At 70.0% G+C, this 56435-nt stretch carries 55 protein-coding genes, 2 tRNA genes and 3 pseudogenes (2 of these 60 cut by a window edge); 49 read left to right on the top strand and 11 right to left on the bottom strand.

What is annotated here, in order from left to right; all coding sequences use genetic code 11:
• The 3 genes in view from VXC91_RS01625 to VXC91_RS01615 are tightly spaced (at most 52 nt apart) and all read left to right on the top strand, a layout consistent with a single transcriptional unit that may run on beyond the window.
• Positions 1-499, top strand: the 3' portion of a protein-coding gene (locus VXC91_RS01625) for a chorismate-binding protein (RefSeq protein ID WP_329504511.1). The gene continues 554 nt to the left of window position 1, outside the view; only the last 499 of its 1053 coding nucleotides appear in the window; its start codon lies off the left edge, out of view; it ends in the stop codon at positions 497-499.
• Positions 496-1317, top strand: a complete 822-nt coding sequence (locus VXC91_RS01620; protein WP_329504510.1) for an aminotransferase class IV — start codon at positions 496-498, stop codon at positions 1315-1317. Before VXC91_RS01625 ends, VXC91_RS01620 begins: the two co-directional genes overlap by 4 nt.
• Positions 1318-1369: 52 nt before the next feature.
• The gene (locus tag VXC91_RS01615; protein WP_329504509.1) at positions 1370-2194 is read left to right on the top strand and encodes a GNAT family N-acetyltransferase; all 825 of its coding nucleotides are present in this window, start codon (positions 1370-1372) and stop codon (positions 2192-2194) included.
• A gap of 3 nt (positions 2195-2197) precedes the next feature.
• Here VXC91_RS01615 and VXC91_RS01610 read toward each other — a convergent pair whose 3' ends face one another.
• A complete protein-coding gene (locus tag VXC91_RS01610) occupies positions 2198-2719 on the bottom strand; it encodes a DsbA family protein (RefSeq protein WP_329504508.1) in 522 nt (173 codons plus the stop codon).
• Positions 2720-2955: 236 nt separating this feature from the next.
• Here VXC91_RS01610 and VXC91_RS01605 point away from each other — a divergent pair, with 236 nt between their 5' ends.
• Both VXC91_RS01605 and VXC91_RS01600 read left to right on the top strand, forming a co-directional pair.
• Positions 2956-3399: a hypothetical protein gene (locus VXC91_RS01605; RefSeq protein WP_329504507.1), complete on the top strand. Its 444-nt coding sequence runs from the start codon at positions 2956-2958 to the stop codon at positions 3397-3399.
• Positions 3400-3582: 183 nt separating this feature from the next.
• A complete protein-coding gene (locus VXC91_RS01600; RefSeq protein WP_252423638.1) occupies positions 3583-3735 on the top strand; it encodes a hypothetical protein in 153 nt (50 codons plus the stop codon).
• Positions 3736-3834: 99 nt separating this feature from the next.
• Here the strand turns inward: VXC91_RS01600 and VXC91_RS01595 are convergent, their stop codons facing one another.
• Together VXC91_RS01595 and VXC91_RS01590 are read right to left on the bottom strand one after the other, a co-directional pair.
• Positions 3835-4392: a CGNR zinc finger domain-containing protein gene (locus VXC91_RS01595; RefSeq protein ID WP_329504505.1), complete on the bottom strand. Its 558-nt coding sequence runs from the start codon at positions 4390-4392 to the stop codon at positions 3835-3837.
• Positions 4393-4698: 306 nt separating this feature from the next.
• Positions 4699-5112, bottom strand: a complete 414-nt coding sequence (locus tag VXC91_RS01590; RefSeq protein WP_003959770.1) for an SsgA family sporulation/cell division regulator — start codon at positions 5110-5112, stop codon at positions 4699-4701.
• Between the two features lie 191 nt (positions 5113-5303).
• Here VXC91_RS01590 and VXC91_RS01585 point away from each other — a divergent pair, with 191 nt between their 5' ends.
• From VXC91_RS01585 to VXC91_RS01565, 5 genes are all read left to right on the top strand, one after another.
• The gene (locus tag VXC91_RS01585; protein ID WP_329504504.1) at positions 5304-5738 is read left to right on the top strand and encodes a TIGR02611 family protein; all 435 of its coding nucleotides are present in this window, start codon (positions 5304-5306) and stop codon (positions 5736-5738) included.
• Between the two features lie 66 nt (positions 5739-5804).
• Positions 5805-5876: transfer RNA gene (locus VXC91_RS01580), tRNA-Val, on the top strand.
• A 151-nt stretch (positions 5877-6027) separates the two neighbouring features.
• Positions 6028-6276, top strand: coding sequence for a hypothetical protein (locus VXC91_RS01575; RefSeq protein ID WP_329504503.1), 249 nt, complete (start codon positions 6028-6030; stop codon positions 6274-6276).
• A gap of 247 nt (positions 6277-6523) precedes the next feature.
• The gene (locus tag VXC91_RS01570) at positions 6524-6970 is read left to right on the top strand and encodes an SRPBCC family protein (RefSeq protein WP_329504502.1); all 447 of its coding nucleotides are present in this window, start codon (positions 6524-6526) and stop codon (positions 6968-6970) included.
• Positions 6971-7009: 39 nt separating this feature from the next.
• A tRNA-Val gene (locus VXC91_RS01565) sits at positions 7010-7081 on the top strand.
• A 44-nt stretch (positions 7082-7125) separates the two neighbouring features.
• Here VXC91_RS01565 and VXC91_RS01560 read toward each other — a convergent pair.
• Entirely contained in the window at positions 7126-7851 is a 726-nt protein-coding gene (locus VXC91_RS01560; RefSeq protein WP_329504501.1) for a 3'-5' exonuclease, read from the bottom strand.
• A 169-nt stretch (positions 7852-8020) separates the two neighbouring features.
• Here VXC91_RS01560 and VXC91_RS01555 point away from each other — a divergent pair, with 169 nt between their 5' ends.
• The 4 genes from VXC91_RS01555 to VXC91_RS01540 all read left to right on the top strand — a co-directional run bounded on the left by VXC91_RS01555 (position 8021) and on the right by VXC91_RS01540 (position 12652).
• Positions 8021-8587: a DUF4365 domain-containing protein gene (locus VXC91_RS01555; RefSeq protein ID WP_329504500.1), complete on the top strand. Its 567-nt coding sequence runs from the start codon at positions 8021-8023 to the stop codon at positions 8585-8587.
• Positions 8584-9801, top strand: a complete 1218-nt coding sequence (locus VXC91_RS01550; RefSeq protein ID WP_329504499.1) for a hypothetical protein — start codon at positions 8584-8586, stop codon at positions 9799-9801. Before VXC91_RS01555 ends, VXC91_RS01550 begins: the two co-directional genes overlap by 4 nt.
• A gap of 99 nt (positions 9802-9900) precedes the next feature.
• Positions 9901-11877, top strand: a complete 1977-nt coding sequence (gene thrS, locus VXC91_RS01545) for a threonine--tRNA ligase (protein ID WP_329504498.1) — start codon at positions 9901-9903, stop codon at positions 11875-11877.
• 196 nt (positions 11878-12073) lie between these two features.
• Positions 12074-12652, top strand: a complete 579-nt coding sequence (locus VXC91_RS01540) for an HIT family protein (RefSeq protein WP_329504497.1) — start codon at positions 12074-12076, stop codon at positions 12650-12652.
• Between the two features lie 91 nt (positions 12653-12743).
• Here the strand turns inward: VXC91_RS01540 and VXC91_RS01535 are convergent, their stop codons facing one another.
• Together VXC91_RS01535 and VXC91_RS01530 are read right to left on the bottom strand one after the other, a co-directional pair.
• Entirely contained in the window at positions 12744-14402 is a 1659-nt protein-coding gene (locus VXC91_RS01535; RefSeq protein ID WP_329504496.1) for a hypothetical protein, read from the bottom strand.
• 294 nt (positions 14403-14696) lie between these two features.
• Positions 14697-16895 carry an elongation factor G-like protein EF-G2 gene (locus tag VXC91_RS01530; protein WP_329504495.1) on the bottom strand — a complete coding sequence of 733 codons (2199 nt, stop codon included), beginning with the start codon at positions 16893-16895 and terminating at the stop codon, positions 14697-14699.
• A gap of 249 nt (positions 16896-17144) precedes the next feature.
• Here VXC91_RS01530 and pgsA point away from each other — a divergent pair.
• From pgsA to VXC91_RS01455, 15 genes and pseudogenes are all read left to right on the top strand, one after another.
• Positions 17145-17887, top strand: a pseudogene (pgsA, locus tag VXC91_RS01525) (phosphatidylinositol phosphate synthase).
• A gap of 37 nt (positions 17888-17924) precedes the next feature.
• The gene (locus tag VXC91_RS01520; RefSeq protein WP_329504494.1) at positions 17925-18857 is read left to right on the top strand and encodes a phosphatidylinositol mannoside acyltransferase; all 933 of its coding nucleotides are present in this window, start codon (positions 17925-17927) and stop codon (positions 18855-18857) included.
• Entirely contained in the window at positions 18854-20014 is a 1161-nt protein-coding gene (locus tag VXC91_RS01515; protein ID WP_329504493.1) for a glycosyltransferase family 4 protein, read from the top strand. Before VXC91_RS01520 ends, VXC91_RS01515 begins: the two co-directional genes overlap by 4 nt.
• A 237-nt stretch (positions 20015-20251) precedes the next feature.
• The gene (locus VXC91_RS01510) at positions 20252-20797 is read left to right on the top strand and encodes a LemA family protein (protein ID WP_329504492.1); all 546 of its coding nucleotides are present in this window, start codon (positions 20252-20254) and stop codon (positions 20795-20797) included.
• Positions 20798-20948: 151 nt separating this feature from the next.
• Positions 20949-21860, top strand: coding sequence for a pyridoxal 5'-phosphate synthase lyase subunit PdxS (pdxS, locus tag VXC91_RS01505; RefSeq protein ID WP_329504491.1), 912 nt, complete (start codon positions 20949-20951; stop codon positions 21858-21860).
• Between the two features lie 38 nt (positions 21861-21898).
• A complete protein-coding gene (gene pdxT / locus VXC91_RS01500) occupies positions 21899-22507 on the top strand; it encodes a pyridoxal 5'-phosphate synthase glutaminase subunit PdxT (RefSeq protein WP_329504490.1) in 609 nt (202 codons plus the stop codon).
• Positions 22508-22555: 48 nt separating this feature from the next.
• The gene (locus tag VXC91_RS01495; RefSeq protein ID WP_329504489.1) at positions 22556-23308 is read left to right on the top strand and encodes a YebC/PmpR family DNA-binding transcriptional regulator; all 753 of its coding nucleotides are present in this window, start codon (positions 22556-22558) and stop codon (positions 23306-23308) included.
• A gap of 140 nt (positions 23309-23448) precedes the next feature.
• Positions 23449-23979 (top strand): crossover junction endodeoxyribonuclease RuvC, encoded by a 531-nt coding sequence (gene ruvC / locus VXC91_RS01490; RefSeq protein WP_329504488.1) that lies wholly within the window; start codon positions 23449-23451, stop codon positions 23977-23979.
• Positions 23976-24581, top strand: coding sequence for a Holliday junction branch migration protein RuvA (gene ruvA / locus VXC91_RS01485; RefSeq protein WP_329504487.1), 606 nt, complete (start codon positions 23976-23978; stop codon positions 24579-24581). The genes ruvC and ruvA overlap by 4 nt, the downstream gene beginning before the upstream one ends.
• Positions 24582-24619: 38 nt before the next feature.
• Positions 24620-25690 carry a Holliday junction branch migration DNA helicase RuvB gene (gene ruvB, locus VXC91_RS01480; protein WP_329504486.1) on the top strand — a complete coding sequence of 357 codons (1071 nt, stop codon included), beginning with the start codon at positions 24620-24622 and terminating at the stop codon, positions 25688-25690.
• Between the two features lie 165 nt (positions 25691-25855).
• The gene (yajC, locus tag VXC91_RS01475; RefSeq protein WP_329504485.1) at positions 25856-26347 is read left to right on the top strand and encodes a preprotein translocase subunit YajC; all 492 of its coding nucleotides are present in this window, start codon (positions 25856-25858) and stop codon (positions 26345-26347) included.
• A gap of 135 nt (positions 26348-26482) precedes the next feature.
• Positions 26483-28249 (top strand): protein translocase subunit SecD, encoded by a 1767-nt coding sequence (gene secD / locus VXC91_RS01470; protein ID WP_329504484.1) that lies wholly within the window; start codon positions 26483-26485, stop codon positions 28247-28249.
• Positions 28250-28252: 3 nt separating this feature from the next.
• Entirely contained in the window at positions 28253-29368 is a 1116-nt protein-coding gene (gene secF / locus VXC91_RS01465) for a protein translocase subunit SecF (RefSeq protein ID WP_329504483.1), read from the top strand.
• Positions 29365-29904, top strand: coding sequence for an adenine phosphoribosyltransferase (locus VXC91_RS01460; protein WP_329504482.1), 540 nt, complete (start codon positions 29365-29367; stop codon positions 29902-29904). The genes secF and VXC91_RS01460 overlap by 4 nt, the downstream gene beginning before the upstream one ends.
• Before the next feature lie 204 nt (positions 29905-30108).
• Positions 30109-32628, top strand: coding sequence for a RelA/SpoT family protein (locus VXC91_RS01455; RefSeq protein WP_329504481.1), 2520 nt, complete (start codon positions 30109-30111; stop codon positions 32626-32628).
• A gap of 76 nt (positions 32629-32704) precedes the next feature.
• Here the strand turns inward: VXC91_RS01455 and VXC91_RS01450 are convergent, their stop codons facing one another.
• Together VXC91_RS01450 and VXC91_RS01445 are read right to left on the bottom strand one after the other, a co-directional pair.
• Positions 32705-33934, bottom strand: coding sequence for a DUF349 domain-containing protein (locus VXC91_RS01450; RefSeq protein WP_329504480.1), 1230 nt, complete (start codon positions 33932-33934; stop codon positions 32705-32707).
• Between the two features lie 135 nt (positions 33935-34069).
• Positions 34070-34891, bottom strand: coding sequence for a peptidylprolyl isomerase (locus VXC91_RS01445; RefSeq protein ID WP_329504479.1), 822 nt, complete (start codon positions 34889-34891; stop codon positions 34070-34072).
• 167 nt (positions 34892-35058) lie between these two features.
• Between VXC91_RS01445 and VXC91_RS01440 the strand changes: the two genes are divergently transcribed.
• Positions 35059-35772, top strand: coding sequence for an MBL fold metallo-hydrolase (locus tag VXC91_RS01440; protein WP_329504478.1), 714 nt, complete (start codon positions 35059-35061; stop codon positions 35770-35772).
• Positions 35773-35783: 11 nt separating this feature from the next.
• Positions 35784-37046, top strand: coding sequence for a histidine--tRNA ligase (hisS, locus tag VXC91_RS01435; protein ID WP_329504477.1), 1263 nt, complete (start codon positions 35784-35786; stop codon positions 37044-37046).
• Between the two features lie 42 nt (positions 37047-37088).
• Here the strand turns inward: hisS and VXC91_RS01430 are convergent.
• A pseudogene (locus tag VXC91_RS01430) lies at positions 37089-37304 on the bottom strand (response regulator transcription factor); the annotation flags it as partial.
• Positions 37301-38095 (bottom strand): annotated as a pseudogene (locus VXC91_RS01425) (ABC transporter ATP-binding protein); the annotation flags it as partial. The pseudogenes VXC91_RS01425 and VXC91_RS01430, both read right to left, overlap by 4 nt.
• 141 nt (positions 38096-38236) lie before the next feature.
• Between VXC91_RS01425 and VXC91_RS01420 the strand changes: the two are divergent.
• The 16 genes from VXC91_RS01420 (at position 38237) to nusB (ending at position 54742) form a co-directional block, all read left to right on the top strand.
• On the top strand, positions 38237-38893 hold the full coding sequence (locus VXC91_RS01420; RefSeq protein WP_329504476.1) for a vitamin K epoxide reductase family protein: 657 nt from the start codon (positions 38237-38239) through the stop codon (positions 38891-38893).
• A gap of 83 nt (positions 38894-38976) precedes the next feature.
• Positions 38977-40332, top strand: coding sequence for a replication-associated recombination protein A (locus tag VXC91_RS01415; protein ID WP_329504475.1), 1356 nt, complete (start codon positions 38977-38979; stop codon positions 40330-40332).
• 338 nt (positions 40333-40670) lie between these two features.
• The gene (gene rpsD, locus VXC91_RS01410; protein WP_329504474.1) at positions 40671-41285 is read left to right on the top strand and encodes a 30S ribosomal protein S4; all 615 of its coding nucleotides are present in this window, start codon (positions 40671-40673) and stop codon (positions 41283-41285) included.
• 188 nt (positions 41286-41473) lie between these two features.
• Positions 41474-41929: a DUF948 domain-containing protein gene (locus VXC91_RS01405; protein ID WP_329504473.1), complete on the top strand. Its 456-nt coding sequence runs from the start codon at positions 41474-41476 to the stop codon at positions 41927-41929.
• A gap of 7 nt (positions 41930-41936) precedes the next feature.
• Positions 41937-42284 (top strand): hypothetical protein, encoded by a 348-nt coding sequence (locus VXC91_RS01400; RefSeq protein WP_329504472.1) that lies wholly within the window; start codon positions 41937-41939, stop codon positions 42282-42284.
• Positions 42284-44956, top strand: coding sequence for an alanine--tRNA ligase (alaS, locus tag VXC91_RS01395; RefSeq protein ID WP_329504471.1), 2673 nt, complete (start codon positions 42284-42286; stop codon positions 44954-44956). Before VXC91_RS01400 ends, alaS begins: the two co-directional genes overlap by 1 nt.
• A 14-nt stretch (positions 44957-44970) precedes the next feature.
• Entirely contained in the window at positions 44971-45435 is a 465-nt protein-coding gene (gene ruvX, locus VXC91_RS01390; RefSeq protein ID WP_329504470.1) for a Holliday junction resolvase RuvX, read from the top strand.
• Between the two features lie 123 nt (positions 45436-45558).
• Positions 45559-47424 carry an endolytic transglycosylase MltG gene (gene mltG, locus VXC91_RS01385; protein ID WP_329504469.1) on the top strand — a complete coding sequence of 622 codons (1866 nt, stop codon included), beginning with the start codon at positions 45559-45561 and terminating at the stop codon, positions 47422-47424.
• Positions 47421-48263, top strand: a complete 843-nt coding sequence (locus VXC91_RS01380) for a shikimate dehydrogenase (RefSeq protein WP_329504468.1) — start codon at positions 47421-47423, stop codon at positions 48261-48263. The genes mltG and VXC91_RS01380 overlap by 4 nt, the downstream gene beginning before the upstream one ends.
• A gap of 182 nt (positions 48264-48445) precedes the next feature.
• Entirely contained in the window at positions 48446-49630 is a 1185-nt protein-coding gene (gene aroC / locus VXC91_RS01375; protein WP_329504467.1) for a chorismate synthase, read from the top strand.
• A complete protein-coding gene (locus tag VXC91_RS01370) occupies positions 49627-50142 on the top strand; it encodes a shikimate kinase (protein WP_329504466.1) in 516 nt (171 codons plus the stop codon). Before aroC ends, VXC91_RS01370 begins: the two co-directional genes overlap by 4 nt.
• Complete coding sequence (gene aroB, locus VXC91_RS01365; protein WP_329504465.1) at positions 50139-51230, top strand: 3-dehydroquinate synthase; 1092 nt, start codon at positions 50139-50141, stop codon at positions 51228-51230. The genes VXC91_RS01370 and aroB overlap by 4 nt, the downstream gene beginning before the upstream one ends.
• Before the next feature lie 234 nt (positions 51231-51464).
• The gene (locus VXC91_RS01360; RefSeq protein ID WP_329504464.1) at positions 51465-52337 is read left to right on the top strand and encodes a Pro-rich N-terminal domain-containing protein; all 873 of its coding nucleotides are present in this window, start codon (positions 51465-51467) and stop codon (positions 52335-52337) included.
• A 253-nt stretch (positions 52338-52590) separates the two neighbouring features.
• Positions 52591-53697 carry an aminopeptidase P family protein gene (locus tag VXC91_RS01355; protein WP_329504463.1) on the top strand — a complete coding sequence of 369 codons (1107 nt, stop codon included), beginning with the start codon at positions 52591-52593 and terminating at the stop codon, positions 53695-53697.
• A gap of 44 nt (positions 53698-53741) precedes the next feature.
• Complete coding sequence (gene efp / locus VXC91_RS01350) at positions 53742-54308, top strand: elongation factor P (protein ID WP_329504462.1); 567 nt, start codon at positions 53742-53744, stop codon at positions 54306-54308.
• A 2-nt stretch (positions 54309-54310) separates the two neighbouring features.
• Positions 54311-54742, top strand: coding sequence for a transcription antitermination factor NusB (gene nusB, locus VXC91_RS01345; RefSeq protein WP_329504461.1), 432 nt, complete (start codon positions 54311-54313; stop codon positions 54740-54742).
• Between the two features lie 101 nt (positions 54743-54843).
• Here nusB and bldD read toward each other — a convergent pair whose 3' ends face one another.
• Positions 54844-55344 carry a transcriptional regulator BldD gene (bldD, locus tag VXC91_RS01340; protein WP_055492879.1) on the bottom strand — a complete coding sequence of 167 codons (501 nt, stop codon included), beginning with the start codon at positions 55342-55344 and terminating at the stop codon, positions 54844-54846.
• A 265-nt stretch (positions 55345-55609) separates the two neighbouring features.
• Here bldD and pyrR point away from each other — a divergent pair, with 265 nt between their 5' ends.
• Positions 55610-56182, top strand: coding sequence for a bifunctional pyr operon transcriptional regulator/uracil phosphoribosyltransferase PyrR (gene pyrR / locus VXC91_RS01335; RefSeq protein ID WP_329504460.1), 573 nt, complete (start codon positions 55610-55612; stop codon positions 56180-56182).
• A 102-nt stretch (positions 56183-56284) separates the two neighbouring features.
• Positions 56285-56435 carry the beginning of an aspartate carbamoyltransferase catalytic subunit gene (locus tag VXC91_RS01330; protein ID WP_329504459.1) on the top strand. 884 nt of this gene lie beyond the right edge of the window, so the window shows 151 of its 1035 coding nt (coding positions 1-151); the start codon lies at positions 56285-56287; its stop codon lies beyond the right edge, outside the window.

Here is a 56435-nt window from a genome sequence, read left to right as displayed (position 1 = left end):
GATGATCGTGGACCTGGTCCGCAACGACCTCGGCCGTGTCTGTACCTCCGGCAGCGTGTCCGTGCCCGACCTGTGCGTCGTCGAGAAGCATCCCGGACTGGTGCACCTCGTCTCCACGGTCCGCGGTGAACTGCGCGCGGACGCGGGCTGGCCGGAGCTGCTCGAGGCCACCTTCCCGGCCGGCTCGATCACCGGTGCGCCCAAGTCCAGCGCCCTGCGGATCATCGACGCCCTGGAGACCGCGCCCCGCGGCCCCTACTGCGGCGGTATCGGCTGGGTCGACGCGGACCGGGGAGTGGGCGAGCTGGCGGTCGGCATCCGCACGTTCTGGATCGACCGGACCCCGGGGGACGCCGCCCTGCTGCGCTTCGGCGCCGGAGCGGGCATCACCTGGGGCTCCGACCCGGAGAGGGAGTGGGAGGAGACCGAACTGAAGGCCGCCCGGCTGCTCACGGTAGCGTCGGGCGCGCACGAGGCGAGTGGAGGGACCCTCACGTGAAGATCTGGCTGGACGGCGGGCTCAAGGACGTCGAGTCCGCCCGCGTCTCCGTCCTGGACCACGGACTGACCGTCGGCGACGGCATCTTCGAGACCGTCAAGACCGTCCACGGACGGCCGTTCGCGCTGACCCGTCACCTCGACCGGCTCACTCGCTCGGCGCGCGGCCTGGGCCTTCCCGACCCCGACCTCGACGAGGTCCGGCGCGCCTGCGCCGCGGTGCTGGAGGCCGAGCCGGTGCCGCTCGGCCGCCTGCGCATCACGTACACCGGCGGCCACGGCCCGCTCGGCTCGGACCGTGGCGACCGGGGTCCGACCCTCGTGGTCGCCGTCGGCGGGACGACCCGGCGTCCCGACGCCACCGCCGTGATCACCGTGCCCTGGACCCGCAACGAACGCGGCGCGCTGGCCGGCCTGAAGACCACGTCGTACGCCGAGAACGTCGTCGCCCTCGCCCGGGCCTCCCAACAGGGCGCCTCCGAGGCACTGTTCGCCAACACCGTCGGGCAGCTCTGCGAAGGCACCGGGTCGAACGTCTTCGTGGTCCTCGACGGCGAGATCCACACCCCGCCGGTCGCCTCCGGCTGCCTCGCGGGCATCACCCGTGCGCTCACCGTCGAGTGGGCGGGTGCCAAGGAGGCCGAACTGCCGCTTGACGTCCTGGAGCGCGCGGACGAGGTCTTCCTCACCTCCACGCTGCGGGACGTGCAGGCGGTGCACCGGGTCGACGGCCGTGAACTGCCGGGTGCGCCGGGTCCGGTGACCGCCAAGGCGATGCGGATCTTCGACGAGCGGGCGCGGAACGACCTCGACCCCTGAGCCGGGCGAAATTCGGCTGCCCCATGGCGCGGCACCGGGTAGAACACCTGTGATGACCACGACCCTGCGGCCGACCGAGCCGCTTCGCCACGACCCGGACGGAACGCGTTCACGGCGCTATCAGGTGTGTGTGAACGGCCGTCCGATCGGTGGGATACACCTGTCCACACACCCCGAGTACGGGCCCACCGTGGCCTGCCTCGCGGACCTGCGTATCGAGGAGCCGGACCGCGGGAGGGGCAGGGGCACCGTGGCCGCGCTGGCCGCCGAGGAGGTGGCGCGCGGCTGGGGCTGCAAGCGCATCGAGGCCTCGGTGCCCGGCGACGCCGAGGCGGCCCTCCGGCTGGCGACGACACTCGGGTACGTCCTGCGCAGCCGGAACATGGAGAAGCGGCTGGAGGCCACCGTGCCCCGGCTGTCCGCCGGCCTCGTCGCCCGTCCCATGACCGAGGCCGAGTACGGCCCGTGGCGGGCACAGGAGCGGGAAAGTTTCGCGCGCAGCCTGATCGAGCGGGGAGCGTCCACCGCCGAGGCGTACGCCAAGGCCGAGCAGAGCGACGTTCGATTCCTGCCGGACGGCCTGGCCAGCGAGAACACGGTGATCAGCGTCCTGGAGAGCGACGGGGATCCGGTCGGCATCCTGTGGCTGGGTCTGTGGCCGGACACCGCGTTCGTCCTGGACGTGGAGGTCCACGCCGAGCACCGGGGCCGCGGCCACGGGCGCACGCTGATGCGGCTCGCCGAGGCGCAGGCGGCCGAGGGCGGTGAGGGGCGCATCGCCCTTCACGTCTTCGCGGGCAATGCCCCGGCCGAACGTCTCTACACCTCGCTGGGGTACGAGACCAGTTCGTACAACTTCTACAAGGACCTGGCCTGAGACTCAGGCCCCCTCGGCCAGCAGCCGGTCCGCGATCTCTTCGATGCGCTCCCGCAGGCCCTCCTGGCTCTTGCCCCCGTCGAGACGCAGGCCGTCGATCACATACGTCGGGGTGCCGGTCACCCCGATGGCCTTGCCCTCGGCCTGGTCGGCGTCGACGATCAGGATGTGCCGGCCGTCGACCAGGGCGGTGTCGAACTCCTCTGCGTCCAGGCCGAGTTCACCGGCCACTTCGACGAGGAACGCCTCGCCCCGGCGGCTCAGCTCCTCGACCCGGCCGAGAACGGCCTCCACGTACGGCCAGCCCTGCCCCTGCGTCAGCGCCTCCTCGGCGGCCTGCGCGGCGGCGAAGGCGTGCGGGTGCTTGTCCAGCGGGAAGTGCCGCAGCCGCAGCTCCAGCCGGTCACCGTAGCGGGCGCGCAGGGCGTGCAGGTCCTCGAGGGCGGTGCGGCAGTCGGGGCACTGGAGTTCGCACCAGACGTCCAGGACGGGGGCGCCGGCGCGGGCGGGGGAGGAGTCACTCATGCTCAACAGTCTCCCAGTCCTTGCGGGCGTGCCCCAAACGGGACCCGACCGGGACAGGTGAGGCGTAGGCGGCACCTGTGGCGCCAGGGGGTGGAGACGGGGCCGCGCCCTGAGGAGGAGCAGACCCGGAGATCTCCCTGAGGTCCGTTTCGACCGTGGCCCGCGGGGTGTGCGGCGGTGCAGGATGGAAGGGACGAACCGACCCTGCCCGAACGATCACCACCCTGGAGGTCGCGATGATTGCCGAGACAGTCTGTTCCGCCGTCTCCGCGGCCGGCCTGGGGATCGCCGCGGTCACGGCCTGGCGCAAGCGCTTCCTGACGGCGGCGCGTATCGCCGCGTACGCGCTGGTGCCGGTCGGCCTGGTGATGACGGGCGTCGTCGGCTGGCTGGCCGACACGGCGTTCAGCCCCACGGCATGGGCGGGCTTCGGCGTGCTCGGTGTCGCCTGGCTGCTGTTCGCGACCACGCGGGCCTTGGAGCGTCGCCGTGGCGGCACCCGCAAGGAACGCAAGGCGGCACGGGCCGCGCAGCGCGAGCCGGTGGCCCCGGCCGCCTCCGCTCCGGCGCTGGGTACCGCAGCTCCCGCGGCGACCCGCCCCAAGGCCACCCCTCGGGCGGGCGACTCCACGGACGACTTCAGTGACATCGAGGCCATCCTGAAGAAGCACGGCATCTGAGGCACGGCATGGTCGCGGGCACGCGTCGAAACGACACAACGGTCGCGCGGCGCCCCGGGATGATCACGGTCGCACACGCCGAGATCAGCTTCGTTCCGTAGATCACGGATATGAGAGAACTCCCCGCCATTCCGAGCGTGTTGATCGCGTAGCGGGTGCTGGCTGCGTCATCATCGCCGCGAGATGCTGGACAGAACCCAGAGCGACACCGCTGCTCCTCCCGAGGAGCGTCGGGGCTGTCTCTTCGCGCTTTCCCAGCCACCGCTGATGATCTTCCTTGCGGTTATCGGCTGCCTGCTGCTCATGGCATCACTGCACGACCTGCTGATGCTCTGAGCCGTATGCGGAGCCCCTGGCGCCACCCGCCGAGGGCTCCGTCAGCCCCCGCTCGGCGCGAACGGGGAGTCACTGCCCGGTCGCCCGGCAGCGCGACACTCAGCCCGCCGCCTCCTTGCGGCGTGCCCGGTACGCGGCCACGTGGAGCCGGTTTCCGCAGGTGCGGCTGTCGCAGTAGCGGCGGGAACGGTTGCGGGAAAGGTCGACGAAGGCGCGCCGGCAGTCCGGCGCCTCGCAGCGGCGCAGCCGCTCCTGTTCCCCGGCGACCACGAAGAACGCCAGGGCCATACCGCAGTCCGCGGCGATGTGATCGGCGACGGAGGCGCCGGGTGCGAAGTAGTGCACGTGCCAGTCGTAGCCGTCGTGGTCGGTGAGCCGGGGCGTCGTCCCGGCTGCCGCGACCAGATCGTTGATCAGCCCTGCGGCGGTCCGGGCGTCCGCCGCGGCGAAGACCGCCGCGAACCGCCCGCGGATCTTCCGCACGGCCGACAGGTCGAACTCCGAGAGGACGCCGACGTCGCTCAGGTCGTGGTCGCGTGCGAAACCGTCGAGGGCGGCGACATCCGGGAGCCCGTCCGTCTCGTCGCCCTCGGGTGTGGTGTTCACCAGATCTACCACGAGGTCGAGCGCGCACCGGGTGTCGTGGGTGATCAACACGTGTCGCTCCCTGGCCTGGGGGTCGGGCGGACGCCCGCCGATGCTGGCCGAGCCTAGCGGCTCCTCGCCGCCATGGGACGGCCGCGGGCCGGGCCGGAGACCGCCTCTTGACGACCGGAACGGCTCCGTGCGGCGCACACGGCCCTCCTCTGACGATCCGGGACGACTTCGTCACCCTCTGTACACACCTGGAACGCCGCCACCGCGACGGTTCGCGGCGACGGCGCCCTGGGTGTGCCGTATGCGGTTGTCCTGGCCCGAGCCGTCTCCCCGAGTGGACGGCGCCGGGCTGTTCGAGGTGTCGCGTCAGCTCTCGGCCAGGATGTGGGAGAGCTCCGTGTCGAGATCGAAATGGCGATGCTCCGTGCCGGGTGGCACGGCGGCGTCGGTCCGCTTCAGGAACGACTCGAGGGCCCGCGCCGGGGCCTCGAGCAGGGCCTCACCCTCCGGGGAACTCAGGGCGATGCACACGACGCCCTGACCGTGGCTGCGGGACGGCCAGACGCGGACGTCGCCCGTCCCTGTGGGCCGGTGCAGGCCCTCTGCGAGGAGGTCGCGGGCGAACACCCACTCGACGGTCTCCTCGGCTCCGGTGTGGAAAGTGGCGTGCACGGCGTAGGGATCGGCCGTGTCATACCGCAGTCCCGCGGGTACAGGCAGTGAGGACTCGCTCGACACAACGAGGCGCAGGTGCAGCTCGCAGCTGACCGTGGTGTTCATAAGCGCCAAGGCCTTTCGCTCAGTGTGCGCTCGGGGATTCGCACGTCGGCGAAATCGACATGCCACCTACGGTGCCGTTGTAAACCCCTCTGAGTGTTTTGCCTTTCTTTGCGTAGCTCATCCGGCCGAGATCGCGTTTGTGTGGTTCGCCCAATCTGGTGACCGGTTTCTCTCCGGTAGGCTTTGTTCGCATGAATACGGGGAGTGACGAGCGGGGCAAGATCGCCGTGGCTGCGAAGGAAACGAAGGCGGAGCGAGCGCTCGGTTCCCGGGCGCCGGAATTCATCAAGGCGCGAAGGGTGCTGCACCTGAGCTGGCAGGTGAGCGTCTTCGTGATCGGTCTCGCGATCGTCGCCGTGGGTGTGGTCCTGCTTCCGCTGCCCGGTCCGGGCTGGCTGGTGATCTTCGCCGGCATGGCGCTCTGGGCGACCGAGTTCGTCTGGGCGCAGTTGGTGCTGCGCTGGACGAAGCGCAAGGTCACCGAGGCGGCCCAGCGTGCCCTCGACCCCAAGGTGCGCCGGCGCAACATCGTCCTGACGACGGTCGGCGTGACGATCGTGGCGGTGCTCGCGGGCGCCTACGTCTGGAGGTTCGGCGTGGCGATGCCCTGGAACATCGAGCAGTAGCGCTCCGTCGCCGTCGGCAGCTGGTCGGAGGCGCACCTGACATGCGGTAATGTGCTCCGTACGCCCGGGCGATTAGCTCAGCGGGAGAGCGCTTCGTTCACACCGAAGAGGTCACTGGTTCGATCCCAGTATCGCCCACAAGGTCGAGGGCGGTGTGCACTCACGAGCACCGTGAGTCACGCCGCCCTCGTCGTGTGTCCGTACGGGGACCGGCGGGGAGCGTCTGCTCGAAACGATTCACGACGCGGCCGACGGGGGTCGGAAGGTTACGTTCCGTTACGCCCGGTGAGTGTCGATCGATGACGCGAAAAGAGCCGACCGGTCCGTCGCGCCCTCCGAAAAGAACTGTCCGAAGATCGAGAAGATCAAGATGGGGACGGACTTCCCGGATTGTGTCCCGTTCCGGGAGGTGTTCCAGCGCCAGGGAGCGGACGGAAATCCTCCGGCCGTATTCCGGAACATCGCGGCATGTCTCGAGAAGTACGACAAAAGGGGTGTTCTCTTCGGTTTCAAGTCCTGCCGGACGCCGGGAATATGAGTGCCGGCCAGTTCCGGGAAGAGGTCCGGTACTTCGGCCCAGGGGGTGCGACGGAGTGGCGGGCGAACGGCAGCAACCACCGGGCAGGGCAGGCAGCCGACTTCGGTGACCGCGGGACACGGTGTTTCCGGGGGGAGCGCCGCCGCACGGGCGGCGGCGCTCGCAGCCGCATTGTGGTCCGCGTCCGCCCGGGCGGCATGAGTACGCGTACTCAATCGGCGGCGCCGGTCGCGGGCAGACTCTGTTCATGGACTGGACGCACTACCGCTTCCGCAGCCTGTGGACTCTGCCCGTGCCGCCCGCCGCCGTGTACGCGGTGCTGGAGCGGCCCGAGGAGTACCCGAGGTGGTGGCGCCAGGTGCGGGACGTGACCCGGCTCGACGACACGACCGGTGTCGTCCGGATCCGCTCGCTGCTGCCGTACGACCTGACCTTCACGGCGCGCGAGGTGCGGCGCGACCCGGAGGCCGGGGTCCTGGAGGCGGTGCTGTCCGGCGACGTCGACGGTTGGGCACGCTGGACGGTCACCGCGGCCGCATCCGGTTCCCTCGCCCGCTACGACCAGGTGGTCGATGTGAACAAACCTCTGCTCAGCAGGCTCGCCGTGCCGGGGCGGCCCTTCTTCCTCGCCAACCACTGGCTGATGATGCGCGCCGGGCGGCGGGGACTCCTCGCCCATCTCCAAGCGGTTTGAAGGAACCCGGCCCGGACCTGTATTGTTCGGTGCGTTCCCGGGCGATTAGCTCAGTGGGAGAGCGCTTCGTTCACACCGAAGAGGTCACTGGTTCGAACCCAGTATCGCCCACCCGGAGAAGACCGGTCCGTCATGGCGGGCCGGTTTTCGCTTGTTCAGGCGGCCGCCGGCAGTTCCGGCCGCAGCGGCCACGCCGGGTCCACCGACTCCTCGGTACCGCTGCGCGCGAACCAGGCCTGCAGCCCGCGCGCCTGCGCCGCGTGCCATGTCGTCTGCAAGGTGTGCAGCTCGGCCGGCGTCAGCCGGTCCAGACGGGCCGCGAAACGGCGCCCCACGGCCCGTACGACGTCCATCGCGGCCGCCGCGTCCGCCGCCGCGTCGTGTGCTCCGTCCAGCACGACTCCGTAGTGCGCGCACAGGTCGGTGAGCGTGCGGCGGCCCTTGCGGTAGCGGTCCAGATGCTTGTCGAGGACCCGCGGGTCCAGCACGCGCAGTGGCGCCGATGTGAACCAGTCCTCGAGCGAGGACGCACGGTGCCGGCGCAACTCCCGGTCCAGCAGCGTCAGATCGAACGGCGCGTTCATCACCACCAGCGGCCGGCCCCGGACGGCCTGCTCGCCCAGTTCCCTGGCTATCTCCTCCATCACCGGCGACGGCCAGCGGCCGTTGCGCTGCAGATGCTCCTCCGTCAGCCCGTGCACCGCCGTCGCCTCGGCGGGTACCGGCACACCCGGGTTCACCAGCCACCGGCTCACCCGCGGCCGGGCGCCCGGGGCGTCCTGGACGACGACGGCGGCCGACACGATCCGGTCGGTCTCGACGTCAACTCCTGTGGTCTCTGTGTCAAAGGCGGCCAGAGGGCCCTCGTACCAGCACGTCATGCCTACACAACTCCTCGTTCACCCTTGGCAGCTGACGCACCGTCTTCTGCCCGTTTGGTGATACCCGGGCTGTTTGCGTCGTACGCCGGAAGGACACAACAGGAGTACGGGTCTTTGCAGTTCACGGGCCCGTCACGGGGACTCTCTCAGCTGGGAAGGCTTTTTGGTCATGGCGATAGCGCAGCCCGAACGGGGCGGGCTGCTGCCCGAGCGGACGGCACCCCATCGCGGCACACTCGCCACCACCGCCTGCATGGAGACGTTGCAGGTGGGCTATCTGCACGCGGTCGCTGCCGCGGCCGGCTGCTCACTGTCACAGCCCTTTCCGGACAACGGCATCGACTGGCACGTCAGTCACAGCGCGCCCGGGCACACGGTGGACGACGAGGTCACCATCAAGGTGCAGCTGAAATGCACCTACCAGATCCCGCCGAACCCACCGGGCCGCTTCTTCTCGTTCACGCTCGACAACGAGCATCTGGCGAAGCTCGCCCGCACCCCGGTGTCGGTGCACAAGATCCTGGTCGTGATGATCGTTCCGCGGTCCCAGGAGCAATGGCTGCGGGCCGGCCACGACCGGCTCGACCTGCGGCACTGCTGCTACTGGGTCAACCTGGCCGGACACCCGATCACGGGCCGGCGCCGCACCACCGTACGCATCCCCACTTCACGCATATTCGACGACCGAGCCCTGTGCGAGATCATGACCCGGGTCGGAACGGGAGGCAGACCGTGACACACCGTCCCCTCGACGAGCCGGCCCGCGCCGTGCGGCCGCACCCGGCCGAGCCGCTGTGGAACCAGCCGCCCGCGCCCGACCAGGTCGATCCCACCGTGCTCGGCGCCCTGCTGGACCGCCACGGTTGGCAGCGCCGGGGCGGAGCCGCCGGGCGCTACGGCCGGTGGACCCCACCGGGCCCGGGCGGCGGCCGCACAAGTCTGCTGGTGCCGGAGAGCCGAGCCTTCCCCGACAGCGACGACCTGATAGGCGAGGCCCTCGTCGCGCTGTCCCGCAGCGGCTCGCCCGCGGCCAGGGACGTGCTCCTCGGGCTGGCCGTGCCCAGCGACGAGATCCACTGGTGGCGGGACGTCCCGGCGGGACCCGCGGGCGCGGCGCCCTGGGCCGTCGAGGACCAGCTGCGCTCCGCCGCCCGCCAGATGCTGATGGCGGGCGCGCTGGCCGCACGCGCGCGTGCGGGTTACTACGGCGCCCGCCACCGCAGGCCCGCGGCGGCATCTCTGGAACATGTGCTGGTCGGCGCGGCCGCCGGCGGCCGCCGGCTCACCGCCTTCACGCCCGTCTCCACCGGCAGGCCGCTCGCCGTGCGCCTGCACCAGGCCCTGAACGCGGCCAGGGAGGCCATCGACTACAAACGGGCCACCGGTGGCATGGACGCCTTCGACGCCGCCGTGGAGGCAGGCGTGAGCCACGAGCTGACCGAGGCGCTGGTCGCCCTCGTACGCGGATCCGAGGGTGCCCGGATCGCCGTCGAGTGGGCGCCCGCCGCCGGTGTCCCCGAGGGCTGCGCGGCGCCCGGCGAGCCGGTCGAGTTCTCACCGGGCGACCTGCCCGTGCTGCGCGAGGCCTCGGCCCGCTATCAGCGGGAGGAGCCGTCCGTGCCGGTGCGGATCACCGGGGCCGTCGTCCGGCTGCGCAGGTCGGGGCCCCGGGGTGAAGGCACCGTACGGCTGCGGGTCATCGCCGGGGCCGAGGTTCCTCACGTCCGGATGACGCTGGACGAGGAGTCCTACCGGATCGCAGGGCACGCCCACCTCGTCGGCCTGCCGGTGCGGGTGCACGGGCGGCTGGAGAGCCGGGGCGGCTTCCGGCGCCTGGTGGCGGCGTCCGGAGTGGCACCGGTGCAGGTCGACGAGGCCGAGCGGGACCGGCTGATGAAGTCGCTGCAGGAGAACCTGGACTTCTTCGAAGAGGCCTGCGGCGGGGACTGACCGTAACCGTTTCGCGGAGGATGGCCGCGGGTCGGTACGATCCGGTAGTGCGCGCGCTCCAGGTATGGCGCCGCATCCACCAGCAGTCAGGAGAGACCGGTGTCAGACGTCCGTGTGATCATCCAACGCGATTCCGAGCGGGAAGAGCGCGTGGTGACGACGGGCACTACGGCCGCCGACCTCTTCGCCGGCGAGCGCTCGATCATCGCCGCGCGCGTGGGCGGGGAGCTGAAGGACCTCGCGTACGAGGTGAAGGACGGCGAGACCGTCGACGGCGTCGAGATCTCCTCCGAAGACGGCCTCAACATCCTTCGGCACTCCACCGCGCATGTGATGGCCCAGGCCGTGCAGGAGCTGTTCCCGGAGGCCAAGCTGGGCATCGGCCCGCCGGTCAAGGACGGCTTCTACTACGACTTCGACGTCGAGAAGCCGTTCACGCCCGAGGATCTCAAGGCCATCGAGAAGAAGATGCAGGAGATCCAGAAGCGTGGCCAGCGCTTCGAGCGCCGTGTGGTCACCGACGAGGCCGCCCGTGAGGAGCTCGCGAAGGAGCCGTACAAGCTGGAGCTGATCGGCCTCAAGGGGTCGCCCTCCAGCGAGGACGGCGCGGACGTCGAGGTGGGCGCCGGCGAGCTGACGATGTACGACAACCTTGACGCCAAGACCGGCGAGCTGTGCTGGAAGGACCTCTGCCGCGGTCCCCACCTGCCCTCCACCCGGAACATTCCGGCGTTCAAGCTGATGCGCAACGCGGCCGCCTACTGGCGCGGCAGCGAGAAGAACCCGATGCTCCAGCGCATCTACGGCACCGCTTGGCCGTCGAAGGACGAGCTGAAGGCGTACCTGGACTTCCTCGCCGAGGCCGAGAAGCGCGACCACCGCAAGCTGGGCTCCGAACTCGACCTGTTCTCCATCCCGGAGCAGATCGGCTCGGGTCTTGCCGTCTTCCACCCCAAGGGCGGCATCGTCCGCCGGGTCATGGAGGACTACTCGCGCCGGCGTCACGAGGAAGAGGGCTACGAGTTCGTCTACACCCCGCACGCGACGAAGGGAAAGCTCTTCGAGACGTCGGGCCACCTGGACTGGTACGCCGAGGGCATGTACCCGCCCATGCAGCTCGACGAGGGCGTGGACTACTACCTCAAGCCCATGAACTGCCCGATGCACAACCTGATCTTCGACGCGCGCGGCCGCTCCTATCGTGAACTGCCGCTGCGCTTCTTCGAGTTCGGGACCGTCTACCGGTACGAGAAGTCGGGCGTCGTGCACGGCCTCACCCGCGCCCGCGGCTTCACCCAGGACGACGCGCACATCTACTGCACGCGTGAGCAGATGGCCGACGAGCTCGACAAGACGCTCACCTTCGTGCTGAACCTGCTGCGCGACTACGGCCTCACGGACTTCTACCTGGAGCTGTCCACCAAGGACCCGGAGAAGTTCGTCGGCTCGGACGACGCCTGGGAGGAAGCCACCGAGACCCTTCGCCAGGTCGCCGAGAAGCAGGGCCTCCCGCTGGTCCCGGACCCGGGCGGCGCCGCCTTCTACGGCCCGAAGATCTCCGTCCAGACGAAGGACGCGATCGGCCGCACCTGGCAGATGTCGACGGTCCAGCTGGACTTCAACCTGCCCGAGCGCTTCGACCTCGAGTACACCGGCCCGGACGGCTCGAAGCAGCGCCCGGTGATGATCCACCGCGCCCTCTTCGGCTCGATCGAGCGGTTCTTCGCGGTGCTTCTCGAGCACTACGCGGGCGCGTTCCCGGCGTGGCTCGCCCCGGTGCAGGCGGTCGGCATCCCGATCGGCGACGCGCATGTGGAGTATCTGGAGCGGTTCGCCGCCGCGGCCCGGAAGAAGGGGCTGCGCGTCGAGGTGGACTCCTCCTCGGACCGCATGCAGAAGAAGATCCGCAACGCCCAGAAGCAGAAGGTGCCCTTCATGGTCATCGCGGGCGACGAGGACATGGCGGCCGGATCGGTCTCGTTCCGCTTCCGGGACGGCTCGCAGGAGAACGGCATTCCGTTCGACGAGGCCATCGCCAAGATCGTGAAGGTCGTCGAGGAGCGGGCGCAGGTCTGACGCGTACGTGATGGAGGGCCCCCGGGGGCGTTCCCCGGGGCCCTCCGCCGAGGCGAGACAGAGCAGTGAGGCGACCCCGAGCGGGTCCCGTCCGCCGCTCCCAGCAGGCCGTACGGCTGTCGTCGTGTATCGGGCCGGCTTGGCTCGGGGCGGATTTCGCCGAGCCCGCCGACACGCCGCGAACGGGTGAAGCCATATGCTGCACTGCATGACCAGTGAGCCGGAGCAGCAGATCGGAGTGGGAACGCAGGACGCGTTCCAGCGCCTGTGGACGCCCCACCGGATGGCCTACATCCAGGGCGAGAACAAGCCGACCGGTCCGGGGGCCGGCGACGGCTGCCCGTTCTGCGCGATCCCGGCCAAGTCCGACGAGGACGGGCTGATCGTCAAACGCGGCGAGCAGGTGTACGCGGTGCTCAATCTGTACCCGTACAACGGCGGCCATCTGATGATCGTGCCCTACCGCCACGTCGCCGACTACACGGACCTCACGGAACCGGAGACCGTGGAACTCGCCGAGCTGACCAAGCAGGCCATGACCGCCCTGCGCACGGCCTCGGGCGCCCACGGCTTCAACATCGGCATGAACCAGGGCACGGTCGCCGGCGCGGGCATCGCCGCTCATCTCCACCAGCACATCGTTCCGCGCTGGGGTGGCGACACGAACTTCATGCCGGTGATCGGCCACACCAAGGTGCTGCCGCAGCTGCTGGCGGACACCCGCAAGATGCTGGCGGAGGCGTGGCCCACGGACAGCGGGCCCTCCGGGGCGTGACAGCGAGGACGCCGAGGCGGATGAGGGGGACCGGAGCGGCAGCCCCCGAGGACGGCCGCCCCACTGCGCGCCGGTCCGGCCGGCGCGGGCACTACGCGTCGTAGACGTCGGCCTTCCGCGGTGACACGTCCTGCACCTGCGTGCTGAGGAACGTCGACCGTGTGCCGAACTTCTCCGTGTCCACGCCGTTCTCCTCCAGCACCCGGATCGCCGCCGCGTGCACCACTCGCAGCACCGGCGTGGCCGCGCGCAGCGCGTCGTCCGCCATGAAACGGTGCCGCCACGGCTGGTCCGCCCAGGCGTGCCGCAGGCCGAACGGCTCGGGCAGCGTCAGCGAGCCGCCGAGCCAGTTCAGCAGGGGCGGATACGCGGTGAAGGGGGCGCGGACCGCGAGCCGCACCACCTCGTCCGTGTCCACCAGCGGCAGCTTCACCTCTCGTGTCTCCCAGAACCTGACCTGCTTCTGCACCTTCTTGGTCGGCGCCTTGGGTTTGGTCGTGAACAAGGCGTTCACCGGGCCCAGGGCGTGCCCGGTGACCTCGATGCGCAGCGTCTCGTGCAGCACCGTCACGGTGATCAGCATGGTGATGATCAACTGGCCGTCCCAGAGCGTCCACTGGACCCCCAGGTAGTGCCGCTCACCCCCGCCGAACTGCTGCTTGTTGCAGATCTCCTGTATGGCGTGGGGTTTGATCTGGTACGCGTCCACGTCCGTGCCCTTGGGACGCGACACCTCCTTGGCCTTCTCCCCGATGGGACTGACGATCCAGTGCCGGATCGACGGGGTCGGGAAGCCGCCGGTGTTGAGCGGACCACGCGTCAGCATGCCCAACTGGTGGTGGACGGCCTTGATCACATCCCAGCTGCGGAAGGGGTGGATCTCCTTGTCCTTCTCGCGCGGCACCAGGTCCTCGGCCAGCTGCCAGCTGCCCCAGCGGGTGCCCATCCCGAGGATGCCCTTGGGCCCGGCGTAGAAGACGGAGTTGGACTGCTGCTCGGCGCTGAGCCGCGCGAGCGCCTGGCGCAGCCGCTCGGCGGAGGTCTCGCCGGGGCTTCCGGGCACCGCCTCGGGGATCTTCGCGCCGAGGCCGCCGCCGGCGAGCAGGCTCTCCCAGCGCTCCCGCAGGTCCTTCGCCGTCCGCTCGCAGATCTGCTTCGCCCACAACCAGCCGACGACGGGCATGACGACGGAGGCGCGGGCGTACAACGCCCAGAAGCCCGTGAACGGCATGCGGATCAGGAAGATCACGGCAAGGGCGCCCACACCGACCAGCAGCGCGGTGCCGAGGGCGGAGGCGCGCTTGTCGTCGCGCCTGGCCACGGAGGCTCGGATCTGGAACACCAGCAGCCACACCAGCATCCCCGGCAGGAACAGCACTCCGCACAGCACCGTCACCGCGGAGAGCCAGTTGTCGCGCTCCCTGCGGATGCGGTGGGCGGCCAGGCAGTGCTCCACGACCACCTGAGGTTCGGTACCGAAGGACTGGATGAGTGGCTTGCGATTGGCGCCCAGCATGCGGTCCCGCACCGCGAGCGAGAAGGCCTCACCGAGGTTGGGCCGGAGTATCTTCGCCCACGCACGGCCGGGGTTGACCGTCGACTGGTGCCATTCGTTGTCGGCGTCGAGGATCGTCTCGAGCTTCGCGTCCCGGTAGGCCGCCGACGCCAGGGCATAGGTCGCCGCCGTCTGGCCCGCGGACCCCGAGAGGGGCACCTGCGCCCCGGGGCTGAAATCGAATCCGTCCGTCACTGCCGCCCCCTCGCCGCCGAACCCGCTCCTGCGGCCTTCCCGACTTCCTTGCTCCGCACACCTGTTGAACAGGTCATCGCGCTGATCGCGTCTTCACGTGATCAGGTGATCAGCGTATCCGCACACAGCGCCACGCGTCGGCGGACGGCCCACAAGCCCGTGGACAGGCGCGCGCCTGCCCGGAGCCGGGTGACCGCCCGCGCCCGGCCCTTCGGGCCTTCGCGCGGTCGGCCTCCCGGCTCCGGCGTCCCCTCGGCCCGATCGCGCCGCGGACGTGAAGCGAGCCGGGTCCGACTACGAGGCGTCCTGCGCCTGTTCGCGCACCTTCGCCGCAAGCTGCGGCGGCATCGGCTCGTGCCGCGCGTAGGAGCGGCTGAAGCGAGCGGTGCCGTGCGAGAGGGAGCGCAGGTCGACCGAGTAGCGGCCGATCTCGATCTCCGGCACCTCGGCCCGTACGAGGGTGCGGCCGCCGCTCGTCTGCTCGGTGCCCAGCACCCGGCCGCGCCGCCCGGACAAATCGCTCATCACGGCGCCCACATAGTCGTCGCCGACGAGCACCGACACCTCCGCGACGGGTTCCAGAAGGTGGATCGTGGCGCCGGCCGCCGCCTCGCGCAGGGCGAGCGCTCCCGCCGTCTGGAAGGCGGCGTCGGAGGAGTCCACGGAGTGCGCCTTGCCGTCCAGGAGCGTGATCCGGACGTCGACGAGGGGGTGACCTGCGGCCAGGCCCTTGGCGGCCTGTGCGCGCACGCCCTTCTCGACGGAGGGGATGAACTGACGCGGGACGGCTCCGCCGACCACCTTGTCCACGAACTCGACGCCGGAGCCGCCGGGCAGCGGTTCGACCTCGATCTCACAGATCGCGTACTGGCCGTGCCCGCCCGACTGCTTCACATGGCGGCCGCGCCCGGCGGACCTGCCCGCGAACGTCTCCCGCAGGGAGACCTTGTGCGGCACCACGTCGACCTGGACGCCGTACCGGTTGCGCAGCCGTTCCAGGGCCACGTCCGCGTGGGCCTCGCCCAGGCACCAGAGCACGACCTGGTGGGTGTCCTGGTTCTGCTCCAGCCGCATGGTCGGGTCCTCGGCGACCAGCCGTGCGAGTCCTTGACTGAGCTTGTCCTCGTCCGCCTTGCTGTGCGCCTGGATGGCCAGCGGCAGCAGCGGGTCGGGCATCTCCCACGGTTCCATGAGCAGCGGGTCGTCCCTGGCCGAGAGCGTGTCCCCGGTCTCCGCCCGGTTCAGCTTCGCCACGGACGCCAGATCGCCCGCGATGCAGTGGCTCAGGGAGCGCTGCTGCTTGCCGAACGGCGCGGACAGGGCCCCGATGCGCTCGTCGACGTCGTGGTCCTCGTGCCCTCGGTCGGCCAGCCCGTGCCCGGAGACGTGCACCGTGTCGTCGGGGCGCAGTGTGCCCGAGAACACCCGCACCAGCGAGACGCGGCCCACATAGGGGTCGGAGGACGTCTTGACGACCTCCGCCACGAGCGGTCCGTCCGGGTCGCACAGCGCGAGCTCGCGCGGCTTGCCGTCCGGAGTGGTGACGGCGAGCGCCGCCCGCTCCAGCGGGGTGGGGAAGCCGCCCTTGACCAGCTCCAGCAGCTCCACCGTGCCGAGGCCCTGACGAGCGCCGTCGGCGGCGGGCGCGGCGGCCAGGACCGGGAAGAACGTGCCGCGCGCGACGGCCCGCTCCAGGTCCTGGATCAGCGTGCCGAGGTCGATCTCCTCGCCCGCCAGATAGCGGTCCATGAGAGTTTCGTCCTCGCTTTCCGCGATGATCCCCTCGATGAGCCGGTTGCGGGCCTCCTCGATGCGCGGCAACTGATCGGTCCCGGGCTCGGACTCCCTGCGCTCGCCGGAGGAGTAGTCGAACAGCTTCTGCGTGAGCAGCCCGGTCAGCCCGGTCACCGGCGCGTGCCCGTCCGGTCCCGGCGCGCCGTGCAACGGCAGGTACAGCGGCAGCACGGCGTCGGGGTCGTCCCCACCGAACGCTTCGGCACAGACCCGGGTCATCCCCTCGAAGTCGGCCCGGGCGGCTTCCAGGTGTGTGATCACGAGGGCACGCGGCATGCCGACGGCCGCGCACTCGTCCCACACCATCCGGGTCGAGCCGTCCACCCCGTCCGAGGCGGAGACGACGAAAAGGGCCGCGTCCGCGGCGCGCAGACCGGCCCGGAGCTCCCCGACGAAGTCGGCGTATCCAGGAGTGTCCAAAAGGTTGATCTTGACCCCGTCCCAGTCGACGGGGACCAGGGAGAGCTGCACTGAGCGCTGCTGCCGGTGCTCGATCTCGTCGTAGTCCGAGACGGTGCCGCCGTCCTCCACACGGCCCGCCCGGTTCACGGCTCCCGCTGTGAGCGCGAGAGCCTCCACCAGAGTCGTCTTGCCCGATCCGCTGTGGCCGACCAGCACCACATTCCGTACGGACGCGGGGTGGTCGGCCGCCGTGGCCCTGCCGGCGGCTCCGGTGTGTGCATTCGTCTTGTCGCCCATGATCCTGCCTCCCGTGCACGGTGAGGTCACTGGGGGCGCGGACATGCGGATCCGCGTGCGATGGCGGCTCCGTGACGCCCGCGGTGAATTCGAGCTTTGCACTCGCGTCACGGTGCGTCCATACGAAGGACGCGATCCCGCCTTCCGGCCGTGTTCGGCGCGTGGCGACCGCTTCGTGATCGCGACGCCGTCATGACGTGACACGGAGTGTGGGTGCCCGGGCCTCGCTCGCACGCGTGCGTGACTACGATGGGCCCGCCGGTGGCCACCAGGGGCCGCGCGGCTCACCGACCGTCGGGAAGGCCATGCTGAACAAGTACGCGCGTGCATTCTTCACGCGTGTCCTCACACCGTTCGCCGCGTTTCTCATCCGCCGGGGCGTCAGCCCCGACACGGTCACACTCATCGGTACCGCCGGTGTGATCGCGGGCGCGTTGGTCTTCTACCCCCGGGGCGAGTTCTTCTGGGGCACGGTCGTCATCACGCTGTTCGTGTTCTCGGACCTCGTCGACGGCAACATGGCCCGCCAGCTGGGCCGCACCAGCCGCTGGGGCGCCTTCCTGGACTCCACGCTCGACCGGGTCGCGGACGGCGCGATCTTCGGCGGTTTCGCCCTGTGGTACGCGGGCAAGGGCGACAACGACCTGCTGTGCGCGGTCTCGCTCTTCTGTCTGGCCAGCGGGCAGGTGGTGTCATACACCAAGGCCCGGGGCGAGTCGATCGGCCTGCCCGTGGCGGTCAACGGACTCGTGGAGCGCGCGGAGCGCCTGGTCATCTCGCTGGTCGCGGCCGGTTTCGCCGGACTGCACAAGTTCGGCGTACCCGGCATCCAGGTGCTGCTGCCGATCGCCCTGTGGATCGTCGCCGTCGGCAGCCTGGTCACCTTGGTCCAGCGCGTCGTCACGGTGCGCCGGGAATCGGCCGAGGCGGACGCCGCCGCGGCCGCGGAGAAGAGCGAGAATGCCGAGCATGGGAGCGGGGCGGCGAAGTGATCGGCGGGCAGGACGGGCGGGAGGGCGAGGCGGCGACGTGACCAGCCTCCAGGAACGACTGACGGACGGGCTCTACGGCCTCGGCTGGAGCACCGTCAAGACGCTGCCCGAGCCCGTCGCCACCCGGCTGGGCCGTGGCATCGCGGACCTCGCCTGGAAGCGGCGCGGCAAGGGCGTAGAGCGACTCGAGAGCAACTACGCGCGCGTGGTGCCCGACGCGGGCCCGGAGCGGCTCGCCGAGCTGGGCCGGGCGGGTATGCGCTCCTACCTGCGCTACTGGATGGAGTCCTTCCGGCTGCCGACATGGAGCGCTCAGCGCGTCAGGGACGCCTTCGATCCCAAAGACCTGCACTTCCTGACCGACGGACTCGCCGAGGGCCGGGGCGTCGTCCTGGCGCTGCCGCACCTGGCGAACTGGGACCTGGCCGGCGCCTGGGTGACCACCAAGCTGGAGATACCTTTCACGACGGTCGCCGAGCGGCTCAAGCCCGAGACGCTCTACGACCGGTTCGTCGCCTACCGCGAGGGCCTCGGCATGGAGGTGCTGCCGCACAGCGGCGGCTCCGCGTTCGGCACCCTGGCCCGGCGGCTGCGCGACGGGGGACTGGTCTGCCTGGTGGCCGACCGAGATCTGTCCGCCTCCGGCATCGAGGTCTCCTTCTTCGGTGAGACGGCCCGCATGCCCGCGGGACCTGCGCTGCTCGCGCAGCAGACCGGTGCGCAACTGTTGCCCGTGACCCTCTGGTACGACGAGTCGCCCGTCATGCAGGGCCGCGTACATCCCCCCATCGAGGTACCTGAGACAGGCACCCGGGCCGAGAAGACGTCTGTCATGACACAGGCGCTGGCCGACGCCTTCGCCACGGGGATCGCCGAGCATCCGGAGGACTGGCACATGCTGCAGCGCTTGTGGCTCGCTGACCTGGATCCAGCCAAGGCCCCCTCGCGGCCCGAGAAGGGGACCTCGTGAGGATCGGCATCGTCTGCCCGTACTCCTGGGACGTGCCGGGTGGCGTCCAGTTCCACATCCGTGATCTGGCCGAGTACTTCATCCGCCTCGGGCACGAGGTCTCCGTGCTCGCCCCCGCGGACGACGACACCCCCCTCCCGCCGTACGTGGTCTCGGCCGGCCGCGCGGTCCCGGTGCCGTACAACGGCTCGGTGGCCCGGCTGAACTTCGGCTTCCTGAGCGCCGCCCGGGTGCGGCGCTGGCTGCACGAAGGCCGGTTCGACGTCATCCACATCCACGAGCCGGCCTCGCCGTCGCTGGGCCTGCTGGCCTGCTGGGCGGCGCAGGGTCCCATCGTGGCGACCTTCCACACGTCGAACCCGCGGTCCCGGGCGATGGTCGCCGCCTACGCCATCCTCCAGGCGGCCCTGGAGAAGATCAGCGCCCGGATCGCGGTGAGCGAGTACGCACGGCGCACGCTCGTGGAGCACCTGGGCGGCGACGCGGTGGTGATCCCGAACGGCGTGGACGTCGACTTCTTCGCGAAGGCCAAGCCCAAGCCGGAGTGGCAGGGCGACACGATCGGTTTCATAGGGCGCATCGACGAACCGCGCAAGGGACTGCCCGTCCTCATGCGGGCCCTGCCGAAGATCCTGGCCGCCCGCCCGCAGACCCGGCTGCTGGTCGCCGGACGCGGTGACGAGAAGGAGGCGGTGGAGACGCTCCCCGTGGACCTGCGCTCGCGTGTGGAGTTCCTCGGGATGATCAGCGACGAGGACAAGGCCCGCTTCCTGCGCAGCGTCGACCTTTACGTGGCACCCAACACCGGCGGTGAGAGCTTCGGGATCGTCCTGGTCGAGGCGATGTCCGCGCAGGCCCCCGTGCTCGCCTCGGATCTCGATGCCTTCGCCCAGGTCCTCGACCGGGGCGCGGCCGGCGAACTGTTCGCCAACGAGGACGCGGACGCACTCGCCGCCGCGGCCCTGCGGCTTCTGGAGGACCCGGAGCGGCGAGCGGAACTGCGAGCGCGGGGCAGCGCCCATGTACGGCGCTTCGACTGGTCGACGGTCGGGGCGGAGATCCTGTCGGTCTACGAGACGGTGACGGAAGGCGCGGCCGCCGTGGCCGCGGACGAACGCACGGGTTTGCGGGCGCGCCTGGGGTTGGCGCGGGACTGAGCCCGCCCGGATTCGCATCCCGGCCGACGGCCGGCCGGTGCCGACCGCGGTCCGCCTCCGCGGCGGCCGCGGAGCGCGGGGGCCGCCGGCGCTCCGTGTCGTTCGACGCCGACGGCACGGAGCGTCGCAGGCCCCCGCCGACGGCTGCCCGCCTCCCGCGCGACGGACGGCAGGCCGCCTCCGTGGCCGGCGGGACGCTGAGGGGCGTGCGAGGGCGGCCCGGTAGCCTTGCCGCCCGTGAGCCCAACCCTCATCTGGATCCTTGTCGCCCTCGTCGCGATCGGCCTCTACCTGAGCTGGACCGCGGGGCGTCTCGATCGGCTGCACTCCCGGATCGACGCGGCGCGTGCCGCGCTCGACGCGCAGCTGCTGCGACGGGCGTCGGTCACCCAGGAGCTGGCGACCTCCGGCGTGCTCGACCCGGCCGCCTCGATCGTCCTGTACGAGGCCGCGCACGCGGCGCGGCAGGCGGAGGAGGACCAGCGGGAGGTCGCCGAGAGCGAGCTGAGCCAGGCGCTGCGGGCCGTCTTCGCGGAGGCGCAGCAGGTGCAGGCGGTGCGGGAGGCACCGGGCGGTGAGGAGGCGGCCCATGAGCTGACCGAGGCGGTGCGCAGGGTGCCGATGGCCCGGCGCTTCCACAACGACGCGGTGCGCGCGGCGCGGGCTCTGCGGCGTCACCGCAAGGTGCGCTGGTTCCGCCTCGCCGGCCATGCGCCGTTTCCGATGGCTTTCGAGATGGACGACGAGCCGCCGGCGGCACTCATGGGGCGTTCGGCCGTGTGACGGCCGAACGCCTGGTGAAACCCGCCGGTGGCATCCCCTGCCGGGGCAAAACGATCCACCGGCTCACCATTGGCCCTTGCAGTGGCCTGTTACCTTCGCGTTTCCTCTCGTCGAGCAGAATTTCCTCTTTTCGCAGAGTGAGGTCCCACCCGTGTCCAGCACGCTCTCCACTCCCCAGAACTCCGAGACCGGCACCGCCCGCGTCAAGCGCGGCATGGCCGAGCAGCTCAAGGGCGGCGTGATCATGGACGTCGTCACGCCGGAGCAGGCGAAGATCGCCGAGGACGCGGGCGCCGTAGCCGTCATGGCTCTGGAGCGAGTCCCGGCCGACATCCGCAAGGACGGCGGGGTGGCCCGCATGTCCGACCCGGACATGATCGAGGGCATCATCGACGCCGTCTCGATCCCGGTCATGGCCAAGTCCCGGATCGGCCACTTCGTCGAGGCCCAGGTGCTGCAGTCCCTCGGCGTCGACTACATCGACGAGTCCGAGGTCCTCACGCCGGCCGACGAGGTCAACCACTCCGACAAGTGGGCCTTCACCACGCCGTTCGTCTGCGGCGCCACCAACCTCGGTGAGGCCCTGCGTCGCATCGCCGAGGGCGCCGCCATGATCCGCTCCAAGGGCGAGGCCGGCACCGGCAACGTCGTCGAGGCCGTCCGCCACCTGCGCCAGATCAAGGGCGACATCGCCCGCCTGCGCGGCTTCGACAACCACGAGCTGTACGCCGCCGCCAAGGAGCTGCGCGCCCCGTACGAGCTGGTCAAGGAGGTCGCCGAGCTGGGCAAGCTGCCGGTCGTGCTGTTCTCCGCCGGTGGCGTCGCCACCCCCGCCGACGCCGCGCTGATGCGCCAGCTCGGCGCCGAGGGCGTCTTCGTCGGCTCCGGCATCTTCAAGTCCGGCGACCCGGCCAAGCGTGCCGCCGCCATCGTGAAGGCGACCACCTTCTACGACGACCCGAAGATCATCGCGGACGCTTCCCGCAACCTCGGTGAGGCCATGGTCGGCATCAACTGCGACACCCTCCCCGAGGCCCAGCGCTACGCCAACCGCGGCTGGTAAGACGCAGCCGGCAAGACACCGCATAGGACATCACGTACATGACCGACGCACCCGTCATAGGCGTCCTGGCCCTCCAGGGCGACGTACGGGAGCACCTCATCGCCCTGGCCGCGGCCGACGCCGTGGCCAGGGCGGTGCGGCGCCCCGAAGAGCTCGCCGAGGTCGACGGCCTCGTCCTCCCCGGCGGTGAGTCCACGACCATCTCCAAGCTGGCCGTCCTCTTCGGAGTGATGGAACCGCTCCGTGCACGCGTGCGGGACGGGATGCCCGTCTACGGCACCTGCGCGGGCATGATCATGCTCGCCGACAAGATCCTCGACCCGCGTTCGGGCCAGGAGACCATCGGCGGCATCGACATGATCGTGCGCCGGAACGCGTTCGGACGTCAGAACGAGTCGTTCGAGGCGGCCGTCGACGTCGACGGCGTCCAGGGCGATCCTGTAGAGGGCGTCTTCATCCGCGCCCCCTGGGTCGAGTCCGTCGGAGCCGGGGCCGAGGTGCTCGCGGAGTACGAGGGGCACATCGTCGCCGTTCGCCAGGGCAACGCGCTCGCCACGTCGTTCCATCCGGAGCTGACCGGCGACCACCGTGTGCACTCCCTGTTCGTCGACATGGTGCGAGCCAAACGGACGGCGGAGTCCTTGTAGGATCTCTGGCGTTCACACAGAGATGGGTTACGCGAAGGAGACAGGCAGATGTCCGGCCACTCTAAATGGGCCACGACGAAGCACAAGAAGGCCGTGATCGACGCCAAGCGCGGCAAGCTCTTCGCGAAGCTGATCAAGAACATCGAGGTCGCCGCCCGGACGGGTGGGTCGGACCCCGACGGCAACCCGACCCTCTACGACGCCATCCAGAAGGCGAAGAAGCAGTCGGTCCCGAACAAGAACATCGACTCCGCGGTCAAGCGCGGCGCCGGCCTCGAGGCCGGAGGCGCCGACTACGAGACCATCATGTACGAGGGTTACGGCCCGAACGGTGTCGCGGTGCTCATCGAGTGCCTCACCGACAACCGCAACCGCGCCGCCTCCGACGTGCGCGTCGCCATGACCCGCAACGGCGGCTCCATGGCCGACCCGGGCTCCGTGTCGTACATGTTCACCCGCAAGGGCGTCGTGATCGTCCCCAAGGGCGAGCTGACCGAGGACGACGTGCTGGGTGCCGTGCTCGATGCGGGCGCCGAGGAGGTCAACGACCTAGGCGAGTCCTTCGAGGTGATCAGCGAGGCGACCGACCTGATCGCGGTCCGCACCGCCCTCCAGCAGGGCGGGATCGACTACGACTCCGCCGAGGCCAACTTCGTGCCCTCCGTTCAGGTCGAGCTGGACGAGGAAGGCGCCAAGAGGATCTTCAAGCTGATCGACGCGCTCGAGGACAGCGACGACGTGCAGAACGTCTTCGCCAACTTCGACGTCAGCGACGAGATCATGGAGAAGGTCGAGGCGTAACGCCGCCGCGAACCGACCGGGCCGACGGGGCACCACCCGTCGGCCCGTCGCTTTGCCGATCGTTGTCGGTGGCACCCGATAGCCTGCACGAACCGGGGAGACAGCCCATCGGCGACCCGGGGAGAGCGAAGGGAGGGCGCGTGCGCGTACTGGGGGTGGACCCGGGGCTGACCCGGTGCGGTGTCGGCGTCGTCGAGGGCGTTCCCGGACGGCCGCTGACCCTGCTCGGGGTCGGCGTCGTCCGTACGCCCGTCGACGCCGAGCTCGGCCACCGCCTCGTCGCCGTCGAGCAGGGCATCGAGCAGTGGCTGGACGAGTACCGGCCCGAGTTCGTCGCCGTGGAACGGGTCTTCAGTCAGCACAACGTGCGCACGGTGATGGGCACCGCCCAGGCCAGCGCCGTCGCCATGCTCTGCGCCGCCCGGCGTGGCATCCCCGTCGCCCTGCACACGCCCAGCGAGGTCAAGGCCGCCGTCACCGGCACAGGGCGTGCCGACAAGGCGCAGGTCGGCGCCATGATCACCCGGCTGCTCCGGCTCGACGCACCACCCAAGCCCGCCGACGCCGCCGACGCCCTCGCGCTCGCCATCTGCCACATCTGGCGCGCCCCCGCCCAGAACCGACTCCAGCAGGCCGTCGCCCTGCACGCATCGAAAGGCCGTCCCGCATGATCGCCTTCGTCAGCGGCCCGGTTGCCGCCCTCGCCCCGGACTCCGCGGTGGTCGAGGTGGGCGGCGTCGGCATCGCCGTCCAGTGCACGCCGAACACGCTCTCCGGGCTCCGGGTCGGCCGGCCGGCGAAGCTTGCCACCTCGCTGGTCGTACGGGAGGACTCGCTGACCCTGTACGGCTTCGCGGACGACGACGAGCGCCAGGTATTCGAGCTGCTGCAGACCGCGAGCGGTGTCGGACCCCGCCTGGCCCAGTCGATGCTGGCCGTACACAGTCCGGACGCCCTGCGCAGGGCCGTGGCGACCGGTGACGAGAAGGCCCTCACCGCCGTCCCCGGCATCGGCAAGAAGGGGGCGCAGAAGCTGCTCCTGGAGCTGAAGGACCGCCTCGGTGAGCCGATCGGTGCTCCCGCGGTCGGCAGGCCGGTCTCCTCCGGCTGGCGCGACCAGTTGCACGCAGCCCTGATCGGCCTCGGGTACGCCACGCGTGAGGCGGACGAGGCCGTCGCCGCGGTCGCCCCGCGGGCGGAGGCCACCGAGGGCACCCCCCAGGTGGGCGCCCTCCTCAAGGCGGCCTTGCAGACCCTGAACCGCGCCCGCTGACCCGTCCGGCCCGACCACCCCACCCCGAGGCACACCACATGAACTGGGACGACTCGACCGAAATCCCCGCCGCCGAGCGGCTCGTCGGCGCGTCCGCCGACCGTGAGGACCAGGCCGTCGAGGCCGCGCTGCGCCCCAAGGACCTGGGCGAGTTCATCGGCCAGGAGAAGGTCCGCGAGCAGCTGGATCTCGTGCTGCGCGCGGCCCGCGCGCGGGGCGCCACCGCCGACCACGTGCTGCTGTCCGGCGCCCCCGGCCTCGGCAAGACGACGCTGTCGATGATCATCGCGGCGGAGATGGACGCGCCCATCCGCATCACCAGCGGTCCCGCCATCCAGCACGCCGGCGACCTCGCGGCGATCCTCTCCTCCTTGCAGGAGGGCGAGGTCCTCTTCCTCGACGAGATCCACCGCATGTCCCGGCCCGCCGAGGAGATGCTCTACATGGCGATGGAGGACTTCCGCGTCGACGTGATCGTCGGCAAGGGGCCCGGCGCCACCGCCATCCCCCTCGAGCTGCCGCCGTTCACCCTGGTCGGCGCCACCACACGGGCCGGACTGCTGCCGCCCCCGCTGCGCGACCGCTTCGGCTTCACCGCGCACATGGAGTTCTACGAGCCCGTCGAGCTGGAGCGGGTCATCCACCGCTCGGCGAGCCTCCTCGACGTCGAGATCGATCCCGACGGGGCCGCCGAAATCGCCGGACGGTCCCGCGGCACCCCCCGCATCGCCAACCGCCTGCTGCGTCGCGTCCGGGACTATGCGCAGGTCAAGGCCGACGGCGTGATCACCCGCGAGATTGCCGGCGCCGCGCTCAGCGTCTACGAGGTCGACGCCCGCGGCCTCGACCGGCTCGACCGTGCCGTCCTGCAGGCGCTGCTGAAGCTGTTCGGCGGCGGCCCCGTCGGACTGTCCACGCTCGCGGTCGCGGTGGGGGAGGAACGTGAGACGGTGGAGGAGGTTGCGGAACCGTTTCTGGTCCGGGAGGGCCTTCTCGCCCGTACTCCGCGCGGACGGGTGGCGACCCCGGCTGCCTGGGCTCACCTCGGTCTCACCGCGCCACACGGAACCACCGGGGGAAACGGACAACAGGACCTGTTCGGGGCGTGACGACGCGGTACTCGCACCGGCAGGAACCCCGGTGCGATGCTGAGCGTTGTTCCATGCGTGCGGACTCCCTTAGACTCCGCCGATGCCGCCTCTAAGGGGCGGTGCCGACCACCCCCAATCCATCAGGCCGCCGATTCAGCGGTCGTGCGAAGGAAACTCCGTCCCGTGAATATCGTGACCCTCCTCCCGTTCATCGTGCTCATCGGGGCCATGTTCCTGATGACCCGCTCGGCCAAGCGCAAGCAGCACCAGGCCGCGCAGATGCGCAACGAGTTGCAGCCCGGCAGTGGTGTCCGCACGATCGGGGGCATGTACGCGACGGTCAAGGAGGTCAACGACGACACGATCCTCGTCGACGCGGGCCCGGGCGTGGAACTGCTCTTCGCCAAGAACGCGATCGGTGCCGTCCTCTCCGACGACGAGTACAACCGCATCGTCCACGGCATCGAACACGATCTGAAGGCCGACGGCACGGTCGTGCCGGACGACGCCTCCTCCCTCACCGAGACCGACGAGCCCGCCGCCGACGCCTCCGACGACAAGCCCGTGGACCTCGGCAAGAAGGACGAGGTCGAGGACGCCGCCGACACGCCGGCGGAGGCGAAGGCCGACGCAGCAGAGCCGAAGAAGTCCGACGGCGAGGCCGAGGCGAAGTAGCCGTATCCCGGGACCGGAGCGCCGACACGCGCCCCGGTCCCGGGTTGTGCGGTTTTCGCACGGAATCCCGACAAAATGTCATGGTTGCCCGCACGCTGACCTCGCGCGCGGCGGCCTGAGAGGGAGTACGAGAAGGTGGCAGCACCGAAGAAGGGCCGGAGCGCGAGCGCCCAGAGCAAGCCGGGGCGCTCACTGGCCCTCATCCTGATCGCCATCGCGGCGCTCACCGGGGGAATGTTCGCCTCCGGGCACACCACTCCGCGTCTCGGCATCGACCTCGCCGGTGGCACGAGCATCACGCTCAAGGCGAAGAGCGGCCAGGAATCCGCGATCAACAAGACCAACATGGACACCGCGGTCGACATCATGAACCGCCGTGTCAACGGTCTTGGCGTCTCGGAGGCCGAGGTCCAGACGCAGGGCGATCGCAACATCATCGTGAACATCCCCAGGGGCACGAACTCCAAGCAGGCCCGGGAGCAGGTCGGCACCACGGCCAAGCTGTACTTCCGCCCCGTTCTGGCCACCGAGGTCACCGGCTCGGCAGCCTCCCCCGGCGCGACGCCGAGCGCTTCCAGCAGCCCCTCGAAGCAGGCCGGCAGCAAGGCGACCTCCTCAAGCTCCGCGACCCCGTCCGGGTCCGCCACGCCATCGGCGAGCGCCACCTCTCAGGGCCGCCCCGTGACCGACGCGCTCAAGGCCACCTCGTCACCGTCGCCGTCCGGCTCCGCCTCGGCCTCCTCGAGCGCGAGCCCCTCCGCCAGCGCCTCCCCGTCGGCCGGCTCCGACGCGACCGCCGCGCTCCAGGCCCAGTACGCCGCGCTGAATTGCGCCGACCCGGCCGCCCGCGCCAAGGCGGGTGTGGGCGCCAAGCCCACCGAGCCCACCGTCGCCTGCGGTCAGAACTCGCAGAAGCAGTGGCAGAAGTACGTCCTCGGCCCGGCCGAGGTGGCCGGTACGGATGTGAAGAAGGCCGACGCGGTCTACGACACCCAGGGCGCCGGTGGCTGGAAGGTCACCATGGACTTCACGTCCGCGGGTGCCAAGAAGTTCGCGAGCATCACCGGGAAGCTGGCGCAGAAACAGTCGCCGCAGAACCAGTTCGCGATCGTCCTCGACGGTGAGGTCGTCTCCGACCCCTACGTCCAGCAGGCGCTGACCGGCGGCAACGCCGAGATCACCGGCAGCTTCGACCAGACCGAGGCCAAGGACCTGGCCAACGTCCTGTCCTACGGCGCCCTCCCGCTCTCCTTCGAGGAGCAGAGCGTCACGACCGTCACCGCCGCGCTCGGCGGTGAGCAGCTGCACGCCGGTCTGATCGCCGGTGCGATCGGCCTCGCGCTGGTTGTGATCTACCTGGTGGTCTACTACCGCGGTCTGTCGATGATCGCGGTCGCCTCGCTGCTGGTCTCGGCCATCCTCACTTACGTGATCATGTCGCTGCTCGGCCCGACCATCGGCTTCGCGCTGAACCTGCCGGCGGTCTGCGGCGCCATCGTCGCGATCGGTATCACCGCGGACTCGTTCATCGTGTTCTTCGAACGCATCCGGGACGAGATCCGTGAGGGCCGCTCGCTGCGGCCTGCTGTCGAGCGGGCCTGGCCGCGTGCCCGGCGCACCGTCCTGGTCTCGGACTTCGTGTCTTTCCTCGCCGCCGCGGTGCTGTTCATCGTCACCGTCGGCAAGGTCCAGGGCTTCGCCTTCACGCTCGGACTCACCACGGTTCTCGATGTGGTCGTCGTCTTCCTGTTCACCAAGCCGCTGATGACGATCCTCGCGCGCCGGAAGTTCTTCGGGAGCGGCCACAGCTGGTCCGGCCTCGACCCCAAGCGTCTCGGCGCCAAGCCGCCTCTGCGGCGTACCCGTCGTCCCTCCGCCCCCGTCGACCCGAAGGAGGCGTGAGAGATGTCCAAGCTCGGCAACCTCGGCGCCAGGCTCCACCGAGGCGAGGTCGGTTATGACTTCGTCGGCAACCGCAAGATCTGGTACGGCATCTCGATCCTGATCACCATCACGGCCATCCTCGGCCTGACGGTACGCGGTCTGAACATGGGCATCGAGTTCCAGGGCGGTGCCGTCTTCACCACCCCGAAGACCAGCGTCTCGGTCGCGCAGGCCGAGACGTACGCGGAGGAGTCCGCGGGCCACCAGGCGGTCGTGCAGAAGCTCGGTACGGGCGGTCTGCGTATCCAGATCGCCGGTATCGACACCGGCAAGGCCGACCAGATCAAGGATCAGCTCGCCAAGGACCTGAGTGTCGACTCCGAGAAGATCAACGCGGATCTGGTCGGCCCCAGCTGGGGCGAGCAGATCGCCAGCAAGGCCTGGCAGGGCCTGGCGATCTTCATGGTGCTCGTCGTCATCTACCTGGCGATCGCCTTCGAGTGGCGGATGGCTGTCGCGGCCCTCGTCGCGCTGATCCACGACATCACCATCACGACGGGTATCTACGCCCTCGTCGGCTTCGAGGTGACGCCCGGTACGGTGATCGGTCTGCTGACGATCCTCGGTTACTCGCTCTACGACACGGTCGTCGTCTTCGACAGCCTCAAGGAGCAGACGAAGGACCTCACCAAGCAGACCCGCTGGTCCTACAGCGACGTCGCCAACCGCTCCATCAACAGCACCCTGGTGCGCTCCATCAACACCACCGTGGTGGCGCTGCTCCCGGTCGCCGGTCTGCTGTTCATCGGCGGCGGCATTCTCGGTGCCGGCACGCTGAACGACATCTCCCTGTCGCTGTTCGTCGGTCTCGCGGCCGGCGCGTACTCGTCGATCTTCATCGCCACGCCGCTCGTCGCCGACCTCAAGGAGCGCGAGCCGCAGATGAAGTCCCTCAAGAAGCGCGTCCTCGCCAAGCGGGCCCAGGCCGCCGCCGAGGAGCAGGCCTTCGGGGAGCGCGCCGACGGGAACTCCGACGACCACGAGCCCGAAGACTCCGCGCCCGCGGTCGTCGGCCAGCGCCACCAGCACGCGTCCCGTTCCCGCGGGCGTGGCCGACCCTCCGGAAAGCGCCGATGACCGACATACGGGCCCTGCTCCTCAGCCGCATCCGCGACGTCCCCGACCACCCGGAGCCGGGCGTGATGTTCAAGGACATCACGCCGCTGCTCGCGGACCCGGCGGCGTTCGCGGCGCTCACCGAGGCTCTGGCGGAGCTGACCGTGCGGCACGGAGCGACGAAGATCGTCGGCTTGGAGGCCAGGGGATTCATCCTCGGCGCCCCGGCCGCCGTGCGCGCGGGCGTCGGCTTCGTCCCCGTACGCAAGGTGGGCAAGCTCCCCGGCGCCACCCTGAGGCAGGCGTACAACCTGGAGTACGGCTCGGCCGAGATCGAGGTGCACGCCGAGGATCTGTCCGCGCAGGACCGTGTGATGGTCGTCGACGACGTCCTCGCCACCGGCGGCACCGCCGAGGCCTCACTGCGGCTCATCCGCCGGGCGGGCGCCGAGGTGGCCGGTGTGTCCGTGCTCATGGAACTGGGCTTCCTGGGCGGGCGTGCCCGCCTGGCTCCGGCCCTCGCCGGGGCGCCGCTGGAGGCGCTGCTTCAGGTCTGAGACCCACCGTGGTAACCCGCGCGCAAGACCGCGGAGGGCCACAGGACACCGTGAGGCGGGCCCGGAGGAATCCGGTGCCCGCCTCGTGCGTTTGTACGAGGGAAGGTCGTCGCCACAGACTGGAGGCGAGCCCGGAGCCCAGGATCGCTACCATGGGGTCTCCGGAGCCTGACCGGGGGACCCGGAACGCGCAGAGGAGCCCTGTTGCCAGACGAGGCCCAGCCACTGACCGCCGCCAAGCCCCAGCCGACGTCGCAGGCCGCGGCGAAGCCCGCACGGAGCGCCAAGGACGCCCCGCACGGGCCGGTCGAGCACGCCCAGTCGGCGCCCGTCGACCAGGCGGCCGAGCAGTCGCGCCCCAAACCGGTCCCCGCCGAGCGCTCCGCGGCGGTCCGCCCCGCTCCGGCCTCGCCCACCCGCTCCGGCTCCTCCAACCGTGTGCGGGCCCGTCTCGCCCGGCTCGGCGTGCAGCGCGCCAACCCGTACAACCCGGTCCTCGAGCCGCTGCTGCGGATAGTGCGCAGCAACGATCCGAAGATCGAGAACGCGACGCTCCGCCAGATCGAGCGTGCCTACCAGGTCGCCGAGCGCTGGCACCGCGGCCAGAAGCGCAAGAGCGGCGACCCGTACATCACGCACCCGCTCGCGGTGACCACCATCCTCGCCGAGCTGGGCATGGACCCGGCGACGCTGATGGCGGGCCTGTTGCACGACACCGTCGAGGACACCGAGTACGGCCTCGACCAGCTGCGCCGAGACTTCGGGGACACCGTCGCGCTCCTCGTCGACGGCGTCACCAAGCTGGACAAGGTGAAGTTCGGCGAGGCCGCGCAGGCCGAGACCGTGCGCAAGATGGTCGTCGCCATGGCCAAGGACCCGCGGGTCCTGGTCATCAAGCTCGCCGACCGCCTGCACAACATGCGCACCATGCGCTACCTCAAGCGTGAGAAGCAGGAGAAGAAGGCGCGCGAGACGCTGGAGATCTTCGCGCCGCTCGCCCACCGGCTGGGCATGAACACGATCAAATGGGAGCTCGAGGACCTTGCCTTCGCGATCCTCTACCCCAAGATGTACGACGAGATCGTCCGCCTGGTCGCCGAGCGTGCGCCCAAGCGCGACGAGTACCTCGCCATAGTGACCGACGAGGTCCAGGCCGACCTGCGCGCGGCCCGCATCAAGGCGACCGTCACCGGCCGCCCCAAGCACTACTACAGCGTCTACCAGAAGATGATCGTCCGCGGCCGTGACTTCGCGGAGATCTACGACCTGGTCGGCATCCGCGTCCTCGTCGACACGGTCCGCGACTGCTATGCGGCACTGGGCACGGTCCACGCCCGCTGGAACCCCGTTCCAGGGCGGTTCAAGGACTACATCGCGATGCCCAAGTTCAACATGTACCAGTCGCTGCACACGACGGTGATCGGGCCCAACGGCAAGCCGGTCGAACTGCAGATCCGCACGTTCGACATGCACCGCCGTGCCGAGTACGGCATCGCCGCGCACTGGAAGTACAAGCAGGAGGCCGTCGCGGGCGCCTCCAAGATCCGTACGGACGCGCCTCGTTCGAACGCCAAGGACAAGGACGCCGTCAACGACATGGCGTGGCTGCGCCAGTTGCTCGACTGGCAGAAGGAGACCGAGGACCCGAGCGAGTTCCTGGAGTCCCTGCGCTTCGACCTGTCCCGCAACGAGGTCTTCGTCTTCACCCCGAAGGGCGACGTCATAGCGCTTCCGGCCGGCGCCACCCCGGTGGACTTCGCGTACGCGGTCCACACGGAGGTCGGCCACCGGACGATCGGGGCCAGAGTCAACGGCCGCCTGGTACCGCTCGAATCGACCCTGGACAACGGCGACTTGGTGGAGGTCTTCACCTCCAAGGCGCCAGGCGCGGGGCCGTCCCGTGACTGGCTCGGCTTCGTCAAGTCCCCGCGTGCCCGCAACAAGATCCGCGCGTGGTTCTCCAAGGAGCGGCGCGAGGAGGCGATCGAGCAGGGCAAGGACGCGATCGCACGGGCGATGCGCAAGCAGAACCTGCCGATCCAGCGCATCCTGACCGGCGACTCGCTCGTCACCCTCGCCCACGAGATGCGCTACCCGGACATCTCGTCCCTGTACGCGGCGATCGGCGAGGGGCATGTCGCCGCGCAGAACGTCGTGCAGAAGCTGGTACAGGCGCTCGGCGGCGAGGAGGCCGCCACCGAGGAGATCGACGAGGCCGTTCCGCCGGCGCGGGGCCGCGGCCGCAAGCGGCGCCGCAACCAGGACCCGGGCGTCATGGTCAAGGGCGTCGAGGACGTCTGGGTCAAGCTGGCCCGCTGCTGCACGCCCGTCCCCGGCGATCCGATCATCGGCTTCGTCACCCGGGGCAGCGGCGTATCGGTCCACCGCACCGACTGTGTCAACGTGGAGTCACTGTCGCGGGAGCCGGAGCGCATCCTCGAGGTGGAGTGGGCCCCGACCCAGTCGTCGGTCTTCCTGGTGGCGATCCAGGTGGAAGCACTCGACCGCTCGCGACTGCTCTCGGACGTCACCCGGGTCCTGTCCGACCAGCACGTCAACATCCTCTCGGCCGCGGTCCAGACGTCCCGCGACCGCGTCGCCACCTCCCGCTTCACCTTCGAGATGGGCGACCCCAAGCATCTGGGGCACGTCCTGAAGGCGGTCCGGGGCGTGGAGGGCGTGTACGACGTCTACCGCGTCACGTCGGCACGCAGACCGTCGTAGTCCCTCGGCCCGGTACGCGAAAGGGGCTTGCGTACACCGTGTACGCAAGCCCCTTTCGCTCGAGCCCACCGAAGGGTCAGCCGCCGAACTCCTGCAGCCCCTTCAGAGCCTGGTCCAGAAGCGCCTGACGGCCATCCAGTTCCTTCTCCAGCTTCTCGGCCCTCGCGGTGTTGCCCGCAGCGCGAGCCTGCTCGATCTGGCCCTTCAGCTTGTCCACGGCCGCCTGCAGCTGTCCGGTGAGACCCTCGGCACGCGCCCGCGCCTCCGGGTTCGTACGGCGCCACTCGGTTTCCTCGGCATCCTGGAGAGCCCGGTCGACCGTGTGCATCCGGCCCTCGACCCTCGGCCGCGCGTCGCGCGGCACGTGGCCGATGGCCTCCCAGCGCTCGTTGATCGAGCGGAAGGCGGCCCTGGCGGCCTTCAGATCCGTGATCGGCAGCAGCTTCTCCGCCTCCTCGGCCAGCTCCTCCTTGAGCTTGAGGTTCTCGGTCTGCTCGGCGTCACGCTCCGCGAAGACCGAGCTGCGAGCCGCGAAGAACACGTCCTGGGCGCCGCGGAAGCGGTTCCACAGATCGTCCTCGTGCTCGCGCTGGGCACGGCCCGCGGCCTTCCACTCGGTCATCAGGTCGCGGTAGCGAGCCGCCGTGGGACCCCAGTCCGTCGAGCCCGACAACGCTTCGGCCTCGGCGACCAGCCTCTCCTTCGTCTTGCGGGCATCCTCGCGCTGCGCGTCGAGCTGCGCGAAGTGTGCCTTGCGACGCTTGGAGAACGCCGAGCGGGCGTGCGAGAAGCGGTGCCACAGCTCGTCGTCCGACTTCCGGTCCAGCCGCGGCAGCCCCTTCCAGGTGTCCACCAGCGACCGCAGCCGCTCGCCGGCCGCCCGCCACTGATCGGACTGCGCCAGCTCCTCCGCCTCGACGACCAGCGCCTCCTTGGCGTGCCGCGCCTCGTCGGACTGCTTGGCCCGCTGCACCTTGCGCTCCTCGCGGCGCGCCTCGACCGTCTCCACGAGCTTGTCCAGACGTGCCCGCAGTGCGTCCAGGTCACCGACCGCGTGGTGCGCCTCGACCTGCTCCCGCAGGTGGTCGATCGCCGCCTGGGCGTCCTTCGCCGAGAGGTCGGTGGTCTGTACTCGCTTCTCGAGGAGGCCGATCTCGACCACCAGGCCCTCGTACTTGCGCTCGAAGTAGGCCAGTGCCTCCTCGGGGGAGCCGGCCTGCCAGGAGCCGACGACCTTCTCGCCGTCGGCCGTTCGCACGTACACGGTCCCCGTCTCGTCGACGCGGCCCCACGGGTCGCTGCTCACAGCGCCTCCTCCACATGATGCCTGCGAGGTGCCTCAGCGCCCCCGAGCATCGTCCACAGTTTCGTCACCGCCAACATAGGCGACCGGCGGGGCGGCTGTCCGCATCCCGCGCGACCGAAATTTCGCAGTTGACGGTCAGGATTTCGTCACTGTCGCCTTGTTGATCACGACGGTCGCGTTCGGTGCCCCGTCGCCCGCGCCCGTGCTCTCACCGGCGGCGGCGATCTTCTTGAGCACCGCCATGCCGGCCGTGTCGATGGTTCCGAACGGTGTGTAGCTGGGCGGCAGCTGACTGTCCTGGTAGACGAGGAAGAACTGGCTGCCTCCGGTGTGCTGCTGCCCGGTGTTGGCCATGGCGACCGTGCCCGCCGGATACACGTTCGCCTTCAGGCTTTTGTCCTTGAGGTTCTCGTCGGGAATCGTGTAGCCGGGACCGCCCGCGCCGGTGCCCTGCGGGTCGCCGCACTGGAGCACGTAGATGCCGTTGGTGGTGAGCCGGTGGCACTTGGTGTGGTCGAAGAAGCCCTGTTTCGTCAGGAAGTCGAACGAGTTCACGGTGTGCGGGGCGGCGGCCGTCTTCATCGCGATGCCGATGTCACCGCACGTGGTCGCCAGCTTCATCGTGTACTCGGCCGACGTGTCGATGGTCATCGCCGGCTCCTTCTTCCAGCTCAGCGACTTGACCTTGCCCGAGGCGGGCTTCTCGCACGGGTCCGGCGCCTTGCTGGGCGCGGAGGCGCTCGGCGTCACCTCGGCGCCCGCGTTCGCTTTCTTGTCGTCATTCGTGAAGACCCCGGTCGTGAACGACACCAGGCCGCCCACGACGACGACCGCGAGGGCCGATGCGATCACGGAATTGCGCGTGCGTGCCTTGCGGCGCATCTCCGTACGCCGCTGCTGCTGCCGCAAGAACTTCTCCCGGGCGAGCTGTCGCCGCCGCTGTTCCTGGCTGACCACGGGGTTGTCTCCTCATGCGTCTCGTACGCCGACCGGTACGCGTGCGTCTGGTGTGCCGTCCGCAAGCGCGTGCCCCGTACCGTATATGGGTTCGCTGAGGAATCGGCAGCGCCGGTAGGCTCTGACCCACAGCCAGTCACCCCCGTACTACACAACCAAGGACGATCGTGCTCATTGCCGGGTTCCCCGCCGGGGCCTGGGGGACCAACTGTTACCTGGTCGCCCCCGCCGCGGGTGAGGAGTGCGTGATCATCGACCCCGGCCACCAGGCCGCCCAAGGAGTCGAGGAAGCGCTCAGGAAGCATCGGCTCAAGCCCGTCGCCGTCGTCCTCACCCACGGGCACATCGATCACGTCGCCTCGGTCGTCCCCGTGTGCGGCGCACACGACGTGCCGGCGTGGATCCACCCCGAGGACCGGTACATGATGGGCGACCCGGAGAAGGCGATCGGGCGTTCCATCGGGATGCCGCTGATGGGCGAGCTGGCCGTGGGCGAGCCGGACGACGTCAAGGAGCTCAGCGACGGCACGAAGCTGGAGCTGGCGGGTCTGGAGCTGTCCGTCGCGTACGCGCCGGGCCATACCAAGGGGTCGGTGACCTTCGGCATGCCCGAGGCGGCGGACATCCCGCCGATCCTCTTCTCGGGCGATCTGCTGTTCGCCGGCTCCATCGGACGCACCGACCTGCCCGGCGGTGACATGGCCGAGATGCTCGACTCGCTGGCCCGTGTGTGCCTGCCGCTCGACGACTCGACCGTGGTGCTGTCCGGTCACGGCCCCCAGACGACCATCGGCCAGGAGCGAGCCGCCAATCCCTATCTGCGACAGGTGGCTGCCGGCCTGGGAGCGAACGTCGACGACGCTCCCCGACGAGGAATGTGACGAGACCTTTCGTGAGCACCTTCAAGGCCCCCAAGGGCACGTACGACCTGATCCCGCCCGAGTCCGCCAAGTACCTCGCCGTGCGCGAGGCCATCGCGGCCCCGCTGCGCAACTCCGGCTACGGCTACATCGAGACGCCCGGCTTCGAGAGCGTCGAGTTGTTCGCGCGCGGTGTGGGCGAGTCCACCGACATCGTGACCAAAGAGATGTACGCCTTCGAGACGAAAGGCGGCGACAAGCTGGCGCTGCGCCCCGAGGGCACCGCCTCCGTGTTGCGCGCGGCTCTGGAGGCCAACCTGCACAAGGCGGGCAACCTGCCGGTCAAGCTCTGGTACTCGGGCTCCTACTATCGCTACGAGCGCCCTCAGAAGGGCCGCTACCGCCACTTCTCGCAGGTCGGCGCGGAGGCGATCGGTGCCGAGGACCCGTACCTCGACGCTGAGCTGATCATCCTGGCCGACCAGGCCTACCGTTCGCTCGGGCTGCGGAGCTTCCGCATCCTGCTGAACAGCCTCGGCGACAAGGAGTGCCGCCCGGTCTACCGCGCCGCGCTCCAGGAATTCCTGCGCGGCCTCGAACTGGACGAGGACACGCGCCGCCGGATCGAGATCAATCCGTTGCGGGTGCTCGACGACAAGCGGGAGTCCGTCCAGAAGCAGTTGACGGGCGCCCCGCTGCTGCGCGACTACCTTTGCGACGCCTGCAAGGCGTACCACGAGGAGGTCCGCGAACTGATCACCGCGGCAGGCGTGGCCTTCGAGGACGACCCGAAGCTGGTGCGGGGCCTGGACTACTACACGCGTACGACGTTCGAGTTCGTCCACGACGGTCTGGGCTCCCAGTCTGCCGTGGGCGGCGGGGGCCGCTACGACGGTCTGTCGGAGATGATCGGTGGCCCCTCGCTGCCGTCCGTGGGCTGGGCCCTGGGCGTCGACCGCACGGTGCTCGCCCTGGAGGCGGAGGGAGTCGAACTCGAACTCCCCGAATCCACCAGCGTGTTCGCGGTCCCGCTGGGCGAGGAGGCCCGCAGGATCCTGTTCGCCAAGGTCACCGAGCTGCGCAAGTTGGGCATCGCGGCTGACTTCTCGTACGGCGCCAAGGGCCTCAAGGGCGCGATGAAGAACGCGAACCGCAGTGGCGCCCGCTACACGATCGTGGCGGGCGAGCGGGATCTCGCCGACGGCGTGGTCCAGCTCAAGGACATGGAGTCCGGGGAGCAGGTCGCGGTCGGTATGAACGAGATCGTCGCGGAACTGGAGACCAAGCTCGGCTGACCGGGCGCACGAGGGCCCCGGGCGGCAACCCGGGGCCCTTCGTCATTGGTCCAGGAGCCCGTGGCGCATGGCGCGGGTGACGGCCGCCGTCCTGTCGTCCACGCCGAGTTTTCCGAAGATCCGCAGCAGATGGGTCTTGACCGTCGACTCCCCGATGAACAGCCGCCGCCCGATCTCGGCGTTGGTGCAGCCGTCGGCCACCAGTCGCAGCACCGCCGTCTCGCGCTCCGAAAGGCGTGGCCGCTCGGGTCTAGCAGCCCCGGGATCTCGCCGTCGAAGCGCCGGGTCAGCTCGGCGACCGTCCGGGTCGGCGTCCCGGTGCGCTCGCTGCGCCCGGTGCCGTCCGCCTCCGTCCACTCGACGGTGGCCTCGCTGCCGTACCGGTCCCGAAGCGCCGCCGGAGTGCCCTCGGCGACCACGCGGCCCCCGGCGACGACCGCCAGCCGGTGCGCCAGCGCCTCCGCCTCCTGCAGATAGCGCGTGGTGAGCAGGATCGTCGTGCCCTCGTCGGCGAGGGTGCGGATCAGGTCCCAGAACTGACGCCTGGCGGCCGGGTCGAAGCCGGTCGTCGGCTCGTCCAGGAGCAGCAGCTCCGGGTCGCCGATCACCCCGAGGGCCACGTCGAGGCGCCGGCGCTGGCCGCCGGACAGCGCCTTGATCCGGCTGTTCGTCTTCGCCTCGAGCCCCACAAGGCCGATGACGTGATCGGGGTCGCGCGGGCGCGGGTAGTAGCGGGCGAAATGCCGAACCGTCTCGCGGACCGTCAACTCCGCGGGCGCCGATTCGTCCTGCCAGACGATGCCGACTTTCGAGCGCCACGCGCGCGTGCCGTGCGCCGGGTCCGCCCCCAGCACGGACACCTCGCCCCCGTCGCGGTTGCCCTGAAGGATCTCCACGGTGGTGGTCTTGCCCGCCCCGTTGGGCCCGAGCAGGCCGAACACCTCGCCCCGCCGGATCCCGAGATCGATTCCGTCGACCGCGGTCACGTCCCCGTACTGCTTGCGCAGCCCCCGTACGTCCACCGCGAGTCCGTTCGCGTGTGTGGTCATGGCCACGAGCATCGGCCGGAACCGAACGCTCCGGGACGGCCGTGCGTACTTGCTTGTGTCCATCGAACGGTGGACACATACGCAAGTGCGGCACAATGACCACTGACCGCAGGTCCACCCTCGAGTATCGGAATCGACGTGATGAGCAAGACGACAGTGAAGGACGTCTCCACCGAGTCGACCGAGTCGGAACGCGCGGACGCGCCCGCGTCGGTGGGCGGCAGCCGTGCGTTCGCCCTGCTGCTGGTGATCACCGGTGCGGCCGGGCTGCTCGCCGCGTGGGTCATCACGATCGACAAGTTCAAGATCCTCGAGGGCAAGGTGAGCGGCAAGACGTTCACCCCCAGCTGCAGCATCAACCCGATCGTGTCCTGCGGCAGCGTCATGGAGAGCAAGCAGGCCGCGGCCTTCGGGTTCCCCAACCCGATGCTGGGGCTTGTCTGCTACGGCATCGTGATCTGCGTGGGCATGAGCCTGCTGGCCCGTGCGCGCTTCCCGCGCTGGTACTGGCTGACCTTCAACTTCGGCACGCTCTTCGGCGTCGGCTTCGTCACCTGGCTGCAGTTCGAGTCGCTGTACCGGATCAATGCGCTGTGCCTGTGGTGCTCGCTGGCCTGGGTGGCCACGATCACCATGTTCTGGTACGTGACGTCGTTCAACGTCCGCAACGACTTCCTGCCCGCCCCCCGTCCGGTGAAGAACTTCCTCGGCGAGTTCACCTGGGTCCTCCCGGTGACCCACGTCGGCATCATCGCCATGCTGATCCTGACCCGCTGGGGCAGCCAGCTCTGGGCCTGAGCCGGGACCCGGGCGGCGCCGGTCCCGGGCCGGGCCGGCTCGGGACCGGCGGCGTAGTCAGTGGTGTGACATAGGGTTTCAGCGTGGAGCCCGACCTGTTCACCGCCGCCGCAGAAGAACGCCAGGAGAAGGACCCGACAGGCAGTCCCCTGGCGGTCCGCATGCGCCCGCGCACCCTCGATGAGGTCGTGGGCCAGCAGCACCTGCTCAAGCCGGGCTCTCCGCTGCGCAGACTGGTCGGCGAGGGCAACGGCGGCCCCGCCGGACCCTCGTCGGTGATCCTCTGGGGCCCGCCCGGCACCGGCAAGACGACACTGGCCTATGTCGTCTCCAAGGCCACCAACAAACGCTTCGTGGAGCTGTCGGCGATCACCGCGGGCGTGAAGGAGGTCCGCGCGGTCATCGACGGCGCCCGACGCGCCACCGGAGGCTTCGGCAAGGAGACCGTCCTCTTCCTCGACGAGATCCACCGTTTCAGCAAGGCCCAGCAGGACTCCCTGCTTCCGGCGGTCGAGAACCGCTGGGTGACCCTCATCGCCGCGACCACCGAGAACCCGTATTTCTCGGTGATCTCCCCGCTGCTGTCCCGCTCCCTGCTGCTCACCCTCGAGCCGCTCACGGACGACGACCTGCGCGGCCTGCTGCGTCGGGCCCTGAGCGACGAGCGCGGCCTGGCGGGCGCGGTCACCCTCCCCGAGGACACCGAGGCCCATCTGCTGCGGATCGCCGGCGGCGACGCCCGACGCGCCCTGACCGCCCTGGAGGCCGCGGCCGGAGCCGCTCTCGACAAGGGCGAGGCGGAGATCGGCCTCACCACCCTGGAGGAGACCGTCGACCGCGCCGCGGTGAAGTACGACCGCGACGGCGACCAGCACTACGACGTGGCGAGCGCCCTGATCAAGTCCATCCGCGGCTCCGACGTCGACGCGGCCCTGCACTACCTGGCCCGGATGATCGAGGCCGGGGAGGACCCCCGCTTCATCGCCCGCCGCCTGATGATCTCCGCCAGCGAGGACATCGGCCTCGCCGACCCGAACGCGCTGCCGATAGCCGTCGCCGCCGCCCAGGCCGTCGCGATGATCGGCTTCCCGGAGGCCGCGCTCACCCTCAGCCACGCCACGATCGCCCTGGCCCTCGCCCCCAAGTCCAACTCGGCGACCATGGCGATCGGCGCCGCCATGGAGGACGTGCGCAAGGGACTGGTCGGCCCCGTGCCCCCGCACCTGCGCGACGGGCACTACAAGGGCGCCGCCAAGCTCGGCCACGCGCAGGGGTACGTGTATCCGCACGACCTGCCCGAGGGCATCGCCGCCCAGCAGTACGCGCCGGACGCGCTCAAGGACCGCGAGTACTACACGCCCTCCCGGCACGGCGCGGAGTCGCGGTACGCGGACGCCGTGGAGTGGACCCGCAAGCACCTGCGTCGAAAGCAGCCGTAGCCACCCTGTAGACTCCTTTACAGCGCTGAGTCCCGTGTCCGGCCCCGGTCGGCACCACCAGAGCGGGACACCCAGCCGGAACCCCACCGCCGTCAGGCACGGGGATCCAGGAGCGTCGCGCACCGTCGAACGGTGTCGCGGGCAGCCCACCACCTACGTCGGGGAGCCCCGGGGTGCAGGTCGGTGGGCCACTCGCGTGCTGCACGTATGTGCCCAGACCAGGGGAGCGGCTGCCCGGCAGGTCCCATGTGGACCCGCAGGGATTCCCCGGCTGCGGATGCGACCTCCCCTAACCCTGGTGAAGCCGATTCCACAGAGAAACACGAGGTGTTTGGTTCATGGCGAACCAGTCCCGCCCCAAGGTCAAGAAGTCGCGTGCCCTCGGCATCGCGCTGACGCCGAAGGCCGTCAAGTACTTCGAGGCCCGCCCCTACCCGCCGGGCGAGCACGGCCGTGGCCGCAAGCAGAACTCGGACTACAAGGTCCGTCTGCTGGAGAAGCAGCGTCTGCGCGCTCAGTACGACATCTCCGAGCGTCAGCTGGTGCGTGCCTACGAGCGTGCGTCCAAGGTCCAGGGCAAGACCGGTGAGGCCCTGATCGTCGAGCTGGAGCGTCGTCTCGACGCGCTGGTCCTGCGTTCGGGCATCGCCCGCACGATCTACCAGGCCCGCCAGATGGTCGTCCACGGCCACATCGAGGTCAACGGCCAGAAGGTCGACAAGCCGTCGTTCCGCGTTCGTTCCGACGACGTCGTGATGGTCCGCGAGCGCAGCCGTGACAAGACGCTCTTCCAGATCGCCCGCGAGGGCGGTTTCGCCCCTGACGGTGAGACCCCGCGCTACCTCCAGGTGAACCTCAAGGCCCTGGCGTTCCGCCTGGACCGTGAGCCGAACCGCAAGGAAGTTCCGGTGATCTGCGACGAGCAGCTCGTCGTCGAGTACTACGCCCGCTGATCACTTCTCAGTAGGCGCGGGGACTTCCCGCACATCAGCCCGCCGTCTCCCCGCCCGCACGGGCGGGCGAGCCGGCGGGCTGTCGCATTGTGCGGACGGACAGCCCCTAATCCGGTACGGACCGGCCGCCCCGGCGCGATAGGCTCGGGGGACGAGTTTTCGATGTTGAGGCACGTTCCAGGGAGCGGGTGCGCACGGTGTCCGGTGGTGAGGTGGCCGGGATCCTCGTGGCGGTCTTCTGGGCGATCCTGGTCTCCTTCCTCGCCGTCGCACTGGCGAGGCTGGCCCAGACGCTCAAGGCGACCACCAAGCTGGTGTCGGAGGTGACCGACCAGGCCGTTCCGCTGCTGGCCGACGCCTCCACCGCGGTGCGCTCCGCGCAGACCCAGATCGACCGGGTCGACGCGATCGCGTCGGACGTCCAGGAGGTCACGTCGAACGCGTCGGCGCTGTCGACGACCGTCGCGTCCACGTTCGGCGGCCCCTTGGTCAAGGTCGCGGCATTCGGCTACGGCGTACGCCGGGCGATTGCCGGCCGCCGTGAGAACGTGCCCCCCAAAGCGCCCCGGCGTACCGTGATCGTGGGCCGCACCGTCCCGTCCCCGCGACGGGGGAAGCGGAACACCCGGGAAAAGAGAGACTGACCGAGCGATGTTCCGTCGTACGTTCTGGTTCACCACGGGTGTCGCCGCCGGTGTGTGGGCCACCACCAAGGTCAACCGCAAGCTGAGGCAGCTGACGCCCGAGAGCCTGGCCGCGCAGGCGGCGAACAAGGCACTGCAGGCGGGGCACCGGGTCAAGGACCGTGCACTGGACTTCGCGTCCGACGTCCGCGCCGGCATGGCCCAGCGGGAGACGGAACTCGACGACGCACTGGGTCTGAACGCGCCCGTCGACCAACTCCCGGCACCCCGGCGGCACGCCGCCATCGAGAACCGCAACAGCCCGAAGTACATCGAGAGCCCGATGTACTCGAACAACCGGAATGAGGACCACTGATGGAGTCGGCTGAAATCCGCCGCCGCTGGTTGAGCTTCTTCGAGGAGCGCGGTCACACCGTCGTCCCTTCGGCGTCGCTCATCGCGGACGACCCGACTCTGCTGCTCGTCCCGGCCGGCATGGTGCCCTTCAAGCCCTACTTCCTGGGCGAGGTCAAGCCGCCGTTCGTGCGCGCCACCAGCGTGCAGAAGTGCGTGCGCACGCCCGACATCGAAGAGGTCGGCAAGACCACACGGCACGGCACCTTCTTCCAGATGTGCGGCAACTTCTCCTTCGGTGACTACTTCAAGGAAGGCGCCATCAAGCTCGCCTGGGAGCTGCTCACCACGCCCCAGGACAAGGGTGGTTACGGCCTCGACCCCGAGCGTCTGTGGATCACCGTCTACAAGGACGACGACGAGGCCGAGCGGATCTGGCACGAGGTCGTCGGCGTGCCCAAGGAGCGCATCCAGCGCCTGGGCATGAAGGACAACTTCTGGTCCATGGGCGTGCCCGGACCGTGCGGTCCGTGTTCCGAGATCAACTACGACCGCGGCCCCGAGTTCGGCGTCGAAGGCGGCCCCGCCGTCAACGACGAGCGGTACGTGGAGATCTGGAACCTCGTCTTCATGCAGTACGAGCGCGGCGAGGGCATCGGCAAGGAGAACTTCGAGATCCTCGGCGACCTGCCGAGCAAGAACATCGACACCGGGCTCGGCCTGGAGCGGCTCGCCATGATTCTGCAGGGCGTGCAGAACATGTATGAGATCGACACGTCGATGGCCGTGATCAAGAAGGCCACCGAGCTCACCGGTGTCGCCTATGGCCACTCGCACGCCTCGGACGTCTCGCTGCGCGTGGTCACCGACCACATGCGCACCGCCACCATGCTGATCGGCGACGGTGTCACCCCCGGCAACGAGGGCCGTGGCTACGTCCTGCGCCGCATCATGCGCCGCGCCATCCGCAACATGCGTCTGCTCGGCGCCACCGGCCCGGTGGTCAAGGACCTGATCAACACCGTGATCGGGACGATGAGCCAGCAGTACCCCGAGCTCATGAGCGAGCGCGAGCGCATCGAGAAGGTCGCCCTCGCCGAGGAGAACGCCTTCCTCAAGACGCTGAAGGCGGGCACCAACATCCTCGACTCCGCCGTGACCGAGACCAAGGCCACCGGTGGCACGGTCCTGTCCGGCGACAAGGCCTTCCTGCTCCACGACACCTGGGGCTTCCCGATCGACCTCACCCTCGAGATGGCCGCCGAGCAGGGCCTGAGCGTCGACGAGGACGGCTTCCGCCGCCTGATGAAGGAGCAGCGGGAGCGGGCCAAGGCCGACGCCCAGGCCAAGAAGACCGGCCACGCCGACCTCGGCGCCTACCGCGAGATCGCCGACAGCTCCGGCGAGACCGACTTCATCGGCTACTCCGACGTCGAGGGCGAGTCCACGATCGTCGGCATCCTCGTCGACGGCGTCTCCTCCCCGGCCGCCACGGAGGGCGACGAGGTCGAGATCGTCCTCGACCGCACCCCCTTCTACGCCGAGGGCGGTGGCCAGATCGGCGACACCGGCCGTATCAAGGCGGACTCCGGTGCCGTGATCGAGGTCCGTGACACGCAGAAGCCGGTCCCGGGCGTCTACGTCCACAAGGGCATCGTCCAGGTCGGTGAGGTCACGGTCGGCGCCAAGACCCACGCCTTGATCGACACCCGCCGCCGCAAGGCCATCGCCCGTGCCCACTCGGCCACGCACCTGACCCACCAGGCTCTGCGCGACGCCCTCGGGCCGACGGCCGCTCAGGCCGGTTCCGAGAACCAGCCGGGCCGCTTCCGCTTCGACTTCGGCTCCCCGTCGGCCGTTCCGACAGCCGTGATGACCGATGTCGAGCAGAAGATCAATGAGGTGCTCGCCCGCGACCTGGACGTCCAGGCGGAGATCATGGGCATCGACGAGGCCAAGAAGCAGGGCGCCATCGCCGAGTTCGGCGAGAAGTACGGCGAGCGTGTGCGCGTCGTCACCATCGGCGACTTCTCGAAGGAGCTGTGCGGCGGTACGCATGTGCACAACACCGCCCAGCTGGGTCTGGTCAAGCTGCTCGGCGAGTCCTCGATCGGCTCCGGCGTGCGCCGTATCGAGGCCCTGGTCGGCGTCGACGCCTACAGCTTCCTCGCCCGCGAGCACACGGTCGTCAACCAGCTGACCGACTTGCTCAAGGGCCGCCCGGAGGAACTGCCCGAGAAGGTCTCCAGCATGCTCGGCAAGCTGAAGGACGCCGAGAAGGAGATCGAGAAGTTCCGCGCCGAGAAGGTGCTGCAGGCCGCCGCCGGGCTCGCCGAGTCCGCCAAGGACGTGCGCGGCATCGCCCTGGTCACCGGCCAGGTCCCGGACGGCACCACGCCCGACGACCTGCGCAGGCTGGTCCTCGACGTGCGGGGCCGGATCCAGGGCGGACGGCCCGCTGTGGTCGCCCTGTTCACCGTGAACAACGGCAAGCCGTTCACGGTCATCGCCACCAACGACGCCGCCCGCGAGCGCGGTCTCAAGGCCGGTGACCTGGTCCGCACAGCCGCCAAGACTCTTGGTGGCGGCGGTGGCGGCAAGCCGGACGTCGCCCAGGGCGGCGGCCAGAACCCGGCCGCCGTCGGCGAGGCCGTCGAGGCCGTCGAACGCCTGGTCGCCGAGACGGCCAAGTAGGAACCGGCACCGGCATGAGAAGAGGACGCCGACTCGCGATCGACGTCGGTGACGCCCGTATCGGGGTCGCCTCGTGCGACCCCGACGGGATCCTGGCCACTCCCGTGGAGACGGTTCCCGGTCGGGACGTCCCGGCGGCCCAGCGTCGGCTGAAGCAACTGGTCGAGGAGTACGAGCCGATCGAAGTCGTCGTCGGCCTCCCTCGTTCCCTGCGGGGAGGCGAGGGCCCGGCCGCGGTGAAGGCGCGGGGCTTCGCACAAGAACTGGCAGGTTTGATCGCGCCCGTTCCGGTCAGGCTCGTGGATGAGCGGATGACCACGGTGACTGCTGGTCAGGGACTGCGTGCCTCGGGCGTGAAGTCCAAGAAGGGCCGGTCCGTGATCGACCAGGTGGCAGCTGTCATCATCCTCCAGCAGGCGCTGGAATCCGAACGAGTGTCAGGTAAAGCACCCGGCGAGGCCGTCGAAGTGGTCATCTGATCGCGATACGGTAACGTTCCGCGCGATGCGATGGTGTTCGAACAGCCACCGCACCGCAAAGGGGCGGAGCGGAAGCCGGGCCACAGGCACCTGCGACCGCTGCTTCGAGGCTCTAGGGGATCGATGACTGAGTATGGCCGGGGCCAAGGCTCCACACCGTGGCATCCGGAGGACCCGTTGTACGGGGACGGCGGATGGGGAGGGCAGCAGGGCCAGTCGGCCCAGTCCCCCCACGGCGGCCAGCCGCAGCACCATCCGGAGCAGCCGCAGCAGCACTACGGTGACTGGGGTGGCGCCCCGCAGGCCGCGTACGGTCAGGGGCAGCAGGGCTACCAGCAGTACCCGGGGCAGCCGCAGCACGGTCAACAGCCGGGGCAGCAGCAGGGCCGGCAGCCGTATCAGCAGCCGGGGCAGCCGCAGCACGGTCAACAGCCGTATCAGCAGCCGGGGCAGCCGCAGCACGGTCAGCAGTACCCAGGGCAGCAGCCGTATCAGCAGCCGGGACAGCCGCAGCACGGTCAACAGCCGTATCAGCAGCCGGGACAGCCGCAGCACGGTCAGCAGTACCCGGGGCAGCCGCAGCAGGGGTACGGGAGCGCCGGCTGGAACAACAGCGGTCAGTCAGGTGTTCGCTACCCGGCCCAACCGGCGGCCCCGTACGGCGCCGAGTCCGGTGCATATGGTGCCGAGCGTCCCGACACCTACCAGACACCCGACGCGTATCCGCCGCCCGAGCCGCCGAAGCGGCGGCGGGCCGAGCCGGAGCCCGAGACCGACTGGGATCCAGGGCCCGACCAGGGTGAGCACGCCTTCTTCGCGGGCAAGGACGACGATGACGACGTCGACGACGAGGCGGGCGACGGCCGCGGCCGGAAGGGGCGCGGCAACAAGGGGCAGGGCAAGAAGCGCCGCAGCGGTTGCGCCTGCCTGGCGGTCGTGCTGGTCCTCGGTGGCGGCGTCGGCGCTGTCGGATATGTCGGATACCAGTTCTACCAAAGCCATTTCGGCGCGGCGCCCGACTACACGGGCGAAGGCAACGGCGAGCAGGTCACGGTCACCATCCCGCAGGGCTCGAGCGGTTCCGTCATCGGGCAGATGCTGAAGAAGGCGGGTGTGGTCAAGAGCGTCGACGCGTTCGTGGCCGCGCAGGAGCAGAACCCCAAGGGCAAGAGCATCCAGGCGGGCACGTACACACTGAACAAGCAGATGTCCGCGGCCGCGGCCGTCCGGTTGATGCTCAGCCCCAAGAGCAAGAACAACCTGATCATTGCCGAGGGTTGGCGCAACACGAAGATCTACGCGGCGATCGACGAGCGTCTGAAACTCAAGGCGGGCACCACCCAGGGCATCGCCAAGAAGGAGTGGAAGAGCTTCGGCCTTCCCGACTGGGCCAACACCGACAAGGACATCAAGGATCCGCTGGAAGGATTCCTCTACCCGTCCAGCTATCCGGTCGCCAAGGGCATGAAGCCCGAGGACGTCCTGAAGCAGATGGTCGACATGGCCAAGGAGAAGTACGCCCAACTCGGCATCCAGGCCAAGGCCAAGAGCCTCGATCTGGAGAATCCCCTGCAGGTGCTCACGGTCGCGAGCCTCGTCCAGGCCGAGGGCAAGTACAAGCACGACTTCGAGAAGGTCGCGACGGTCGTCTACAACCGGCTCAAGCCGGGCAACACCGAGACCTACGGACTGCTCGACTTCGACTCCACGGTCAACTACCTGCGCGGTCAGTCCAAGCTCGACACCGGCTCCGTCGATGCGCTGCGGCAGATCGACGACCCATACAACACCTACAAGATCAAGGGGCTGCCGCCCGGACCGATCGACAACCCCGGCGACGTGGCAATCAAGGCCGCCCTCAGCCCGGCGAAGGGGAACTGGTACTACTTCGTCTCGATCAGCGAGAACAAGACCCTCTTCGCCGAGACGAACGAAGAGCAGAACCGCAACCGCGAGAAGTACCTCCAAAACCAGAAGACGGGTCAATGACGGGCACCGTCGGCAAGCGCCGCGCCGCCGTCGTCGGCTCCCCGATCGCCCACTCCCTCTCCCCGGTGCTGCACCGCGCCGCGTACCAGGAGCTCGGGCTGGAGGGCTGGTCGTACGACCGGTTCGAGGTCGACGAGGAGGCGCTGCCCGGGTTCGTCGAGGGGCTCGGCCCCGAGTGGGCGGGACTGTCGCTGACCATGCCGCTCAAGCGGGCCGTCATCCCGCTGCTCGACTCGATCAGCGACACCGCCGCCTCGGTGGAGGCGGTGAACACCGTCGTCTTGACCGAGGACGGACGGCGCCTCGGGGACAACACCGACATCCCGGGGATGGTTGCCGCGCTGCGCGAGGAGGGCATCGAGCAGGTGGACTCCGCCGCGATCCTCGGCGCCGGTGCGACCGCCTCCTCCGCGGTGGCGGCGCTGGCCCGGATCTGCACCGGCGAGGTCGTCGCCTACGTCCGCAGCGAGGCGCGGGCCGCCGAGATGCGCCAGTGGGGCGAGCGGCTCGAGGTCGATGTCCGTACCGCCGACTGGTCGCAGGCCGACCGGGCGCTGCGCGCACCGCTGGTCGTGGCCACCACACCGGCCGGGACGACGGACGCGCTGGCCGCGGCCGTCCCCGAACGCCCCACGACCCTGTTCGACGTGCTGTACGACCCCTGGCCCACCGCACTCGCGGCGCGCTGGTCGATGTACGGCGGCGCCGTCGTCAGCGGTCTGGACCTGCTGGTGCACCAGGCCGTGCTCCAGGTCGAGCAGATGACGGGCCGTGGCCCGGCCCCCGCGGACGCCATGCGCACGGCGGGGGAGCATGCCCTGGCGGCCCGCCGCCCGTGACGGGAGGCGGGCCTCTGCCGCGCCCGCTCACGTCCGGGTGATGGACCTGCGACGGTTCCCTTCGCCGGACGTGGGAGGATCGGAGGTGGCCGGCCGGGGCCGCGCACTCGGTCGTGCCGTCGCCGTACGCGAGGACGCGCGTACGCAGGGCAGTACCAGGGCGCGAGCACTGAGGAGCACCGTTGAGCAGGTTGCGCTGGCTGACCGCGGGGGAGTCCCACGGTCCCGCACTTGTCGCGACGCTGGAGGGTCTTCCCGCCGGCGTGCCGATCACCACGGACATGGTGGCGGACCACCTGGCACGGCGGCGGCTCGGCTATGGGCGCGGTGCCCGGATGAAGTTCGAGCGGGACGAGGTCACCTTTCTGGGCGGGGTGCGGCACGGTCTCACCCTGGGCTCCCCAGTGGCGATCATGGTCGGCAATACCGAGTGGCCCAAGTGGGAGCAGGTGATGGCGGCCGATCCGGTGGACCCGGAGGAGCTGGCCGGGCTGGCGCGAAACGCCCCGCTGACCCGGCCGCGCCCCGGACACGCCGACCTGGCGGGCATGCAGAAGTACGGGTTCAACGAGGCGCGGCCGATCCTGGAGCGTGCGTCGGCCCGGGAGACCGCGGCCCGCGTGGCCCTGGGCGCGGTGGCGCGGTCGTACCTGAAGGAGACCGCGGGCATCGAGATCGTCTCGCACGTCGTCGAGCTCGCCTTGGCGAAGGCGCCCTACGGTGTCTACCCGACCCCCGAGGACGTGGACCGGCTGGACGCCGACCCGGTGCGCTGCCTCGACCAGGACGCGTCGAAGGCGATGGTCGCGGAGATCGACCAGGCGCGCGAGGACGGCGACACCCTCGGTGGTGTGGTGGAGGTCCTGGCCTACGGGGTCCCGGTCGGTCTGGGCTCGCATGTGCACTGGGACCGGCGGCTGGACTCGCGGCTGGCGGCGGCGCTCATGGGCATCCAGGCGATCAAGGGTGTGGAGGTGGGTGACGGCTTCGAGCTGGCGCGGGTGCCCGGTTCGAAGGCCCACGACGAGATCCTCACCGGCCCCGAAGGCATCAAGCGCGCCACGGGTCGCTCCGGCGGCACCGAGGGTGGTCTGTCCACGGGCGAACTGCTGCGAGTACGGGCCGCGATGAAGCCGATCGCGACTGTGCCGCGTGCGCTGAGGACCGTGGACGTGTCCACGGGCGAGCCGGCGCACGCGCATCACCAGCGTTCCGATGTCTGCGCGGTCCCGGCGGCCGGCATCGTCGCGGAGGCGATGGTGGCGCTCGTCCTGGCGGACGCGGTGGCGGAGAAGTTCGGCGGCGACAGCGTGGCCGAGACCCACCGTAACGTCCGGTCCTACCTCGAGAGTCTGGCGATCCGGTGAGCGCACCATTGGTGGTCCTGGTCGGCCCCATGGGCGTGGGCAAGTCCACGGTCGGGCGGTTGCTGGCGGAGCGGCTCGGCGTGGGCTACCGGGACACGGACGACGACATCGTCGCCGAGCAGGGTCGTTCCATCGCCGACATCTTCGTGGACGAGGGGGAGCCGGCCTTCCGTGCCCTGGAGAAGCGTGCGGTGCACAGGGCGCTGGCCCAGCACGAGGGAATCCTCGCCCTCGGGGGCGGTGCCATCCTCGACGAGGAGACGCGTGCCCTGCTGGGCGGACACCGGGTCGTCTACCTGTCGATGGACGTCGAGGAGGCGGTCAAGAGGACCGGCCTGAACGTGGCCCGCCCGCTGCTCGCGGTCAACCCGCGCCGTCAGTGGCGCGAACTGATGGAGGCCCGCCGCCACCTGTACGAGGAGGTCGCGACGGCCGTGGTGGCCACCGATGGCCGCAGCCCCGAAGAGGTCGGTCAAGCCGCCCTGGACGCACTGGAGTTGAAGGAAGCATGAGCGAGGCAGTGACGCGCATCCAGGTTGGCGGCACCGCGGGGTCGGAGCCGTACGAGGTGCTGGTCGGCCGTCAGCTCCTCGGGGAACTCGCCGGGCTGATCGGCGACAGGGCCAAGAGAGTCGCGGTGATCCACCCGGAGGCGCTGGACGAGACGGGCGAGGCGCTGCGCGCCGACCTCGCCGAGCAGGGCTTCGAGGCGATCGCCATCCAGATTCCCAACGCCGAGGAGTCGAAGACCGCCGAGGTTGCCGCCTACTGCTGGAAGGCGCTCGGCCAGTCGGGCTTCACCCGCACCGACGTCATCGTCGGCGTGGGCGGCGGCGCGACCACCGACCTGGCCGGGTTCGTGGCCGCGACCTGGCTGCGCGGGGTGCGCTGGATCGCCGTCCCGACCACCGTGCTGGCCATGGTGGACGCTGCGGTCGGCGGCAAGACCGGCATCAACACCGCCGAGGGCAAGAACCTGGTGGGCGCCTTCCATCCGCCCGCGGGCGTGCTGTGCGACCTGGCCGCGCTGGACTCCCTCCCGGTCAACGACTACGTCTCCGGGCTCGCCGAGGTCATCAAGGCCGGTTTCATCGCCGACCCGGTCATCCTGGAGCTGATCGAACAGGACCCACAAGCCGCCCGGACTCCGGCAGGCCCGCACACCGCGGAGCTGATCGAGCGCTCGATCAAGGTCAAGGCCGAGGTGGTCTCGTCGGACCTGAGGGAGTCGGGCCTGCGTGAGATCCTCAACTACGGGCACACGCTCGGCCACGCGATCGAGAAGAACGAGCGGTACAAGTGGCGCCACGGAGCCGCCGTCGCCGTGGGCATGCACTTCGCCGCCGAACTCGGCCGCCTGGCGGGCCGGTTGGACGACGCGACCGCCGACCGTCACCGTACGGTCCTCGAGGCCGTCGGGCTCCCGCTGCACTACCGCTACGACCAGTGGCCCAAGCTTCTGGAGACCATGAAGGTCGACAAGAAGTCCCGCGGCGATCTGCTCCGCTTCATCGTCCTGGACGGGTTGGCCAAGCCCACCGTGCTGGAGGGCCCGGACCCGGCGGTTCTGCTCGCCGCCTTCGGTGAAGTGGGGCAGTAGCCCTCCCGGGGTCCGTCCGGCGGGCGACTCGTTCCCCTCGGTGCGGTTGACCCGATTTGCCTGCGACGACGGGCACTTCGGGCGGTCCCCGGCCGTTCACACAACGGCGGCCGGGGACGGTACCGTTCGGTAGGGAGCGGGGTGTCGGGCCCCGCTGCCGGCGACCATCGCCTGAGCGGCGAGCGAGCCGGAGGCGAACCGAGCCCCGAAGAAGACGAGACGGAGTGGCACCGGATGCAGCACGCAGTGGGAGCTCCGCTGCCGCCGCCCCACCAGCCGGGGCAGGGTCCGGCGACCGCCTGGGCACCGGCCGCACACCACCCGGGACAGCCGGTCGGCCACCCGGGACCCGCCCCGCAGGCCCCGCCCGCGTCCGCGCCGGGTTTCGCGGGAGCGCCCGCGCCCCCCGGGGCACCGCCCGCCCACGTCCCGCCGCCCCATCCGACCGTGCCTCCGGCGCCGGACACGACGGGACATGTGCAACTGCCGCCCGGCGGCCCGGTCGGGATACCGAGCGCCCCGCCGGCCAGCGGGGCGCCCGACCCCTCGTCCACCACACTCGCCGTGTTGCTCATCGGCCCGGCGGGCGCGGGCAAAACAAGTGTCGCAAAGTACTGGGCCGACCACCGTCGGGTGCCCACGGCTCACATCAGCCTCGACGACGTGCGCGAATGGGTGCGCTCGGGCTTTGCCGACCCGCAGTCGGGGTGGAACGACAACTCGGAGGCGCAGTATCGTCTCGCCCGTCGTACCTGCGGCTTCGCGGCCCGCAACTTCCTGGCCAACGGCATCTCGTGCATCCTCGACGATGCTGTCTTCCCGGACCGTCCGGTCGTCGGTCTCGGCGGCTGGAAGCGGCACGTGGGCCCTGGTCTGCTGCCGGTCGTCCTCCTGCCCGGTCTGGAGGTGGTCCTGGAGCGCAACGCGGAGCGCACCGGCAACCGCCGTCTCACGGACGAGGAGGTCGCCCGCATCCACGGGCGTATGGCCGGGTGGTTCGGCTCCGGGCTGCCGATCATCGACAACTCTCAGCTCGACGTGCCGGGCACGGCCAGGGTTCTGGACGAGGTACTGGCCCGCTCGATCGCGAGCCCACCGGCATGGTGAGCCCCGCAGGTTCCGTATGAGCTGCGGGCGGGTGCCCCGGCGGCCCTGATGGGCTTCGGGCTGTCTCCCTCCTCCCGGACGCGGCGGCGGGGAGTGACCGCGGGCTCGCGGACGCGTCGCGTCCGGGCGTCCCGTCGGTTCCCGATCGGCCTTGGTGGGGGCCCGCCACGTCCGGGTCTCCGTCGGACGGCCCCTGCCGCCCGTCCGGACCTCTGGACCGGCGACATCCAGCCGACGCTCGTAAGCTCGGGTCATGTCAGAGGTGTACGCGGCCCGCCGGGAGCGGCTGCGGGAACGCTGCAGCGCGGGTGGCAGCGCGACCGCGCTGATCTCCCGCCCTGCCAACGTCCGCTATCTCTCGGGCGCCGCGCCAGAGGGCGCCGTCCTGCTGCTGGGCATCGACCAGGACGTGCTGGTGTGCACCGCGCCGCTGGACGACCAGCACGCCGACGGACGGCCTGACGACGCGGTACGGGTGCACGCGCTGTCGGGGCCTGCCGGTGACGCGGCCGTCGCCGCGGCCGGCCTGGCCGCCGCCCAGGGCGCGGAGTCCCTCGCGGTCGAGGAGCACCATCTGACTGTCGCCCGGCACCGGGCCCTGTGCTCCGTCGCCCCCCGGCTGCGGCTCGGCGACCTCGGCGGCGCCGTCGAGCAGCTGCGGGTCGTCAAGGACGAGGAGGAGATCGCCCTCCTCAGGATCGGGGCGGAGATCGTCGATCAGGCCTTGAGCGAGCTACTGGAGTCGATCCTGGTGGGCCGTACCGAGCGCCACCTCGCCCTGGAGCTGGAGCGCCGCCTCGTCGACCACGGCGCCGACGGACCCGCCTTCACCACCTCCGTCGCCGCCGGCCCCAACTCCGGCCGCCGTGGTCACCGCCCCACGGACCGGCGTGTGGAGGAGGGGGACTTCCTCTCCGTGTGCCTCGGGGCCACCTACCGCGGCTACCGCTGCGAGATCGGCCGTACGTTCGTCATCGGCACCTCGCCGGCCGACTGGCAGATCGAGCTGTATGATCTGGTGTTCGCAGCCCAGCGAGCCGGACGGCAGGCGCTGGCGCCCGGAGCCGCCTACCGGGACGTGGACCGCGCCGCGCGCCAGGTGCTGGACTACGCCGGGTACGGCAGCGGCCTTTCCGCGCTGACGGGGCACGGCGTGGGGCTCGAAATCGACGAGGACCCGCAGTTGGCTCCCGCGGCCATGGGTAAACTGGACGCTTGCGTGCCGGTCACCGTCGAACCGGGGGTCCACCTCCCCGGCCGGGGTGGTGTCCGGATCGATGACACGCTCGTCGTACGCTCCGAGGCGGACGGCGGACCCGAGCTACTCACCATAACGACCAAGGAGCTGCTCGCGCTCTAGCGCGCGCCCCGGGGTCGTACGTCAGTCCAGGAGATTCCGCAACCGTGGCTTCCACGAACGACCTCAAGAACGGCATGGTGCTCAAGCTCGAAGGCGGCCAGCTCTGGTCCGTCGTCGAGTTCCAGCACGTCAAGCCCGGTAAGGGCCCGGCCTTCGTGCGCACCAAGCTCAAGAACGTGCTCTCCGGCAAGGTCGTCGACAAGACGTTCAACGCCGGTGTCAAGGTCGAGACGGCCACTGTCGACAAGCGCGACATGCAGTTCTCGTACAAGGACGGCGAGTACTTCGTCTTCATGGACATGGAGACGTACGACCAGCTGCACATCGACCCGAAGGCCGTCGGCGACGCCGCGAACTTCCTCATCGAGGGCTTCACGGCTGTCGTCGCGCAGCACGAGGGCGAGGTGCTCTTCGTCGAGCTGCCCGCCGCCGTCGAGCTGACCATCGCCGAGACCGAGCCGGGCGTCCAGGGCGACCGCTCCACCGGCGGCACCAAGCCCGCCACACTGGAGACCGGCCACCAGATCCAGGTCCCGCTCTTCATCACCACCGGTGAGAAGATCAAGGTCGACACCCGTACCAGCGACTACCTCGGCCGGGTGAACGCTTAACCGTGGCTGCCCGTAACACGGCCCGTAAGCGTGCCTTCCAGATCCTCTTCGAGGGGGACCAGCGCGGGGCAGACGTCCTCACGGTCCTCGCGGACTGGATCCGGCACTCGCGGAGCGACACTCGGCAGCCGCCGGTGAGCGAGTACACGATGCAGCTCGTCGAGGGCTACGCGGGGCACGCGCAGCGGATCGACGAGCTGATCGCGCAGTACGCGGTCGGCTGGACGCTCGACCGGATGCCGGTCGTCGACCGCAACATCCTGCGTCTCGGCGCCTACGAGCTGATCTGGGTCGACGAGACCCCCGACGCCGTGGTGCTGGACGAGATGGTGCAGCTCGCCAAGGAGTTCTCCACGGATGAGTCGCCCTCGTTCGTCAATGGACTGCTCGGCCGGCTGAAGGACCTGAAGCCGTCCCTGCGCCGCGAGGGCTGAAGTACACGGTCCGTCGACACCGTCGAAAACGCCGCCGGGGTGGCTGGAGCCATGCGGTTCCGGCCACCCCGGCGGCACGTTTCTGCTGGAGGGTGGAGAGGTCAGCTCTCTTCGTGGGAGACGGCGCGGCGCGCGTCCGCGTCCAGTACGCCCCAGCTGATCAGCTGCTCGGTCAGGACCGAGGGCGACTGGTCGTAGATGACAGCGAGCGTGCGCAGGTCGTCCTGGCGGATCGACAGCACTTTGCCGTTGTAGTCCCCGCGCTGCGACTGGATCGTCGCGGCGTACCGCTGAAGCGGGCCCGCCTTCTCGGCCGGCACATTGGCCAGCCGCTCCAGGTCGAGAACGAGCTTCGGCGGGGGCTCGGCGGCGCCACCGGGAGTGGTGCCAGGCAGCAGTTCCTGCACCGGGACCCCGTAGAAATCCGCCAGCTCGGCAAGGCGCTGCACGGTGACGGCGCGGTCGCCGCGCTCGTACGACCCGACCACGACCGCCTTCCAGCGTCCCTGGGACTTCTCCTCCACACCGTGGAGGGAAAGGCCCTGCTGGGTGCGGATCGCCCGGAGCTTGGCCCCGAGCTGTTTGGCGTATTCGCTGGACATATAGCTCCCCGGACACGGTGTCGACGTGCGGCTCGGCCGCGCGGCTGGTGACTCACTGTGAGGTTACGCAGCGTGACTCTGCCCCGTCAAGCCGAATGGTCCGGACCGACCCTTCCGTGGTAGACGGCGTGCGATGCCACCGAACGAGTGACGCATGAAGCCAGGGGGGTGATCGGCCGCCCTCGGGGGACTGGTAGCGTGTATGGCGCAATTCCGACGTCCTTTAAGGTCCGTCCCGTGAGGCGGAGAAGGAGGTCCGTTTCGTATGGACACGCAGCATCCCGATGCGCGGCCCGTCCTCGAAGGCCCCGACATCGCGCGGGTGTTGACCCGCATCGCCCATGAGATCGTCGAGCGCGCCAAGGGCGCCGACGATGTCATGCTCCTCGGCATCCCGACCCGGGGCGTCTTCCTCGCACGGCGGCTCGCCGTCAAGCTGGAGCAGGTCACCGGCCGCAGGATCCCGGTCGGCTCCCTCGACATCACCATGTACCGCGACGACCTGCGCATGCAGCCGCCGCGCGCGCTCGCCCGCACCGAGATCCCCGGTGACGGCATCGACGGCCGGCTCGTCGTCCTCGTCGACGACGTGCTCTTCTCCGGCCGCACGATCCGCGCCGCCCTCGACGCGCTGAACGACATCGGGCGTCCGCGTGCGGTCCAGCTCGCGGTCCTTGTCGACCGCGGCCACCGCGAACTCCCGATCCGCGCCGACTACGTCGGCAAGAACCTCCCCACGTCGCTGCGGGAGACGGTCAAGGTCCAGCTCGCCGAGGAGGACGGTCGCGACACCGTGCTGCTCGGTGTGAAGCAGACCGCCCCGGGCGCGCAGCGCTAGCACTCCGGCGTACGTCATCGGCGTACGTCCCGCGAGTGCGCTCCGGCGCGCGCCCGCCTGCCCGAAAACTCCCGAATGAACAGTCTTTACGGAGCCTGAAAGATGCAGCGTCATCTCATCTCGGCCGCCGACCTCACCCGCGACGACGCCGTCCTGATCCTCGACACCGCCGAGGAGATGGCCCGGGTCGCGGACCGGCCGATCAAGAAGCTGCCGACCCTGCGCGGCCGCACCGTGGTCAACCTCTTCTTCG

It is taken from the genome of Streptomyces chiangmaiensis (genome assembly GCF_036281785.1).
GTDB lineage: Bacteria > Actinomycetota > Actinomycetes > Streptomycetales > Streptomycetaceae > Streptomyces > Streptomyces chiangmaiensis.
Note: the sequence above shows the minus strand (reverse complement) of the source record. Positions and strands in the feature narration are given on the sequence as shown.

Bases quoted from the DNA above. Each gene is read 5' to 3' on its own strand.
- VXC91_RS01615 (WP_329504509.1), top strand. From the start codon at position 1,370: ATGACCACGACCCTGCGGCCGACCGAGCCGCTTCGCCACGACCCGGAC.
- VXC91_RS01610 (WP_329504508.1), bottom strand. From the start codon at position 2,719: ATGAGTGACTCCTCCCCCGCCCGCGCCGGCGCCCCCGTCCTGGACGTC.
- VXC91_RS01605 (WP_329504507.1), top strand. From the start codon at position 2,956: ATGATTGCCGAGACAGTCTGTTCCGCCGTCTCCGCGGCCGGCCTGGGG.
- VXC91_RS01600 (WP_252423638.1), top strand. From the start codon at position 3,583: ATGCTGGACAGAACCCAGAGCGACACCGCTGCTCCTCCCGAGGAGCGT.
- VXC91_RS01590 (WP_003959770.1), bottom strand. From the start codon at position 5,112: ATGAACACCACGGTCAGCTGCGAGCTGCACCTGCGCCTCGTTGTGTCG.
- VXC91_RS01585 (WP_329504504.1), top strand. From the start codon at position 5,304: ATGAATACGGGGAGTGACGAGCGGGGCAAGATCGCCGTGGCTGCGAAG.
- VXC91_RS01570 (WP_329504502.1), top strand. From the start codon at position 6,524: ATGGACTGGACGCACTACCGCTTCCGCAGCCTGTGGACTCTGCCCGTG.
- VXC91_RS01560 (WP_329504501.1), bottom strand. From the start codon at position 7,851: ATGACGTGCTGGTACGAGGGCCCTCTGGCCGCCTTTGACACAGAGACC.
- VXC91_RS01555 (WP_329504500.1), top strand. From the start codon at position 8,021: ATGGCGATAGCGCAGCCCGAACGGGGCGGGCTGCTGCCCGAGCGGACG.
- VXC91_RS01540 (WP_329504497.1), top strand. From the start codon at position 12,074: ATGCTGCACTGCATGACCAGTGAGCCGGAGCAGCAGATCGGAGTGGGA.
- VXC91_RS01530 (WP_329504495.1), bottom strand. From the start codon at position 16,895: ATGGGCGACAAGACGAATGCACACACCGGAGCCGCCGGCAGGGCCACG.
- pdxT (WP_329504490.1), top strand. From the start codon at position 21,899: ATGACCGACGCACCCGTCATAGGCGTCCTGGCCCTCCAGGGCGACGTA.
- VXC91_RS01495 (WP_329504489.1), top strand. From the start codon at position 22,556: ATGTCCGGCCACTCTAAATGGGCCACGACGAAGCACAAGAAGGCCGTG.
- ruvA (WP_329504487.1), top strand. From the start codon at position 23,976: ATGATCGCCTTCGTCAGCGGCCCGGTTGCCGCCCTCGCCCCGGACTCC.
- ruvB (WP_329504486.1), top strand. From the start codon at position 24,620: ATGAACTGGGACGACTCGACCGAAATCCCCGCCGCCGAGCGGCTCGTC.
- secF (WP_329504483.1), top strand. From the start codon at position 28,253: ATGTCCAAGCTCGGCAACCTCGGCGCCAGGCTCCACCGAGGCGAGGTC.
- VXC91_RS01460 (WP_329504482.1), top strand. From the start codon at position 29,365: ATGACCGACATACGGGCCCTGCTCCTCAGCCGCATCCGCGACGTCCCC.
- VXC91_RS01420 (WP_329504476.1), top strand. From the start codon at position 38,237: ATGAGCAAGACGACAGTGAAGGACGTCTCCACCGAGTCGACCGAGTCG.
- rpsD (WP_329504474.1), top strand. From the start codon at position 40,671: ATGGCGAACCAGTCCCGCCCCAAGGTCAAGAAGTCGCGTGCCCTCGGC.
- VXC91_RS01400 (WP_329504472.1), top strand. From the start codon at position 41,937: ATGTTCCGTCGTACGTTCTGGTTCACCACGGGTGTCGCCGCCGGTGTG.
- alaS (WP_329504471.1), top strand. From the start codon at position 42,284: ATGGAGTCGGCTGAAATCCGCCGCCGCTGGTTGAGCTTCTTCGAGGAG.
- ruvX (WP_329504470.1), top strand. From the start codon at position 44,971: ATGAGAAGAGGACGCCGACTCGCGATCGACGTCGGTGACGCCCGTATC.
- mltG (WP_329504469.1), top strand. From the start codon at position 45,559: ATGACTGAGTATGGCCGGGGCCAAGGCTCCACACCGTGGCATCCGGAG.
- VXC91_RS01380 (WP_329504468.1), top strand. From the start codon at position 47,421: ATGACGGGCACCGTCGGCAAGCGCCGCGCCGCCGTCGTCGGCTCCCCG.
- aroB (WP_329504465.1), top strand. From the start codon at position 50,139: ATGAGCGAGGCAGTGACGCGCATCCAGGTTGGCGGCACCGCGGGGTCG.
- VXC91_RS01360 (WP_329504464.1), top strand. From the start codon at position 51,465: ATGCAGCACGCAGTGGGAGCTCCGCTGCCGCCGCCCCACCAGCCGGGG.
- VXC91_RS01355 (WP_329504463.1), top strand. From the start codon at position 52,591: ATGTCAGAGGTGTACGCGGCCCGCCGGGAGCGGCTGCGGGAACGCTGC.
- bldD (WP_055492879.1), bottom strand. From the start codon at position 55,344: ATGTCCAGCGAATACGCCAAACAGCTCGGGGCCAAGCTCCGGGCGATC.
- pyrR (WP_329504460.1), top strand. From the start codon at position 55,610: ATGGACACGCAGCATCCCGATGCGCGGCCCGTCCTCGAAGGCCCCGAC.